53 protein-coding genes and 5 tRNA genes (2 of these 58 running past the window's edge) are annotated in these 56,361 nt (G+C 70.8%); 37 read left to right on the forward strand and 21 right to left on the reverse strand.

Annotated features, from left to right (window positions below; translation table 11 throughout):
• On the reverse strand, positions 1–97 hold the start of the coding sequence (locus ACIRD8_RS20185) for a glycoside hydrolase family 64 protein (protein WP_403993501.1). It extends 1,115 nt beyond the left edge of the window; 97 of the gene's 1,212 nt are visible here — the first part of the coding sequence; its start codon is at positions 95–97; its stop codon lies off the left edge, out of view.
• Between the two features lie 591 nt (positions 98–688).
• On the opposite strand from ACIRD8_RS20185, the gene ACIRD8_RS20190 reads away from it, so the two are divergent.
• On the forward strand, positions 689–2,272 hold the full coding sequence (locus tag ACIRD8_RS20190; RefSeq protein WP_104789386.1) for an acyl-CoA carboxylase subunit beta: 1,584 nt from the start codon (positions 689–691) through the stop codon (positions 2,270–2,272).
• Between the two features lie 69 nt (positions 2,273–2,341).
• The gene (locus ACIRD8_RS20195; protein WP_014153860.1) at positions 2,342–2,545 is read left to right on the forward strand and encodes an acyl-CoA carboxylase subunit epsilon; all 204 of its coding nucleotides are present in this window, start codon (positions 2,342–2,344) and stop codon (positions 2,543–2,545) included.
• Between the two features lie 114 nt (positions 2,546–2,659).
• On the opposite strand, the gene ACIRD8_RS20200 is transcribed toward ACIRD8_RS20195, so the two are convergent.
• The 8 genes from ACIRD8_RS20200 to ACIRD8_RS20235 all read right to left on the reverse strand — a co-directional run bounded on the left by ACIRD8_RS20200 (position 2,660) and on the right by ACIRD8_RS20235 (position 13,245).
• Positions 2,660–3,241, reverse strand: coding sequence for an ATP/GTP-binding protein (locus ACIRD8_RS20200; RefSeq protein ID WP_014048542.1), 582 nt, complete (start codon positions 3,239–3,241; stop codon positions 2,660–2,662).
• Positions 3,222–3,896, reverse strand: coding sequence for a DUF742 domain-containing protein (locus ACIRD8_RS20205; RefSeq protein WP_403993100.1), 675 nt, complete (start codon positions 3,894–3,896; stop codon positions 3,222–3,224). Before ACIRD8_RS20205 ends, ACIRD8_RS20200 begins: the two co-directional genes overlap by 20 nt.
• 89 nt (positions 3,897–3,985) lie before the next feature.
• A complete protein-coding gene (locus ACIRD8_RS20210; protein ID WP_006127847.1) occupies positions 3,986–4,399 on the reverse strand; it encodes a roadblock/LC7 domain-containing protein in 414 nt (137 codons plus the stop codon).
• A 10-nt stretch (positions 4,400–4,409) separates the two neighbouring features.
• Positions 4,410–7,637 carry a nitrate- and nitrite sensing domain-containing protein gene (locus tag ACIRD8_RS20215; protein WP_403993103.1) on the reverse strand — a complete coding sequence of 1,076 codons (3,228 nt, stop codon included), beginning with the start codon at positions 7,635–7,637 and terminating at the stop codon, positions 4,410–4,412.
• A 349-nt stretch (positions 7,638–7,986) separates the two neighbouring features.
• Positions 7,987–8,571 (reverse strand): GTP-binding protein, encoded by a 585-nt coding sequence (locus ACIRD8_RS20220; RefSeq protein ID WP_403993106.1) that lies wholly within the window; start codon positions 8,569–8,571, stop codon positions 7,987–7,989.
• A complete protein-coding gene (locus tag ACIRD8_RS20225; protein ID WP_003966010.1) occupies positions 8,552–8,959 on the reverse strand; it encodes a DUF742 domain-containing protein in 408 nt (135 codons plus the stop codon). Before ACIRD8_RS20225 ends, ACIRD8_RS20220 begins: the two co-directional genes overlap by 20 nt.
• 134 nt (positions 8,960–9,093) lie before the next feature.
• Positions 9,094–9,507, reverse strand: a complete 414-nt coding sequence (locus ACIRD8_RS20230; protein WP_006127850.1) for a roadblock/LC7 domain-containing protein — start codon at positions 9,505–9,507, stop codon at positions 9,094–9,096.
• A 9-nt stretch (positions 9,508–9,516) separates the two neighbouring features.
• Positions 9,517–13,245, reverse strand: coding sequence for a nitrate- and nitrite sensing domain-containing protein (locus ACIRD8_RS20235; protein WP_403993109.1), 3,729 nt, complete (start codon positions 13,243–13,245; stop codon positions 9,517–9,519).
• A 608-nt stretch (positions 13,246–13,853) separates the two neighbouring features.
• Between ACIRD8_RS20235 and ACIRD8_RS20240 the strand changes: the two genes are divergently transcribed.
• From ACIRD8_RS20240 to ACIRD8_RS20280, 9 genes are all read left to right on the forward strand, one after another.
• Positions 13,854–14,045, forward strand: a complete 192-nt coding sequence (locus ACIRD8_RS20240) for a hypothetical protein (protein ID WP_403993112.1) — start codon at positions 13,854–13,856, stop codon at positions 14,043–14,045.
• Between the two features lie 269 nt (positions 14,046–14,314).
• Positions 14,315–15,091: a fumarylacetoacetate hydrolase family protein gene (locus tag ACIRD8_RS20245; protein WP_403993115.1), complete on the forward strand. Its 777-nt coding sequence runs from the start codon at positions 14,315–14,317 to the stop codon at positions 15,089–15,091.
• Positions 15,084–16,556 carry a glutamate--tRNA ligase gene (gene gltX / locus ACIRD8_RS20250; protein ID WP_403993118.1) on the forward strand — a complete coding sequence of 491 codons (1,473 nt, stop codon included), beginning with the start codon at positions 15,084–15,086 and terminating at the stop codon, positions 16,554–16,556. Before ACIRD8_RS20245 ends, gltX begins: the two co-directional genes overlap by 8 nt.
• An 86-nt stretch (positions 16,557–16,642) precedes the next feature.
• Complete coding sequence (locus tag ACIRD8_RS20255; RefSeq protein WP_403993121.1) at positions 16,643–17,362, forward strand: HAD family hydrolase; 720 nt, start codon at positions 16,643–16,645, stop codon at positions 17,360–17,362.
• A gap of 85 nt (positions 17,363–17,447) precedes the next feature.
• A tRNA-Gln gene (locus ACIRD8_RS20260) sits at positions 17,448–17,519 on the forward strand.
• A 19-nt stretch (positions 17,520–17,538) separates the two neighbouring features.
• Positions 17,539–17,611 (forward strand) — tRNA-Glu (locus ACIRD8_RS20265).
• 60 nt (positions 17,612–17,671) lie between these two features.
• Positions 17,672–17,744: transfer RNA gene (locus ACIRD8_RS20270), tRNA-Glu, on the forward strand.
• 12 nt (positions 17,745–17,756) lie between these two features.
• A tRNA-Gln gene (locus ACIRD8_RS20275) sits at positions 17,757–17,828 on the forward strand.
• Positions 17,829–17,848: 20 nt separating this feature from the next.
• Positions 17,849–17,921 (forward strand) — tRNA-Glu (locus ACIRD8_RS20280).
• A 71-nt stretch (positions 17,922–17,992) separates the two neighbouring features.
• On the opposite strand, the gene ACIRD8_RS20285 is transcribed toward ACIRD8_RS20280, so the two are convergent.
• On the reverse strand, positions 17,993–18,634 hold the full coding sequence (locus ACIRD8_RS20285) for a MerR family transcriptional regulator (protein WP_403993124.1): 642 nt from the start codon (positions 18,632–18,634) through the stop codon (positions 17,993–17,995).
• Positions 18,635–18,730: 96 nt separating this feature from the next.
• On the opposite strand from ACIRD8_RS20285, the gene ACIRD8_RS20290 reads away from it, so the two are divergent.
• Entirely contained in the window at positions 18,731–19,252 is a 522-nt protein-coding gene (locus ACIRD8_RS20290) for a DUF4188 domain-containing protein (RefSeq protein ID WP_403993126.1), read from the forward strand.
• A 107-nt stretch (positions 19,253–19,359) separates the two neighbouring features.
• Here ACIRD8_RS20290 and ndgR read toward each other — a convergent pair whose 3' ends face one another.
• Entirely contained in the window at positions 19,360–20,076 is a 717-nt protein-coding gene (gene ndgR / locus ACIRD8_RS20295) for an IclR family transcriptional regulator NdgR (protein WP_033303994.1), read from the reverse strand.
• Between the two features lie 173 nt (positions 20,077–20,249).
• On the opposite strand from ndgR, the gene leuC reads away from it, so the two are divergent.
• The 4 genes from leuC (at position 20,250) to ACIRD8_RS20315 (ending at position 23,401) form a co-directional block, all read left to right on the forward strand.
• The gene (leuC, locus tag ACIRD8_RS20300) at positions 20,250–21,674 is read left to right on the forward strand and encodes a 3-isopropylmalate dehydratase large subunit (protein WP_099177626.1); all 1,425 of its coding nucleotides are present in this window, start codon (positions 20,250–20,252) and stop codon (positions 21,672–21,674) included.
• A 5-nt stretch (positions 21,675–21,679) separates the two neighbouring features.
• On the forward strand, positions 21,680–22,273 hold the full coding sequence (gene leuD, locus ACIRD8_RS20305; protein ID WP_403993130.1) for a 3-isopropylmalate dehydratase small subunit: 594 nt from the start codon (positions 21,680–21,682) through the stop codon (positions 22,271–22,273).
• Positions 22,274–22,377: 104 nt separating this feature from the next.
• On the forward strand, positions 22,378–22,605 hold the full coding sequence (locus ACIRD8_RS20310) for a hypothetical protein (protein ID WP_031100634.1): 228 nt from the start codon (positions 22,378–22,380) through the stop codon (positions 22,603–22,605).
• Positions 22,606–22,747: 142 nt separating this feature from the next.
• Complete coding sequence (locus tag ACIRD8_RS20315) at positions 22,748–23,401, forward strand: HU family DNA-binding protein (protein ID WP_403993133.1); 654 nt, start codon at positions 22,748–22,750, stop codon at positions 23,399–23,401.
• Between the two features lie 83 nt (positions 23,402–23,484).
• Here the strand turns inward: ACIRD8_RS20315 and ACIRD8_RS20320 are convergent, their stop codons facing one another.
• Together ACIRD8_RS20320 and cofC are read right to left on the reverse strand one after the other, a co-directional pair.
• Complete coding sequence (locus ACIRD8_RS20320) at positions 23,485–23,688, reverse strand: hypothetical protein (protein WP_403993136.1); 204 nt, start codon at positions 23,686–23,688, stop codon at positions 23,485–23,487.
• A 10-nt stretch (positions 23,689–23,698) separates the two neighbouring features.
• Entirely contained in the window at positions 23,699–24,382 is a 684-nt protein-coding gene (cofC, locus tag ACIRD8_RS20325; protein WP_403993139.1) for a 2-phospho-L-lactate guanylyltransferase, read from the reverse strand.
• A 149-nt stretch (positions 24,383–24,531) separates the two neighbouring features.
• Between cofC and ACIRD8_RS20330 the strand changes: the two genes are divergently transcribed.
• The 3 genes from ACIRD8_RS20330 to ACIRD8_RS20340 are packed head-to-tail and all read left to right on the forward strand — an operon-like array spanning position 24,532 to position 27,510.
• Positions 24,532–25,284: a lysophospholipid acyltransferase family protein gene (locus tag ACIRD8_RS20330; RefSeq protein WP_403993142.1), complete on the forward strand. Its 753-nt coding sequence runs from the start codon at positions 24,532–24,534 to the stop codon at positions 25,282–25,284.
• The gene (locus tag ACIRD8_RS20335) at positions 25,281–26,291 is read left to right on the forward strand and encodes an NAD(P)H-dependent glycerol-3-phosphate dehydrogenase (RefSeq protein ID WP_403993145.1); all 1,011 of its coding nucleotides are present in this window, start codon (positions 25,281–25,283) and stop codon (positions 26,289–26,291) included. Before ACIRD8_RS20330 ends, ACIRD8_RS20335 begins: the two co-directional genes overlap by 4 nt.
• 34 nt (positions 26,292–26,325) lie before the next feature.
• Positions 26,326–27,510 (forward strand): D-alanine--D-alanine ligase family protein, encoded by a 1,185-nt coding sequence (locus ACIRD8_RS20340; RefSeq protein ID WP_403993148.1) that lies wholly within the window; start codon positions 26,326–26,328, stop codon positions 27,508–27,510.
• Between the two features lie 39 nt (positions 27,511–27,549).
• Here the strand turns inward: ACIRD8_RS20340 and ACIRD8_RS20345 are convergent, their stop codons facing one another.
• Positions 27,550–28,062 (reverse strand): DUF3515 domain-containing protein, encoded by a 513-nt coding sequence (locus ACIRD8_RS20345; RefSeq protein WP_403993151.1) that lies wholly within the window; start codon positions 28,060–28,062, stop codon positions 27,550–27,552.
• A 20-nt stretch (positions 28,063–28,082) separates the two neighbouring features.
• Positions 28,083–28,316 carry an Lrp/AsnC family transcriptional regulator gene (locus tag ACIRD8_RS20350; RefSeq protein WP_056791028.1) on the reverse strand — a complete coding sequence of 78 codons (234 nt, stop codon included), beginning with the start codon at positions 28,314–28,316 and terminating at the stop codon, positions 28,083–28,085.
• A gap of 320 nt (positions 28,317–28,636) precedes the next feature.
• On the opposite strand from ACIRD8_RS20350, the gene ACIRD8_RS20355 reads away from it, so the two are divergent.
• Together ACIRD8_RS20355 and thiD are read left to right on the forward strand one after the other, a co-directional pair.
• A complete protein-coding gene (locus tag ACIRD8_RS20355; RefSeq protein ID WP_403993154.1) occupies positions 28,637–29,608 on the forward strand; it encodes a thiamine-phosphate kinase in 972 nt (323 codons plus the stop codon).
• Positions 29,609–29,618: 10 nt separating this feature from the next.
• Positions 29,619–30,428, forward strand: coding sequence for a bifunctional hydroxymethylpyrimidine kinase/phosphomethylpyrimidine kinase (gene thiD / locus ACIRD8_RS20360; protein ID WP_403993157.1), 810 nt, complete (start codon positions 29,619–29,621; stop codon positions 30,426–30,428).
• A gap of 4 nt (positions 30,429–30,432) precedes the next feature.
• Here the strand turns inward: thiD and ACIRD8_RS20365 are convergent, their stop codons facing one another.
• Both ACIRD8_RS20365 and ACIRD8_RS20370 read right to left on the reverse strand, forming a co-directional pair.
• Positions 30,433–32,781: an ABC transporter permease gene (locus ACIRD8_RS20365; protein ID WP_403993159.1), complete on the reverse strand. Its 2,349-nt coding sequence runs from the start codon at positions 32,779–32,781 to the stop codon at positions 30,433–30,435.
• Positions 32,778–33,485 carry an ABC transporter ATP-binding protein gene (locus ACIRD8_RS20370; protein ID WP_403993162.1) on the reverse strand — a complete coding sequence of 236 codons (708 nt, stop codon included), beginning with the start codon at positions 33,483–33,485 and terminating at the stop codon, positions 32,778–32,780. Before ACIRD8_RS20370 ends, ACIRD8_RS20365 begins: the two co-directional genes overlap by 4 nt.
• Before the next feature lie 160 nt (positions 33,486–33,645).
• Here ACIRD8_RS20370 and ACIRD8_RS20375 point away from each other — a divergent pair, with 160 nt between their 5' ends.
• On the forward strand, positions 33,646–35,022 hold the full coding sequence (locus ACIRD8_RS20375) for a sensor histidine kinase (RefSeq protein WP_403993165.1): 1,377 nt from the start codon (positions 33,646–33,648) through the stop codon (positions 35,020–35,022).
• The gene (locus ACIRD8_RS20380) at positions 35,019–35,717 is read left to right on the forward strand and encodes a response regulator (RefSeq protein WP_403993168.1); all 699 of its coding nucleotides are present in this window, start codon (positions 35,019–35,021) and stop codon (positions 35,715–35,717) included. Before ACIRD8_RS20375 ends, ACIRD8_RS20380 begins: the two co-directional genes overlap by 4 nt.
• Before the next feature lie 128 nt (positions 35,718–35,845).
• Here the strand turns inward: ACIRD8_RS20380 and rpmB are convergent, their stop codons facing one another.
• A complete protein-coding gene (gene rpmB, locus ACIRD8_RS20385) occupies positions 35,846–36,031 on the reverse strand; it encodes a 50S ribosomal protein L28 (protein ID WP_003965989.1) in 186 nt (61 codons plus the stop codon).
• Positions 36,032–36,287: 256 nt separating this feature from the next.
• Between rpmB and ACIRD8_RS20390 the strand changes: the two genes are divergently transcribed.
• The 9 genes from ACIRD8_RS20390 (at position 36,288) to mutM (ending at position 45,367) form a co-directional block, all read left to right on the forward strand.
• A complete protein-coding gene (locus ACIRD8_RS20390) occupies positions 36,288–37,910 on the forward strand; it encodes a DAK2 domain-containing protein (RefSeq protein WP_403993171.1) in 1,623 nt (540 codons plus the stop codon).
• Between the two features lie 52 nt (positions 37,911–37,962).
• Entirely contained in the window at positions 37,963–40,185 is a 2,223-nt protein-coding gene (gene recG / locus ACIRD8_RS20395) for an ATP-dependent DNA helicase RecG (protein ID WP_403993174.1), read from the forward strand.
• 89 nt (positions 40,186–40,274) lie between these two features.
• Positions 40,275–40,859 carry a 16S rRNA (guanine(966)-N(2))-methyltransferase RsmD gene (gene rsmD, locus ACIRD8_RS20400; RefSeq protein WP_403993177.1) on the forward strand — a complete coding sequence of 195 codons (585 nt, stop codon included), beginning with the start codon at positions 40,275–40,277 and terminating at the stop codon, positions 40,857–40,859.
• A 26-nt stretch (positions 40,860–40,885) separates the two neighbouring features.
• Positions 40,886–41,365, forward strand: coding sequence for a pantetheine-phosphate adenylyltransferase (gene coaD / locus ACIRD8_RS20405; protein WP_403993504.1), 480 nt, complete (start codon positions 40,886–40,888; stop codon positions 41,363–41,365).
• A 97-nt stretch (positions 41,366–41,462) separates the two neighbouring features.
• Positions 41,463–42,587, forward strand: coding sequence for a cell division initiation protein (locus ACIRD8_RS20410; RefSeq protein ID WP_403993180.1), 1,125 nt, complete (start codon positions 41,463–41,465; stop codon positions 42,585–42,587).
• 137 nt (positions 42,588–42,724) lie between these two features.
• Positions 42,725–43,396 carry a YceD family protein gene (locus tag ACIRD8_RS20415; RefSeq protein WP_403993183.1) on the forward strand — a complete coding sequence of 224 codons (672 nt, stop codon included), beginning with the start codon at positions 42,725–42,727 and terminating at the stop codon, positions 43,394–43,396.
• A gap of 2 nt (positions 43,397–43,398) precedes the next feature.
• The gene (gene rpmF / locus ACIRD8_RS20420) at positions 43,399–43,572 is read left to right on the forward strand and encodes a 50S ribosomal protein L32 (protein ID WP_003965982.1); all 174 of its coding nucleotides are present in this window, start codon (positions 43,399–43,401) and stop codon (positions 43,570–43,572) included.
• A gap of 19 nt (positions 43,573–43,591) precedes the next feature.
• Positions 43,592–44,416 carry a ribonuclease III gene (gene rnc, locus ACIRD8_RS20425; RefSeq protein ID WP_403993186.1) on the forward strand — a complete coding sequence of 275 codons (825 nt, stop codon included), beginning with the start codon at positions 43,592–43,594 and terminating at the stop codon, positions 44,414–44,416.
• A gap of 93 nt (positions 44,417–44,509) precedes the next feature.
• The gene (mutM, locus tag ACIRD8_RS20430) at positions 44,510–45,367 is read left to right on the forward strand and encodes a bifunctional DNA-formamidopyrimidine glycosylase/DNA-(apurinic or apyrimidinic site) lyase (protein WP_403993189.1); all 858 of its coding nucleotides are present in this window, start codon (positions 44,510–44,512) and stop codon (positions 45,365–45,367) included.
• A 24-nt stretch (positions 45,368–45,391) separates the two neighbouring features.
• Here the strand turns inward: mutM and ACIRD8_RS20435 are convergent, their stop codons facing one another.
• Both ACIRD8_RS20435 and ACIRD8_RS20440 read right to left on the reverse strand, forming a co-directional pair.
• Complete coding sequence (locus ACIRD8_RS20435) at positions 45,392–45,775, reverse strand: VOC family protein (RefSeq protein ID WP_403993192.1); 384 nt, start codon at positions 45,773–45,775, stop codon at positions 45,392–45,394.
• 65 nt (positions 45,776–45,840) lie between these two features.
• Positions 45,841–46,785 carry a CAP domain-containing protein gene (locus ACIRD8_RS20440; RefSeq protein WP_403993195.1) on the reverse strand — a complete coding sequence of 315 codons (945 nt, stop codon included), beginning with the start codon at positions 46,783–46,785 and terminating at the stop codon, positions 45,841–45,843.
• Positions 46,786–46,940: 155 nt separating this feature from the next.
• Here ACIRD8_RS20440 and ACIRD8_RS20445 point away from each other — a divergent pair, with 155 nt between their 5' ends.
• The 4 genes from ACIRD8_RS20445 (at position 46,941) to ACIRD8_RS20460 (ending at position 53,663) form a co-directional block, all read left to right on the forward strand.
• Positions 46,941–47,222: an acylphosphatase gene (locus tag ACIRD8_RS20445; RefSeq protein WP_124274892.1), complete on the forward strand. Its 282-nt coding sequence runs from the start codon at positions 46,941–46,943 to the stop codon at positions 47,220–47,222.
• A 436-nt stretch (positions 47,223–47,658) separates the two neighbouring features.
• Positions 47,659–47,871: a hypothetical protein gene (locus ACIRD8_RS20450; RefSeq protein ID WP_033304037.1), complete on the forward strand. Its 213-nt coding sequence runs from the start codon at positions 47,659–47,661 to the stop codon at positions 47,869–47,871.
• A gap of 320 nt (positions 47,872–48,191) precedes the next feature.
• Positions 48,192–51,989, forward strand: a complete 3,798-nt coding sequence (locus ACIRD8_RS20455; RefSeq protein ID WP_403993198.1) for an AAA family ATPase — start codon at positions 48,192–48,194, stop codon at positions 51,987–51,989.
• 255 nt (positions 51,990–52,244) lie between these two features.
• Complete coding sequence (locus ACIRD8_RS20460) at positions 52,245–53,663, forward strand: sugar porter family MFS transporter (RefSeq protein WP_403993201.1); 1,419 nt, start codon at positions 52,245–52,247, stop codon at positions 53,661–53,663.
• An 83-nt stretch (positions 53,664–53,746) separates the two neighbouring features.
• Here ACIRD8_RS20460 and ACIRD8_RS20465 read toward each other — a convergent pair whose 3' ends face one another.
• Positions 53,747–55,138: a purine-cytosine permease family protein gene (locus tag ACIRD8_RS20465; protein ID WP_403993204.1), complete on the reverse strand. Its 1,392-nt coding sequence runs from the start codon at positions 55,136–55,138 to the stop codon at positions 53,747–53,749.
• 110 nt (positions 55,139–55,248) lie between these two features.
• On the opposite strand from ACIRD8_RS20465, the gene ftsY reads away from it, so the two are divergent.
• Positions 55,249–56,361, forward strand: the 5' portion of a protein-coding gene (ftsY, locus tag ACIRD8_RS20470; RefSeq protein WP_403993207.1) for a signal recognition particle-docking protein FtsY. 93 nt of this gene lie beyond the right edge of the window; 1,113 of the gene's 1,206 nt are visible here — the first part of the coding sequence; its start codon is at positions 55,249–55,251; the stop codon falls past the right edge of the window.

Genomic DNA, 56,361 nt, shown 5'->3' on the forward strand with positions numbered 1-56,361 from the left:
ATGTCGCGGCGGCGGCCGACGTGCGGGGGCTCAGGGCGCTGCCCCAGAGGGGGTAGGTGAGCGCGGTCGCGGAGGCGGCGGCGCCCGTCAGGAACATTCTGCGCGAAATCACGGAGGAACTCCCGAGGTGTGGGGGTCGCAGACAGGGGTCAGGTGTGGTGCGGGGGAGGCGGAGCGGTGGGGCCGTCTGCGGTGCGCACCACTCTCGCGATGCCTCCGGTGAGCGTCAAGACTTATGACTGAGAGCGCTCTCAAGAAGTCTCCGTTCTTCACAACTCGACGCCCTGGAACGGGTTTTGGCCACGCCTGGTCGATCACCGCATGCGCGGAGTGAACAGGAACTGAACGCGCCGGCCGCCCGGGCCCCGGGGGCCCCTCCGGGCGGCCCGCGGGTACTGTCTCCTTCGGTCGCGGAGGCGTGGTCCGGTGCGCGCCCCCGGGCGCCGGCCCTCTGCCATTCGGTGTGCGCAGTCCCCCGCCCCGGTGGATCCGCGGCGTGGCGCGCAGGGTGGTGTGTGTCCGGCGCCACACGCCCCTCTTTGTCGGAGCTCTACAACGCGGAAGCCCCGTGAGCTGGCAGATGGGATGCATGGCGCCCTGCTTCTGTCAGGTGCCACCAGGAAACCGGGCAGGAGACTGTCCGGAGTCGACGGCAGGGTTTCCGCGGTCGGGTTCGTAGGGTCGACGTATGACCGTTGTGGACGAAATCCCGGGCGAGCCGAGCGACACGCGTGGCCGGGTGGCCGAACTGCTGGCGCTGCGTGAGCAGGCCCGGCGTGGACCGAGCGACCGGGCGACCGAGGCGCAGCACGCCAAGGGCAAGCTGACCGCGCGGGAGCGTATCGAGCTGCTGCTGGACGAGGGATCGTTCAAGGAGGTCGAGCAGCTGCGCCGGCACCGGGCGACCGGCTTCGGCCTGGAGGCCAAGAAGCCGTACACCGACGGTGTCATCACCGGCTGGGGCACGGTCGACGGCCGCACCGTCTTCGTCTACGCGCACGACTTCCGGATCTTCGGCGGGGCGCTGGGCGAGGCCCACGCCACGAAGATCCACAAGATCATGGACATGGCCATCTCGGCCGGTGCCCCGCTGGTCTCCCTCAACGACGGCGCCGGCGCCCGTATCCAGGAGGGCGTCTCGGCGCTCGCCGGGTACGGCGGGATCTTCCAGCGCAACACCCGCGCCTCCGGTGTCATCCCGCAGATCAGCGTGATGCTCGGCCCGTGCGCGGGCGGCGCGGCCTACAGCCCCGCCCTCACCGACTTCGTCTTCATGGTCCGTGAGACCTCGCAGATGTTCATCACCGGCCCGGACGTCGTCAAGGCGGTCACCGGCGAGGAGATCACCCAGAACGGCCTCGGCGGCGCCGATGTGCACGCCGAGACCTCGGGCGTCGCGCACTTCGCGTACGACGACGAGGAGACCTGCATCGCGGAGGTCCGCTACCTCATCGGGATGCTGCCCTCCAACAACCGCGAGAACCCGCCCGTCGTCCCGAGCGACGACCCGGCCGACCGGCGCGGCGACGTCCTCCTGGACCTGGTCCCGGCCGACGGCAACCGCCCGTACGACATGCACAAGGTCATCGAGGAGCTCGTCGACGACGGCGACTTCCTGGAGGTCCACGAGCGCTGGGCCCGCAACATCGTCTGCGCCCTGGCCCGGCTCGACGGCCAGGTCGTCGGCATCGTGGCCAACCAGCCGCAGGCGCTGGCGGGCGTTCTGGACATCGAGGCGTCCGAGAAGGCCGCGCGATTCGTGCAGATGTGTGATGCCTTCAACATCCCCATCGTCACTCTGCTGGACGTACCCGGCTTCCTGCCCGGCGTCGATCAGGAGCACGGTGGGATCATTCGGCACGGCGCGAAGCTGCTCTACGCGTACTGCAACGCCACCGTGCCGAGGATCTCGCTGATCCTGCGGAAGGCCTACGGAGGCGCGTACATCGTCATGGACAGCCAGTCCATCGGCGCCGACCTCACCTACGCGTGGCCGACCAACGAGATCGCCGTGATGGGCGCCGAGGGCGCCGCCAACGTCATCTTCCGCCGTCAGATCGCCGACGCCGAGGACCCCGAGGCCATGCGGGCCCGCATGGTCAAGGAGTACAAGGCCGAGCTGATGCACCCCTACTACGCGGCCGAGCGCGGCCTGGTCGACGACGTCATCGACCCCGCCGAGACGCGCGAGGTGCTGATCGCCTCGCTCGCGATGCTCCGCAACAAGCACGCCGACCTGCCGTCCCGCAAGCACGGCAACCCTCCGCAGTAGTCGCAGCCGCGGCGGTCCCGACCGCCGGTCCCACGTGTCGCGACCACTGCCCAGAAGACGGAGACATCCATGAGCGTCACCCCCGCCGATTCGGTCCTGCGCGTCGAGAAGGGCCAGGCCGGCCCCGAGGAGCTCGCCGCCATCACCGCGGTCCTGCTCGCCCGCGCGGCCGCCCAGCCCGACGCGCCCGCCCACCGGGGCCGCAGCACGGCCGGATGGCGCCGGCTGGAGCGCACCCCCGGCTTCCGCGCCCCGCACAGCTGGCAGGGCTGAGAACGGCCGCCCAGGGCCCTCCAGGGCCCACCGGGCGGCTTCAGGCCCCGTACGACGGCGAAGGCCCCGTACTCCTTCCGAGGAGTACGGGGCCTTCGGCGTACGGCGGTGAGGTCAGCGCAGGCGGGCCATGAGGGCGTGCTCGACCAGGGTGATCAGCGCGCTCTTGGCGTCCGCGCGGTGCCGGGCGTCCGTGGTGAGGATCGGGGTGTCCGGGCCGATCTGGAGTGCTTCGCGTACTTCGTCGGGTGTGTAGGGCTGGTGTCCGTCGAAGCCGTTGAGGGCGATGACGAAGGGGAGGCCGCTGTTCTCGAAGTAGTCGACTGCGGGGAAGCAGTCGGCGAGGCGGCGGGTGTCGACGAGGACGACGGCGCCGATGGCGCCGCGGACCAGGTCGTCCCACATGAACCAGAAGCGGTCCTGTCCGGGGGTGCCGAACAGGTAGAGGATCAGGTCCTGGTCCAGGGTGATGCGTCCGAAGTCCATGGCCACCGTCGTGGTGGTCTTGTCCCCGGTGTGGGTCAGGTCGTCGATGCCCGCGGACGCGGACGTCATCACGGCTTCGGTGCGCAGCGGATTGATCTCCGAAACGGCACCGACAAACGTGGTCTTACCCACGCCGAAGCCCCCTGCCACCACGATCTTCGCCGAGGTAGTGGAGCGGGCCGCTCCGCCGCTAGAGCTTGCGAAGTCCACTGAGCACCCTTTCGAGCAGTGTCACATCTGGTTGGCCGCCGGCGGCCTCGTCGCCGCCGGGCTGATGGATAGCGACGAGTCCGGCCTCGGCCAGGTCGGCGACGAGGATCCGGGCAACGCCGAGGGGGATCGAGAGGAGGGCCGACACCTCGGCCACCGACTTGATCTCGATGCAGAGCCGGCAGATCCGCTGGTGCTCGGGCAACTGCCCTTGCAGCCGGGCGGGATCGGCCGTGGTGCTGACCAGCGCCTCGATGGCGAGCTGGTACCGCGGCCGGGTCCGGCCGCCGGTCATGGCGTACGGACGGACCAGCGGGTTGTGCGCCGCGGGCTTCGACGGCTGGGGAGCCTGCCGCTGCACCGGCTGGATGCGTGACGGCGGCGCCTCGTACCGCTGCGGCTGCTGCTCGTGCTGCGGCTGCTGGTACGGAGGCTGCTGCTGCGGCCATCCGGACCCCGGCTGCTGGGGCTGCTGCTGCCAGCCGCCCTGTTGCTGCGAGCCCTGCTGGGGCTGCTGGTAGGGCTGATACGGCTGATAAGGCTCTTGCGGGCCCTGTCTGCCGGGCATGGAGGGGTTGTCGAAACGGTTGTCACCCTGCTCACCCGGAACCCGCTGACCGCCCTGGTACGGGTGTCCGCCTGTGGGTGCTGCCACGTTTCCTCCTCCGACTGCCGGTCGCCATCCCAGTGGTGCCGCGCCACCGCACCTTATGGCGCGGTGACGAGAAACGCACTGTCTGTCTATTAGTTAAGAAGACTTCCCTGGAGTTCGGCGCGGAGATCCGGGGTAAGGACACTTCCTGCACGGTCTACGAGAAGTGCCATTTCGTACCCAACCAGGCCGATATCGGCGTCCGGGTGGGCGAGAACAGCGAGTGAAGATCCGTCAGAGATGGACATGATGAAGAGGAATCCTCGCTCCATCTCCACAACGGTCTGATTCACGGCGCCGCCTTCGAAGATCCGAGAGGCACCCGCGGTGAGCGACGTCAGACCGGAGGCGACGGCCGCCAGCTGATCGGCGCGGTCGCGCGGGAAACCTTCGGACATCGCCAGCAGGAGTCCGTCGGCGGAGACCACCACCGTGTGCGACACCCCAGGGGTGTTGTCCACGAAGTTGGTGATCAACCAGTTCAGATTCTGCGCCGCCTGGCTCATCGGGCTCACACTAACGCTCCTGGTTGTAGGTATTACTTGTGTCCGACCCCGCACGTCCCCGCAGGACACCACGTCGCAGGTTGCTCAACCTGCCCCGTACGTCCTCAGGGGCGCGGGAGACCTGTGGGCCGCCCTGCTGGGTCTGCTCCGCCGTGCCCTCGACCAGATTGGCCTTGGGTACGCGGCGGGGAAGTCCGGAAGGGGTGATCCCGCCCGCCTTCGGATCCCGGAGCTTCTCGGCCCGCTCCCAGCGCTCGTCGTTCGCCGAGCGCCAGTCGTCGGGACCTTCACCGTCGGCGTGATCCGTCTGCTGTGCCGGTGCCGTCTGCTGCACCGGCTGAGGCCGCTGCAGCTGCTCGGGTGGGGCAGGCTGATCGTTTCCGCGGCCGGTGGGCTGCCAGTGCTGCTGGCCCCCTCCGCGGCGCGGGAGACCCGCCTCGGTCAGGTCGCCACCGGGGTTCGGGGTGGGCCCCGGGCGGTCGAAGCCTACGCGCTCCTGTGCCTCCGCGGGAGCCGTCGGAACAGCTTCCGCTTCAGGCTGCGCCATGGGCTCGAAGGCCCCCTGGTACGCGCCCTGGTCCTGCCAGTCACCCTGGTGGGGAAGGCCGTCCTGCGAAGCGAACTGGTCGGCGTACTGCTCCTGCCGGCCGTCCGGAGCGGCGTACGCGGCTTCCGCATAGGTGTTCTGCTGCGGATCCTGGTAGCCGTTCCCGCCGGCGAACGCGTCGTAGCCGCCCTCGTAACCGGGCTGCGCGTACTCCTGCTGCTGCGGTTCCTGGGCGTACTGCTGCTCGGGTGCGTACTGCGCCTGGCCGTACTGCTCCTGCGGGTACTGCTCCTGGGAGTAGTCCTGGTGCTGCCCGGCGCCGTCGTCCTGGAACGTCGGACGCTCACCGCCGGTCTGCGCCTCCAGTGCCGCCCGCCGCTCCTCACGCATGAGGGAACGGTTGACCGGGTCCAGCTGCGGGGAGTCCGCCGCCGGGGTCTCGTAGCGCGAGTCGTCGAAGCCGAGCTCCGCCGCCGTACGCATCGGAGCCTGCTGCGGCATCGGATCGAACGCGTGCTGCTGCTCCGGCATGATCGAGGAGACGGTGAAGTCGTCCTGCGGAAGCCCCTCGCCACCACCACCGTGAGTGATCGCGTCGGGCAGCATGACCAGCGACGTCGTCCCGGCCTGCTCGCCCGAGGGCCGCAGCTGGACACGGATGCCGTGCCGGTCGGCCAGCCGGCCGACCACGAACAGACCCATCCGCTGGGACACCGCGGCGTCCACGGTCGGCGGGTTGGCCAGCTTGTGGTTGATGTCCGCGAAGTCCTCGGCGGTGAGGCCGATGCCCTTGTCGTGGATCTCGACCATCACGCGGCCGTCCGGCAGCCGGGTCGCGGTGACCCGGACCTTGGTCTGCGGCGAGGAGAACGTGGTGGCGTTCTCCAGCAGCTCGGCCAGCAGGTGCACGAGGTCGGTCACGGCCTGGCCGTGGATCTCGCTCTCCGGCACACCGGTGAGCTCGATGCGCTCGTAGGACTCCACCTCGGAGGAGGCGGCCCGCAGCACGTCGACGAGCGGCACCGGCTGGTTCCAGCGGCGGCCCGGCTCCTCGCCCGCGAGGACGAGGAGGTTCTCGCCGTTACGGCGCATACGGGTGGCCAGGTGGTCCAGCTTGAAGAGGCTCTCCAGCTGGTCCGGGTCGGCCTCGTTGTTCTCCAGGTCGGTGATGAGGGTCAGCTGGCCCTCGATGAGCGACTGGTTGCGGCGCGACAGGTTGGTGAAGATCGCGTTGACGTTGCCCCGCAGCATGGCCTGCTCGGCGGCGAGCCGGACGGCCTCGCGGTGCACCTGGTCGAAGGCGCGGGCGACCTCGCCGATCTCGTCCTGGCTGTTGATCGGGATCGGCTGGACCCGGGTGTCGACCCGGCCCGGCTCGGTCCGCGACAGCTGGTCGACCAGCATCGGCAGCCGCTGCTCGGCGATGCCGAAGGCGGCCGTACGCAGCTGGCGCATCGAGCGGCTCATCTGGCGGGCCATGAGCCCGGCGATGATGAAGGCGGCCAGCAGCGCGATGATCACGATCGCGGCGTTGACGATGGCGTCGTTCCTGGCGTCGTCCGAGATCTCCGACGCCTCGGTCACGGCCTTGTCCACGAGCTCGTTCTCGACCGTCGTGTAGCCGTCGAACTTCGCGGTGGCCGCGGCCATCCAGGTCTCGGGGGTGATGCCCTTGGCCGCCAGCTCGTCCGGGTCTCGCTTGCCCATGCCGATTTCCTGGGCCATGCCATCGAAGACCGAGCCGTCGATGCTCGGCGGCGCCACGAACGGCTTCCCGGTGGCCTTGGCCTGCGCCGCGGCCTCCTTCAGCTGCGCGGCGCCCTCGGCGGCCTTGCCGGCCATGACCTCCTTGAGGCGGGCCGCGTCCGCCTCCGTACCACCGGAGACGAACTCACCGAGGGCGATCTGCTCCAGGTAGTTGTACGAGCTGAACGCCGTGACCTGGCCGTTGAAGTTGCGCTCCTCCTGGCTCGGGCGCACCAGCAGGTGCATGCCGATCGAGCGCTGGAGGGACTCGGCCGCCTTGGCTAGCTCGATCGCGTACACGGTGCGGCCGTAGCTGGTGATGTTGCCGGTACCCAGGCCGAGCTCGTTGGAGAACTCCATCAGCGAGTGCTGGACCTTGGTGTAGCCCTCTTCCGTCTTCACCGGGTCCATGGCCTCGGCGTAGGCGGCCTTGCGCAGCTCGGGGAGCAGCGGCTCCTCCGCCTTGAACAGCTTCAGGCGGCGGTGGAGGCCCTCCTTGTCCGGCATGTTCTGCACGGCGGCGTCGAACTTCTGCGCCGCGCTGTCCGTGGTGGCGCGCACCTTCTCCACCTCGGGAGCGGTGCGCTTGTTGGACAGCAGCGGCTGAGCGGTGAGGTCACGCTCGTTCAGCAGCGCCTGGCCGTACTCCGCGGCCGCGCGGACGACCAGAGCCGTCTTCTCCGCGTCCTGGGCCTCGTTCCAGGTGTCGACCGACCCCTTCACCTGGAAGCCGCCCATGACCAGACCGACGAGCGCCGGGATCAGGAGAATCGCGTTCAGCCGGGTGGGCACCCGCCAGTTCCGCGGTGACAGCCGGCTGGTGCTGCCGCCTGCCGGTTCCGCCTCGGACGACGTGTCCGCAGGCGGGGACAGCGCGGCGCGCGGCGGCGGCGTGAAGTTGCCCCGCTCCGGCTGCGCCGCGGAGCCCTCGTTGCTTCGCCTCACTCGACCAACAACCTCTCGGCGTCGGCACCTACGTTGTGCCGGATTATCGTTCAGGGGCCGTACTACTGGGTAGTTCGAGGCATTGCAGCACGCGGACCGGTCGCGTTCCAAACAGTCGGAATGTGTGATTCCGGCTGCGGGTCGTCGCTGATAAAACGGGCATAAAGAGCGAGCCCCGTCAAAAGGCGAGGCTCGTATGAGCAGAGTGGTACCGGCCGTGCGCATCGGGTATTGATGAGCCTCCAATTCTCTGTCGAAATGTTATGAACACGGGGGCGGATCGTGTCAAAGGACACAGGCCGCCCCCGCGTGACTACAGCAACTTCCGTAGATCGCTACCGACTTACGGCTACTTCAGTCTCGCCATGAGGGCGTGCTCGACCAGCGTGATCAGGCCGCTCTTGGCGTCCGCGCGGTGCCGGGCGTCCGTCGTGATGATCGGGGCGTCGGGGCCGATCTGGAGTGCTTCGCGTACTTCGTCGGGTGTGTAGGGCTGGTGTCCGTCGAAGCCGTTGAGGGCGATGACGAAGGGGAGGCCGCTGTTCTCGAAGTAGTCGACTGCGGGGAAGCAGTCGGCGAGGCGGCGGGTGTCGACGAGGACGACGGCGCCGATGGCGCCGCGGACCAGGTCGTCCCACATGAACCAGAAGCGGTCCTGTCCGGGGGTGCCGAACAGGTACAGGATCAGGTCCTGGTCCAGGGTGATGCGTCCGAAGTCCATGGCCACCGTCGTGGTGGTCTTGTCCCCGGTGTGGGTCAGGTCGTCGATGCCCGCGGACGCGGACGTCATCACGGCTTCGGTGCGCAGCGGATTGATCTCCGAAACGGCACCGACAAACGTGGTCTTACCCACGCCGAAGCCTCCCGCCACCACGATCTTCGCCGAGGTGGTGGCGCGGGCCGTACCGCCGCCGCTAGAGCTTGCGAAGTCCACTGAGCACCCTTTCGAGCAGTGTCACATCCGGCGCGCCGCCGGCCTCTCCGTTGCCCGGCTGGTGGATGGCCACCATGCCGGCTTCCGCCAGGTCCGCCACCAGGATCCGCGCCACGCCGAGCGGCATGGACAGCAGGGCGGAGACCTCGGCCACCGACTTGACCTCGCGGCACAGGTGGCAGATCCGCTGGTGCTCGGGGAGCAGCGTCCCGAGGTGGGCGGGGTCTGCGGTGGTGCTGACCAGCGCCTCTATCGCCAGCTGATAGCGCGGCCGGGTCCGGCCGCCGGTCATGGCGTAGGGACGGACCAGCGGCTGGTCGCCTTCACCGTCGTACGACGCGTGGTGCAAGGCGCCGTACGGATCAGGTGAGGCGGGTGGCGGGGTCATAAATCCTCCGGGCGTGACAGCAGGGTGTCGGCTTGCCGTCTGAAGGTGGCCGGTGGGGGGCTGTGTCGGCCGGACGGGTGAGGGTTTTGAGTAGTACCTGGGGGGATCGCGTCAAGTGTCTGCCGCATGGCCGTCTAGTGGAGCAGACTTCCTTGTAGTTCGGCGCGGAGGTCAGGGGTGAGGACAGTCCCCGCGCGGTCGACGAGGAGTGCCATCTCGTACCCCACCAGACCGATGTCCGCGTCCGGGTGGGCGAGTACGGCGAGTGAAGAACCGTCGGAGATGGACATGAGGAAGAGGAAACCTCTCTCCATCTCCACGACCGTCTGGCTCACGGCGCCGCCTTCGAAGATCCGCGAAGCCCCCGCCGTCAGCGACGTCAGCCCGGAGGCGACGGCCGCCAGCTGATCGGCGCGGTCGCGCGGGAAACCTTCGGACATCGCCAGCAGCAGGCCATCCGCGGAGACCACCACCGTGTGGGACACCCCTGGGGTGTTGTCCACGAAGTTGGTGATCAGCCAGTTCAGATTCTGCGCGGCCTGACTCATGGGGCTCAACTAACGCTCCTGCTGGTGAGTGGGGCCGAGTTGGAAACTGCCGGTAGACGAGCCTGTGTTGGCCTGTCGTCCCTGCTGGATGCCCCGGCGGAGATTGGTCAGACGGCCGCGTACGTCATCCGGCGCACGCGAAACCTGAGGTCCGGACTGATGATTCTGCTGCTGAGCGGTGCCCGGCACCAAATTGGCACGTGGAACACGGCGGGGCAGCCCGGACGTGGTGATCCCGCCCGCGGCGGGCTTCTTGACCCGCTCCGCCTGCCGCACGAGCTCGTCGTTGGGCGAAGCGCGCCATGAACTGGTGGCGCCGGTGTCGGCCGCGCCACGCCGCGGCATGGGCGGCGGCGGGGTGCCGGCGGGCTGGGGAGCGACCGGCGCCTGCGGCTCCGCGGCGGGCGGCTGCTGGCCACCCTGCTGCGGTCCGTGGAACCAGTTCGTCTCCAGCGTGTCGTACAGCGGCGTACGCCCGTCACCGGGACCGGCCGGCGGCAGCACCTCGGGCTGCTGCGGCAGGGCCGGACGCTGCGGCGGCTGACCCGCGGAGGGGGCCGGCGGACGCGGTGCGCCGAAGTCGGCGTTGTCGGGGCGGCGCGGCGCGGGCGCCTGCGGACGCTGCGGGGCCTGGGCGCCGTAGCCCTGGTCCTGCTGCGGCCGGCCGAAGCCCTGGTCCTGCGGCGCCGGGGCGTTGAAGTCCGGGCGGGCGAACTGCGCGGTGCTCGCCGGGTCCGGCGCCTGCGGGACGTGCGGGGCCTGCGGCATCTGCGGGGCCTGCGGCGCCGAGAAGTCCGGGCGGGCGAACTCCGCGGTGGCGCCCGGGCCCTGACGGTCGTTCATCGGCGGACGCTGGTTCGGCGGGCTGAACGGCTGGTTCGGGGCGGAGGTGCCGGGCCGTGCGAACCGGCCGGCGTCGTGCTCCTCGTGACCGCGCGGCGCGTCCTGCTGGTTACGCCGCGGAGCGCCCTGCTCCTCGACACCCCAGCTGGTGCTCTGCGGGCGCTGGGGCTGCGGGTTGCCGCCGGGCAGCTCGGCGCGCGGGCCGCCGGAGGGCGGCAGCTGACGTCCGGGACCGCCGGGCTGCTGCTGGCCGCCCTGGTTGCCCTGGCCGAGCTGGCCCTGCTGCGGCTGCGGGGCCTGCCGCGTGGGCGGGCCGCTCTGGCCGGAGTGGCCGAAGAGGTTGGGACGGCCCGAGTCCGCACCGGCGCCGGGGTCCTGCGGGGGACGCGCCCCCGGACGGGCACCGCCGGCGAAGGCACCGGCGAGGCCGCCGCCGCCCTGGCGCGGAGCCTCCGGGCGTCCCTGTCCGGGCAGGCCGGGGCCCTGCTGGCCGGGACCCTGCTGCGGCTGACGCGGTCCGCCGTCGCGCGAGGGCAGCGCGGCCCGCGGGGCCGAGCCCGCACCGACCTGGCCGCGCGGGGCGGCCGAGCCCAGTCCCTTGGCGGGAGCCGAGCCGGGGCCGCCGAGTCCGGGGCGCTGACCGCCCGCGGGGGGAGCGCCGCCGCCGGCGAGGAGGCCGCCGGGGGCGCCGCCCTGCTGGCCCTTGCCCTGCGGGGACTGCTTCGACGGCTGCTTGCCGCCGTGCGCGACCTCCATGGGCAGCATGACCAGTGCGGTCGTACCGCCGGAGTCGGAGGGGCGCAGCTGGATGCGGATGCCGTGACGGAGGGACAGCCGGCCGACCACGAACAGACCCATGCGGCGGGAGACCGAGACGTCCACGGTGGGCGGCGCGGCGAGCCGCTCGTTGATCGCGGCCAGGTCCTCGGGGGAAAGGCCGATACCGGTGTCGTGGATCTCGACGAGCACACGGCCGTCGGGCAGCGCGTGACCGGTCACCCGGACCTTCGTCTGCGGCGAGGAGAACGACGTGGCGTTCTCCAGCAGCTCGGCGAGGAGGTGCACGAGGTCGTTGACGACGCGGCCGGCGACCTCGGTCGCGGGCACCGCGGCCAGCTCGATGCGCTCGTACTGCTCCACCTCGGAGGCGGCGGCACGGAGCACGTCGACCAGCGGCACGGGCCGGGTCCAGCGGCGGCCCGGCTCCTCGCCCGCGAGGACGAGGAGGTTCTCGCCGTTACGGCGCATACGGGTCGCGAGGTGGTCGAGCTTGAACAGCGAGGACAGCTGGTCCGGGTCGGCCTCGCGGGACTCCAGTTCGGAGATGAGCGAGAGCTGACGCTGGATGAGGCCCTGGGAACGGCGCGAGAGGTTGGTGAACATCGCGTTGACGTTGCCTCGCAGCAGCGCCTGCTCGGCGGCCAGTCGGACCGCCTCGCGGTGCACGTCGTCGAAGGCCGCGGCCACCTGGCCGATCTCGTCCCGGGAGTGCACACCGACCGACTCGACGGAGGTGTCGACGTCCTGCGGGTCCGTCTCGGAGAGCTGCCGGACGAGCTCGGGCAGCCGGTCCTGGGCGACCCGGGTCGCGGTGTCCTGCAGCCGGCGCAGCGAGCGGATCATGGACCGGGCCACGACGAAGGCGCCGACGAGCGAGACACCGAGGACGATCAGGATGATCGCACCGTTGAGGATCGCGTCGCGCTGCGACTCCTCCTTCAGCTCGCGGGCCTTGCTCTCCATCTCACCGAGGAGCGTCTCCTCGATGGTCTTCATGGCCTGGATCTTGTTGGAGCTCTGGTCGTACCAGTCCATGTACGTACGCGTCTTGGTGCCGCTGCCCTCCATGCCCAGCGGGCTGTCGAGCACCTTCTTCGCGTACACGTCGGCGGCGGTGATCTCGGGATTCCCGTTGTCCAGCGGTGCCAGCAGCTCCGCGGAGCTCTTGCCGGTGGACTCGTAGGTCGTCTCGAACGTCTTCAGGGTCGTACTGGCCTTGCCGAGCGCGTTACGGCCGAACGCCTGGTCGTTGTCGTTCAGGTGCGCCTTGTTGCTGTCGCCGCCCGGCAGGGCCGCGGCGATGATGGCGCGCTCGACGGAGGCGTACTCCTTCGAGGACGAGAACGCGGCCAGCGCACGCGTCCGCTTGATCATCTCCGGGTTGCTGGTGGCCTGCGCCATGTCCTGCGACAGGCTCAGCAGCGACGTGATCAGCTGGCTGTACTGGTCGACCGTGTTGAGACTCGGGCTGTTGCCGGCGTACGCGTCCTTGCGGATGCTGGTGATGTTGCCCAGCTGCGTGCCGATCTGGCTGACGCTGGAGTGGATGCTGTCCAGCGCCGCGTCGCCCGGGGCGTTGCCGATCTCGTCGGTGGCCTCGAAGAAGGCGGCCTTGGCGCGGTCGGTGCGCTCCCGGGGCTGGGTGACCTTGTAGTCGGTCGCCTTCACGCCGTTCGACAGCGGGCCGGCCGACTTGTCGCGCTCCTCCTGGAGCGCGTTGGCGAGCGCGGTCGCCTTCTTGGTCATCTTGGTGAGCAGCTGCATGTGCTCCAGCTGGTCCATGTCGTTCATGGACTCGTTGATCCGCAGCCCGCCCAGGGTGGTCGCCGCGACCACGGGGAGAGCGAGCAGGGAGACCAGACGCGTGCTGATGCGCCAGTTGCGCAGGGCTATGCGTGAGCCGGCGGAGGTGGGACCGGCCGCCGGCTTGGGGGGCGCAGGGGTCTCCGCGCTGCCGGAGCTGGTCGTGCCGGAGCGTTGCGCGCGGTCGCCGCCGTCACCGGGCGAGCCGGGATTCTGGGCGTGCTGGGGCGAGGAACCGCGGTCGTTCCCGCCGCGCGGCTCCTGATCCGCCGGAGTTTCCCCTCGGCCCTGGCGGGGCTGGGGCGACCCCATGCCATCCCTCTTGAAACGTCCCTGCACTAGCGTCGCAACCTCTGGACCAGGCGTCCCTCCGCGCATGGCGCGACGGGACGGTGTCGGCGTCGTGGGGCGCTGGACGCGCCCCATGGTGGTCGTGAGTGACCGGCGTACTTCCCCCTCCCGCCGCCACTCGGCGCTGCGTTGCGCCCCTGCGCGCTGGGCCTGAAACCCGCGGCGGTGCGTGGAATTCCAGCACAGTGGAGGATCTCCAACAAGGCCCGCGTACCGGGCTGTGACCTTGATGACACGGTGTGATGGGTGAGTAACAAGGTGTGGAGCGTGTTCACGGTCAAACCGGTCGATTAGGGGTGGGCTCCCGGAGGGGGGCGGGTGTCCCAGACGCCATGATCGGGAGCGGAATGACGGATTCAGCACCGTATTGTCGGGTTTGCATCCCATGGTCAACTGCCTGGAATGGGTGCTTTGTCATCAACTTCGTGAGCAAACTCACATGATGATCGCCGTCTCATCCCGGCCACGGCGGGGAATCGGATGTTTAGCCTGGCGCTTTACAGGGATAGCGAATCCGACAACCGGCGCACCTCCGGGCGGCGCCCCAGCGGCAAGGACCCATACGGCAGATGAAGACGACGATGATTTTCCGCAACATCGCCAACCCCCGGCGCACCACGCTGGTGCACCTCGCGGACGCCGAGGCGCTGCAGACGCCGGAGCAGCGGGAGCACACCGTCGACCTGCCCACCCAGACGGCCAACCCGCGCCGCACCATCCTCATGACGGCCCCCGAGGCCGTCACCGCCGCGGCGGAGTAGCGGACGCCCGTCCCGCGGCGTATTGCGCACGGGGGTCCCCCTCACCCGCGCAAGCGCCTCGCCCGGCGAGGTTTGCCCCCTCGCGACGCCCGGCACGCACGCTCGCGGCGTTGGCCGAAAGCCCAAGTAGCTCCGCTACAAGAGCTTCCGTCCGCCTTGCGATCGCACGCACCGGACGACGCTCCTATTGGGGCAAACCTCGCCGGGCGAGGCGCTAGCCTGGAGCGTCAGTCTTCAGCCAGCCAGCAAGTGAGGGGCGACAGCATCCCGTGCGCATCGCCAGGTTCTCCATCGACGGCAATGTCGCCTTCGGCGCGGTCGAGGGCGACAGCCCCGACAGCCTCGTCCTCGACATCATCAAGGGCATCCCGTACGCCGACTTCGAGCTCTCCGGGACCAAGGTCCCGCTGAAGAAGGTCCGGCTGCTGCCGCCCGTGCTTCCCAACAAGGTCGTGGCCATCGGCCGCAACTACGCGGAACACGCCGCCGAAATGGGCAACGAGGTCCCGGATGTGCCCGTCGCCTTCTTCAAGCCCACCACCTCGGTGATCGGCTCCGGCGACTCCATCGAATACCCCTCCTTCTCCGAGGAGCTGCACCACGAGGCCGAGCTGGCCGTGGTGATCGGCCGCATGTGCCGCGAGGTCCCGCGTGAGCGCGTCAAGGACGTCATCTTCGGCTACACCTGCGCCAACGACGTCACCGCACGTGACGTCCAGCGGCGCGAGAGCCAGTGGGCCCGGGCGAAGGGCTTCGACACCTCCTGCCCGCTCGGCCCCTGGGTGGAGACCGACGTCGACCCCGCGAACCTGGCCATCCAGGCCACGGTCAACGGCGAGCAGCGCCAGCTCGGCCGGACGAGCGACATGATCCGCTCCGTCGAGGACCTGGTCGTCCACATCACGGAAGCCATGACGCTGCTCCCGGGCGACGTGATCCTCACCGGGACCCCCGCAGGGGTCGGCCCCCTGCACGTCGGCGACGAGGTCGCCGTCACCATCGAAGGCATCGGCACTCTCACCAACAAGGTGATCAAGCGTGGCTAACGCACCTGTCCGTGTACGTTTCTGTCCCTCCCCGACCGGCAACCCCCACGTGGGCCTGGTCCGGACGGCTCTCTTCAACTGGGCCTTCGCGCGGCACCACCAGGGCACCCTGGTCTTCCGCATCGAGGACACCGACGCGGCCCGTGACTCCGAGGAGTCCTACGAGCAGCTGCTCGACTCGATGCGCTGGCTCGGCATGGACTGGGACGAGGGCCCCGAGATCGGCGGCCCGCACGCCCCGTACCGCCAGTCGCAGCGGATGGACCTCTACAAGGACGTCGCGGCCAAGCTCCTGGACGCCGGACACGCGTACCACTGCTACTGCACCACCGAGGAGCTCGACGCCCGCCGTGACGCCGCCCGCGCGGCCGGCAAGCCGTCGGGCTACGACGGTCACTGCCGCGAGCTGAGCGACGCGCAGAAGGCGGCGTACGAGGCCGAGGGCCGCACCTCGATCGTCCGCTTCCGGATGCCCGACGAGGCGATCACCTTCACCGACCTGGTCCGCGGCGACATCACGGTCCAGCCGGAGAACGTCCCGGACTACGGCATCGTCCGGGCCAACGGCGCCCCCCTCTACACGCTCGTCAACCCGGTCGACGACGCCCTGATGGAGATCACCCACGTCCTGCGCGGCGAGGACCTGCTCTCCTCCACCCCGCGGCAGATCGCCCTCTACCGGGCGCTCACCGAGCTGGGCATCGCCAGGTACACCCCGGCCTTCGGCCACCTCCCGTACGTCATGGGGGAGGGCAACAAGAAGCTCTCCAAGCGTGACCCGCAGGCCTCGCTCAACCTCTACCGCGAGCGTGGCTTCCTGCCCGAGGGGCTGATCAACTACCTCTCGCTGCTCGGCTGGTCGATCGCCGAGGACCGCGACATCTTCGGCCGTGACGAGCTGGTGGCGGCGTTCGACATCGCCGACGTCAACGCCAACCCGGCCCGCTTCGACCTGAAGAAGGCCGAGCACATCAACGCCGAGCACCTGCGCATGCTCGACGTGAAGACCTTCACCGAGGCGTGCGGCCCCTGGCTGAAGGCCCCCTTCGCCCCCTGGGCGCCCGAGGCCTTCGACGCGGAGAAGTTCGCCGAGATCGCCCCGCACGCCCAGACCCGTGTGACGGTTCTCTCGGACATCACGGCCAACGTCGACTTCCTCTTCCTGGACGAGCCCGTCGAGGACGAGGCGTCCTGGACGAAGGCCATGAAGGAGGGCTCCGACGCCCTCCTGGTCACCGCCCGCGCCGAACTGCTCGCCGCCGAGTGGGACGCCGAGGCCCTCAAGACGGCCGTCCTCACCGCCGGTGAGAAGCACGGCCTGAAGCTCGGCAAGGCGCAGGCCCCGGTCCGCGTCGCCGTCACCGGCCGCACGGTCGGTCTGCCGCTCTTCGAGTCCCTGGAGATCCTGGGCCGGGAGAAGACGATCGCCCGCATCGACGCCGCGCTGGCGAAGCTCGCCGCGTAACGCCCTGCACGTACGACGGGGTGGCCGGCCCGGCAGGGGCGGTCACCCCGTCGTCATGCGGGGGCCGCGCCGGTAATCTGGCCGGCATGCCGATCCGAGCGGTTCTCTGGGACATCGACGACACGATCTTCGACTACTCGGCCGCCGACCGCACCGGGATGCGTAAGCATCTGGAGCACGAGGGCTGCCCGGAGGGGTACGACTCCCTGGAGCGTGCCCTGGACGCCTGGAAGGCCATCACGGACGTGCAGTGGGCACGCTTCGCCGCCGGGGAGCTCGACTTCCAGGGACAACGCCGGGAACGCGTACGCGCATTCCTCGGGCGGCGGCTGAGCGACGCCGAGGCCGACGAGTGGTTCGGCCGGCACGTCGTCCACTACGAGGCCGCCTGGGCGCTCTTCCCGGACACCGTGCCGGTCCTGGACCGGCTGGCGGGAAGCTTCCGCCACGCCGTCCTCTCCAACTCCAGCATCCACAACCAGGACCGCAAGCTGCGCACCCTCGGGGTGCGGGACCGCTTCGAGGCCGTGGTGTGCGCCGTCGAGCTGGGTGTCTCCAAGCCCGAGGCGGGAGCGTTCCACGCGGCCTGCGAGGTGCTGGAGCTCGCCCCGCACGAGGTGGCGTACGTCGGGAACGAGCCCGACATCGACGCGGGCGGCGCGGTGGCCGCGGGGCTCACGGGGATCTGGCTGGACCGCGAGGGGCGGGGCGGACGCCCCGAGCTCGTGCGGATCACGGGCCTGGACGAGCTTCCCGACCTGCTGGCGCGCAATACCCGTTTTGGAGCGCCGGACACCTTCAGGTAATGTTCTTCCTGCGCCGCCCGAGCGGGCCGAAAGATCCGGCCGGGAAGCGCAGACAGAGACAAAACCTCCAGGGGTTGCGTTTCAGTGGGCTATGGTGTAATTGGCAACACTACGGTTTCTGGTACCGTCATTCTAGGTTCGAGTCCTGGTAGCCCAGCGCAAGACCGAAGTAACAAGCCCCCGTTGTGTAGCGGCCTAGCACGCTGCCCTCTCACGGCAGTAGCGCCGGTTCGAATCCGGTCGGGGGTACAGATCCTTCCCGCGAGAACATCTGGGTCGCACCCACGTACTCGATGCAGGATCGCTAGGGCCCCCGTTGTGTAGCGGCCTAGCACGCTGCCCTCTCACGGCAGTAGCGCCGGTTCGAATCCGGTCGGGGGTACTTGTCACACCATGGGCTATGGTGTAATTGGCAACACTACGGTTTCTGGTACCGTCATTCTAGGTTCGAGTCCTGGTAGCCCAGCGCAAGTCAGCAGTAACCACGCCCCCGTTGTGTAGCGGCCTAGCACGCTGCCCTCTCACGGCAGTAGCGCCGGTTCGAATCCGGTCGGGGGTACAACACAGCAGTACGGAAAGGCCCTTCACCCCGGTGGAGGGCCTTTCCCGTGTTCTGTCCGGGCCCGGTCCTCAGAGCCCGTACCGCTGCGCCGACTCCTCCGCCTGGGCCAGCCGGCGCAGCGAGGCCAGCAGCGGCTCGTACAGCACGGCCGACGCCACGGCGGCCTCCACCTGCTCGGCCTCCGTGGGGAACTCCTCCAGCGCGTCCAGGTCCTGTACCGCCACCTCCCGCATGAGACGGGCCTGTTGGGCGAGGTACGTCACATCGCAGGGGTAGCCGAGGCGGATGAGCGTGGCCAGTGAGGCCACCAGCGACCGGTGCACGGGGGAGAGTTCGCCGAGCTCCAGGGCCGTCGTCCAGCCCAGTTCCGTGAGCAGCCGGGTGACTTCGGCCCGCGCGGTGGCGGTCTCCGGTGCGTCCTCGTCGGGCTCGGGGCCGTGGGGCAGCGCCCACAGGGCCGCGCCCAGCCGGATGGTCCGGCCCAGCGACTCGTCGTCGACGTGCGCCAGCACCTCGCGCGCCGTGGCCACCGGGAGGCGTCCGACCTGGAGCAGGGCCCGCACCAGGCGGAGCCGGCGCAGATGGCTCTCGTCGTAGTCGGCCTGCGTCGCGCTGATCCGGGTGCCGGCGGGGAGCAGCCGCTCGCGCAGGTAGTACTTGACCGTGGCGATGGGGACACCGCTGCGCTCACTCAGTTCCGACAGCCGCATCCTCCGCGCCTTCCCTTGCGCCGCCCCGTTGGGTGGTGCCACTATCCCACCCTTGGATAGTCAGGCTCTCCAATGATGCGACAAGGGTGGTACTCCATGTTCGCGAAGCCGAACCCCGGGCGGACGACCGCGGCGGCGGAGGGCGATGTAGTCGTCCTGCTGATCGGGATGCGGATCAACCACTTCTGGGGCGTGCACCACTGGCTGCCCGTCTTCGTGGCCATGCCGCGGATGCTGCGGGAGTTGGGCAGGGACCCGGACCGTGGGCTGCTCGGCTACACGCTGCTGACCGGCTCGCCCCGGACGTACTACGTCGTCCAGTACTGGGAGTCGAAGGAGAAGCTGTACGCGTACGCCGCGGCTCCCGACATGTTCCACCGCAAGGCGTGGGCGATGATCAACCGCAAGGAGAAGAAGTCCCGGCAGCATGTGGGGCTGTGGCACGAGAGCTACGTCGTGCCCGAGGGCTCGTACGAATCGATCTACGCCGATATGCCGGCCTACGGGCTGGCGGCGGCGACCGGTGTGCTGCCGGTGGAGAAGAGGGGCCGCCGGGCGGCGGACCGCTTCGCGCATCGCGCGTCCGGGGAACGGACACCGGAGGCTTCCGGGAGCTGACACCGGAAGGAAGGGGGCCGCCACGGCGCTGGGGCGGCCTCGGGGAAGAAATGGGAGGGGCGGGCCGACTCGCGCGGCCAAGGGATCGGTCCGTAATCGCACGGGGTTCAGCCCGTGCGGCGCAGGGCCTCGCTCAGCCGTGCCGCCGAGTCGATGATGGCCTGCGCGTGCATCCGGCCCGGGTGGCGGGTCAGCCGCTCGATCGGCCCGGAGACGGAGACCGCGGCGACCACCCGGTTCGACGGTCCGCGGACCGGGGCCGAGACCGAGGCCACGCCCGGCTCGCGTTCGCCGATCGACTGGGCCCAGCCCCGCCGCCGTACGCCCGAGAGGGCCGTCGCCGTGAAACGGGCCCCCTGCAGGCCCCGGTGCAGGCGCTCCGGCTCCTCCCAGGCCATCAGGATCTGCGCGGAGGAACCCGCCTTCATGGTCAGCGTGGAGCCGACCGGCACGGTGTCCCGCAGTCCGGACAGCCGCTCCGCCGCCGCCACGCAGATCCGCATGTCGCCCTGCCGGCGGTAGAGCTGCGCGCTCTCGCCGGTGATGTCGCGCAGATGTGTGAGTACGGGTCCGGCCGTCGCCAGGAGGCGGTCCTCGCCGGCCGCGGCCGCGAGCTCCGCGAGCCGGGGGCCGAGAATGAAACGGCCCTGCATGTCCCTTGCCACCATGCGGTGGTGTTCGAGTGCCACGGCCAGTCGGTGGGCCGTGGGCCGTGCGAGCCCTGTCGCTGCGACCAGCCCGGCGAGGGTGGCCGGACCGGACTCCAGGGCGCTCAATACCAGAGCTGCCTTGTCGAGAACGCCGACGCCGCTAGAGTTGTCCATACGACGATACTCGCGTCTCACTCTGTGAAACGCAAGTTCAATTTTCCCCGGAAGTTGCGAACCTGTACGTGCGGCCTTACAACGGCCCGCAGCCACCGCCCCGCTCGGGGGTCCGGACGGCGGCACCCGAATCTCTAGTTGGGCCGGCGAAGACGCCGGCCGGAGGGAAAGCGATGGGTAGGACACTCGCGGAGAAGGTCTGGGACGACCACGTCGTCCGGCGCGCCGATGGCGAGCCCGACCTCCTCTTCATCGATCTGCACCTGCTGCACGAGGTGACCAGCCCGCAGGCGTTCGACGGCCTGCGCCAGGCCGGCCGTCCGGTGCGGCGCCTCGACCTCACCATCGCCACCGAGGACCACAACACCCCGACCCTCGACATCGACAAGCCGATCGCCGACCCGGTCTCCCGCGCCCAGCTGGAGACCCTGCGCAAGAACTGCGCGGAGTTCGGCGTCCGGCTGCACCCGCTGGGAGATGTCGAGCAGGGCGTCGTGCACGTGGTCGGCCCGCAGCTCGGCCTGACCCAGCCCGGCACCACGGTCGTCTGCGGCGACTCGCACACCTCCACCCACGGCGCCTTCGGCGCACTGGCCTTCGGCATCGGCACCAGCCAGGTCGAGCACGTCCTGGCCACCCAGACGCTGCCGCTGGCCCGCCCCAGGACCATGGCGATCACGGTCGAGGGCGAACTGCCCGACAGCGTCACCGCCAAGGATCTCATCCTGGCTATCATCGCCCGGATCGGAACCGGCGGCGGCCAGGGCTACATCCTCGAATACCGCGGCTCCGCCATCGAGAAGCTCTCGATGGAAGCCCGGATGACCATCTGCAACATGTCGATCGAGGCCGGCGCCCGCGCGGGCATGATCGCCCCCGACGAGACCACCTTCGCCTACCTGCGGGGACGCGACCACGCCCCCCAGGGCGAGGAGTGGGACGCGGCGGTGGAGTACTGGAAGACGCTGCGCACCGACGACGACGCGGTCTTCGACGCCGAGGTGTTCATCGACGGCGCTGAGCTCGCGCCGTTCGTCACCTGGGGCACCAACCCCGGCCAGGGCGCGCCCCTGTCGGCCAACGTCCCCGACCCCGCCTCGTACGAGGACGCCTCGGAGCGCCACGCCGCCGAAAAGGCCCTGGAGTACATGGGGTTGACCGCCGGCCAGCCGCTGCGCGAGATCAACGTGGACACGGTGTTCGTAGGTTCGTGCACCAACGGACGCATCGAGGACCTGCGTAACGCCGCCTCGATCCTCGACGGCCGTAAAGTCGCCGACGGCGTACGGATGCTGGTCGTCCCGGGCTCCGTCCGGGTTGCCCTGCAGGCCGTCGAGGAGGGCCTGGACAAGGTCTTCACCGCCGCCGGCGCCGAATGGCGGCACGCGGGCTGCTCGATGTGCCTCGGCATGAACCCCGACCAGCTGGCCCCCGGCGAGCGCTCCGCCTCCACCTCGAACCGGAACTTCGAGGGCAGGCAGGGCAAGGGCGGCCGCACCCACCTGGTCTCCCCGCAGGTCGCCGCCGCCACCGCCGTGCTGGGCCATCTGGCCTCGCCCGCCGATCTGTCCGACGTCCGTACGCCCGCCGGAGTCTGAGAGCCATGGAAGCATTCACCGCACACACCGGCCGGGCCGTCCCGCTGCGCCGCAGCAACGTCGACACCGACCAGATCATCCCCGCGCACTGGCTGAAGAAGGTCACCCGCGACGGCTTCGAGGACGGGCTCTTCGAGGCCTGGCGCAAGGACGAGAACTTCGTCCTCAACCGCCCCGAGCGCAAGGGCGCCTCGGTCCTGGTGGCCGGACCCGACTTCGGCACGGGCTCCTCGCGTGAGCACGCGGTCTGGGCCCTGCAGAACTACGGTTTCAAGGCCGTCATCTCCTCGCGCTTCGCCGACATCTTCCGTGGCAACTCCCTGAAGAACGGTCTGTTGACCGTGGTCCTCGACCAGAAGGTCATCGACAGGATCTGGGAGGTCACCGAGGCCGACCCGACGGCCGAGGTGACCGTCGACCTGGAGAAGCGCCAGGTCCTCGCGGAGGGCATCACTGCCGACTTCGAGCTCGACGAGAACGCCCGCTGGCGACTGCTGAACGGGCTCGACGACATCAGCCTCACTCTTCAGAACGAAGCGGACATTGCGACTTACGAGGCGGCCAGGCCGTCTCACAAACCGCGCACAATTGACGCCTGAGCAGCGCTTTTCCCGAACTGCGCCCCCTGCCTGACGGCAGGGGGCGCAGTCGCTTGTTGAGACCCCCTCGGGCGACAACTCGCCCCAGATGGCACAATCGGTGCATGGAACGCGACAGCCAACTCGAGCTCTATGGCCAAGTCGCCGACCGATTGAAAGAAGCGCACGCAAAGGTGCGCGCACTGCAAGTCCCGGAGGGCGTAAGGATGGCGCTGTCCCGGAAGCTGCTGGTCGTCACGGCCGCGGCTAAGCACGATCTCCCAGGCGCGGCAAGGCGTCTGGACCGGTTGATGAAGGACCTCGATGAGGGCCGATTCCCCGAAGGTGACTGACTCTGCGGACAGCGCAGCGGTCGACTTCGTTGCGGCACTAGGGTGATTAGCCCGTTTCGTGTTTGATTTGCGGTATATATCTGCCTAACGTGCGAAAAAGCCTGAACAGTTTCGTTCCGGCAATGTCTCCGAAGGGGAAGACGTGAACAAGGCGCAGCTCGTAGAAGCGATTGCCGACAAGGTCGGCGGCCGTCAGCAGGCCGCAGACGCTGTCGACGTGGTACTCGACGCGATCGTCCGTGCGGTCGTCGCGGGGGACCGGGTCTCGGTCACCGGCTTCGGCTCGTTCGAGAAGGTCGACCGCCCCGCCCGCTACGCCCGCAACCCGCAGACGGGCGAGCGCGTACGGGTCAAGAAGACCTCCGTGCCCCGTTTCCGCGCGGGACAGGGCTTCAAGGACCTGGTCAGCGGCTCCAAGAAGCTCCCCAAGAACGACGTGGCCGTGAAGAAGGCCCCCAAGGGCAGCCTCTCGGGCGGTTCTTCCACCCGTACGACGGCGAAGGCGGCCGCGAAGAAGGCCACCGCCAAGAAGGCCACGGCCCGCAAGACCACGGCGGCGGCCGCGAAGAAGACGGCGCCGGCCAAGAAGACCACCGGCAAGAAGACCACCACCGCGGCGAAGAAGACCACGGCGGCGGCGAAGAAGGCGACCCCGGCGAAGAAGACGACGGCCACGAAGAAGACCGTCGCCGCCAAGACGGCGCCCGCCAAGAAGACCACGGCGAAGAAGGCGCCCGCGAAGAAGACCACGGCACGCAAGACGACAGCCAAGAAGGTCACCGCACGCAAGAAGTGAGACCGGGCACCGCTCGTTCCTCATACACGCGCCGGGCCGGGCTCCCCTCGGGGAGCCCGGCCCGCGGGCTGTTCAGGGGCTCTTCAGAGCGTCTGCAGCGTCACCAGGGTGATCCGCAGCGAAGGGCCCTCGCCCTCGGTCTCGATCCGCACCCGCTGCCCCGGCCGCAGCAGGAGCAGCCCGCCCGCGTCGAACGCGGGAGCGTCGAAGTCCACCGGGGTGCCGTCGTCGAGGAGCACGCTGCCGGTGCGGGTCTCGGAGTCGTACGTGAACGAGGTCGCCTGCATGAGCGGCAGCCTATCGGTCCGCGACAGGTACCACCGGGGCCGCCAGCGCGGCCGTGAAACGCCCCACCCCCAGCGTCAGCGCGGCCCTCAGGTCGTCGCCCGTGTCCACGTCCCTGCGGACCGATTCGATGCCCGGCAGCGGGATCTCCACCGCACCCGACGCCAGATGCCGCGCCCGTGACGCCCCGCCGAAGGCCGGCCGCAATTCCACCCCCGGCAGCGCGGAAAGAAATGTGGTGCCGATTCCCTGCGTATCACCGACAAATGTGCGGGGAAATTCCGCCGAGAATTCGAGCACCCGCGCCAATTCGTCCGGACGCAGCGCGGGCAGATCCGCGTTGAGCACGGCCACCGGTGCGTCCCCGCGTCGCGCGCGCACATACCGGGCACCGTGCTCCATCGCCGCGTCGAGCCCGGCCGCCGGGGTGTCGGCCACCGCCCGCGCGCCGAGGGTGGCCAGCGCCGCACCGGCCACCGGGTCGTCCGTGACGACCACCACATCCCGCACCGCCGGGCAGGACAGCGCGGCCTCCACGGTGTCCTGGGCGAACGCCAGGGCCAGGCGCGGCCGCAGATCCCCGCCCACCGCCCGGCCGAGCCTGCTCTTGGCCCGTGCCAGAGGTTTCAGCGGGACGACCAGGGACCAGGGGCCGGTCGGGTCGGTGTTCGTGGCGATCTCCCCCTCCGTACGCATCAGCCCCTATTCTCGCCTGCCGGTACGACAACCCGGAGGTCCGCCCCCACGGGTGAGGCGTACGGTGTTCTCCACACAGCAGGGGCCCCGGGGCGGGGCAGCACCGCCCGGAGCCCCGCACAGCTGAGTTCCTAGAGGAAGGCGTCCGAGTGTCCCGCCGCAGAATCGGCTTCTGGTACCGCCTGGCAGCGGTCATCGCAAAACCGCCCCTGGTGGTTCTGTTCAAGCGCGACTGGCGGGGAATGGAACACATTCCGGCCGATGGCGGATTCATCACCGCGGTCAATCACAACTCGTATCTGGACCCGCTGTCGTACGGGCACTTCCAGTACAACACCGGACGCGTGCCGCGACTTCTCGCGAAGGCCGGGCTCTTCAGGACGCCTTTCGTCGGAATGATCCTGCGCGGCACCGGACAGATCCCCGTCTACCGCGAGACGACCAACGCGCTCGACGCCTTCCGCGCCGCCGTCTCCGCCATCGAGCGGGGCGAGTGCGTCGCCTTCTACCCGGAGGGCACCCTCACCCGCGACCCCGACATGTGGCCGATGGCCGGCAAGACCGGTGCCGCCCGCGTCGCGCTGATGACCAAGGCCCCGGTCATCCCCGTCGCCCAGTGGGGCGCCAACCTCGCGATGCCGCCCTACGCCAAGGAGAACAAGCTCCAGCTGTTCCCCCGCAAGACCCTGCGGGTGCAGGCCGGGCCGCCGGTCGACCTCTCCCGCTACTACGGCCTCGAACCGACGCCCGAGGTGCTGCGCCAGGCGACCGAGACCATCATGGCCGCGATCACCGCCCAGCTCGAGGACGTACGCGGCGAGAAGGCCCCCACCGAGCTCTACGATCACCGCAAGGCCCGCGCCGAACAACGGCGCAGGGCAGAGGGAAAGGGAACGACGTGACGCACCCCGCCAAGGCGGCCGTCTTCGGAACCGGCTCATGGGGTACGGCGTTCGCCATGATCCTCGCCGACGCGGGCTGCGAGGTCACCCTCTGGGGCCGTCGCGCCGAGGTCGCCGAGGCCGTCAACACCACCCGCACCAACCCGGACTATCTGCCGGGCGTCGAACTCCCCGCCTCGGTCCGGGCCACGACCGACCCCGCAGAGGCGCTGCGCGGCGCCGACTTCGCCTTCCTCGTCGTGCCCTCGCAGACCCTGCGCGCCAACCTCGCCGACTGGGCACCGCACCTGGAGCCCGGCACGGTGCTCGTCTCCCTGATGAAGGGCGTCGAACTCGGCACCGCCGAGCGGATGAGCGAGGTCATCGAGGACGTCACGAAGGTCGGCCGGGACCGGATCGCCGTCATCACCGGCCCCAACCTCGCCAAGGAGATCGCCGAACGCCGCCCGGCCGCGGCCGTCGTCGCCTGCTCGGACGAGGACGTCGCCCGGCGGCTCCAGACCGCCTGCCACACCCCGTACTTCCGGCCGTACACCAACACCGACGTGGTCGGCTGCGAGCTCGGCGGCGCCGTGAAGAACGTCATCGGCCTCGCCGTGGGCATCGCCGACGGCATGGGACTCGGCGACAACGCCAAGGGCTCCCTCATCACCCGCGGCCTCGCCGAGACGACCCGGCTGGGACTCGCCATGGGCGCCGACCCGCTCACCTTCTCCGGACTGGCCGGACTCGGCGACCTGGTGGCCACGTGCTCCTCGCCGCTCTCGCGCAACCACACCTTCGGCACCAACCTCGGACGGGGGATGACCCTCCAGGAGACCGTCGCCGCCACGAGCCAGACCGCCGAGGGCGTCAAGTCCTGCGAATCCGTGCTCGATCTGGCGCGCAGGCACGGGGTCGACATGCCGATCACCGAGACGGTCGTCGGCATCGTCCACGAGGGCAAGCCGCCGGTGGTCGCGCTCAAGGAGCTGATGTCGCGCAGCGCCAAGCCCGAGCGACGCTGACTCGAGCCCTACCAGCAGGTACGCTCGTCGCGATATGAGCAGCCAGAACCTCCCCCAGAGCACCGAGAGCCCGCTGAGCTCCGAGCAGAGCTCCGAGCCGGGCCGCAAGCCGCGCGTGGCCGTCGTGTTCGGCGGCCGTAGCTCCGAACACGGCATCTCGGTCGTCACGGCCGGTGCCATCATGAGTGCCATCGACCGGACGAAGTACGACGTCCTGCCGATCGGGATCACCAGGGACGGACGTTGGGCCCTCACGTCCGACGATCCGGCCCGCATGGCCATCACGGACCGGCAGGTGCCCGACGTGGACCAGCTGGCCGACTCCGAGCGGGGCGCCGTGACGCTCTCCGTCGACCCGGGCAACCGTGACGTCGTCGTCAGCGAACCCGGTTCGGTGCCCACGGTCCTGGGCGAGGTCGACGTCGTCTTCCCCATGCTGCACGGCCCCTACGGCGAGGACGGCACGCTCCAGGGGCTCCTGGAGCTCTCCGGAGTCCCCTACGTCGGCGCCGGTGTCCTGTCCTCGGCCGTCGGCCAGGACAAGGAGTACATGAAGCGGGTGTTCACCTCCTTCGGGCTGCCCGTCGGCCCGTACGAGGTCATCCGCCCCCGGGAGTGGGAGTCGGACCGGCCCGCCGCCCGCAAGCGCATCATGGAGTTCGCCGCCGAGCACGGCTGGCCGCTCTTCGTGAAGCCCGCCCGCGGCGGTTCCTCCATGGGCATCACCAAGGTCGACGACCCCTCCGGCCTCGACGAGGCGATCGACGAGGCGCGCCGCCACGACCCGAAGTTCCTCGTGGAGTCCCTGCTGCGCGGCCGGGAGATCGAGTGCGGCGTGCTGGAGTTCGAGGACGGACCGCGCGCCAGCGTGCCCGCCGAGATCCCGCCCGTCACGGCGCACGACTTCTACGACTTCGAGGCCAAGTACATCGACTCGGCGGCCGGTCTTGTGCCCGCGCCGCTCACCGAGGAGCAGACCGCCGAGGTGCGCAGGCTCGCCGTCGAGGCGTTCGAGGCGGCCTCCTGCGAGGGGCTCGTGCGCGCCGACTTCTTCCTCACCGAGGACGGCTCGTTCGTCATCAACGAGATCAACACGATGCCGGGCTTCACCCCGATCTCCATGTTCCCCCGCATGTGGCAGGCGAGCGGTGTGGAGTACCCGGAGCTCGTGGACCGGCTGATCACCGCCGCGCTGAACCGCTCCACCGGCCTGCGCTGACCCCCGGCGCCCTGAGGTCCGTCCCGTGCGGGGCGGACCTCAGAGACTGTCGGGGACCGTCTTCTTCACCGGCGCGGCGAACGCGGACAACGGGGTGATGTCGTGGGCGTACTCCGGGCCGAGCGTCACCTCGACGTACGCCTTGCGGTAGGTGGTCGTGAACCGCGGGCCGGTGTGGGCGTCATCGTCAGCGCCGGCGTCACCGGGTTGCTCCAGCAGCCAGTTGACGCCGTCCGCGTCGACGGCCTTCGCCTGGGAATCATCCATCCGTGCGGGCCGGGGGACACCGCAGCGCAGTACGATCGCCCCGTCCCCCCAGCCGGCGGTCAGTTCCGATTCCGGTGAGGGGTCACTCCGTTCAAGATCGTCGACGGTCTCCGGCAGTTCCTCGTGCAGTTCCGCGCAGTACCCGGCGGCCTCCGACGACGGCGTGGGAACCGCCACCGAGGGCCGGTCACCGCCGACGGAACAGCCCGCCACGGCCAGGACACACAGCGCGGCGGACGGAGCGAGGACACGGGATCGGGGGGACCGGCGGCGGGTGTGAGTCACCGGACCAGCGTAGACAGGGGTCAGAGGTGGACGACCGGGCAGGTCAGGGTTCGCGTGATGCCGTCCACCTGCTGGACCTTGGCGACCACCATGCGGCCGAGCGCGTCGACCGTGTCGGCCTGTGCGCGCACGATCACGTCGTAGGGGCCTGTGACGTCCTCTGCCTGGATCACTCCCGGAAGCTTTGCGATGGTCTCGGCGACGATCGACGCCTTGCCCACCTCGGTCTGGATAAGGATGTACGCCTGTACCACGGAACCTCCAGGGCGGCCACGAGGATCATGTGGGGGAAAGGGACGCCACGTTATCGCGTTGCCCGGGGCCGCGGGGAGACCTACGGGCCGGTTGACGTCCACAGCGTGGCGTACGCACCACAGAAGTTGACGTATCTCTTGACGGTACCGACAGCAGTTGGGGCTCGCGACCGCAAGCCCACCCGTGCGGAAGGGCGACAGTGACGCCCGTACGTCCCGGGGCCACCGGCTCCCGTGGGCCGTCCGCCCACGGTCCGGACCTCCGGCCGCTGAAGCAGCCCGGACAGGTGTCCGGTGCGATAGATGAGAGGTGAGACTCGGTGAAGGGAACCGTGGGCGAGTTGGGGGAGTTCGGGCTCATCAGAGAGCTCACTTCCCGGCTCACCACCACTCCGGCGGTACGGCTGGGACCCGGCGACGACGCCGCGGTCGTTGCCGCTCCCGACCGCAGGGTCGTGGCCAGTACGGACATCCTGCTGGAAGGGCGGCACTTCCGCCGCGACTGGTCGACGGCGTACGACGTCGGCCGCAAGGCCGCCGCCCAGAACCTCGCCGACATCGCGGCCATGGGCGCCGTGCCCACGGCGCTGCTGCTCGGCCTCGTCGTACCGGCCGACCTGCCGGTCACCTGGGCCGGGGAGCTGATGGACGGACTGCGCGACGAGTGCCAGGTCGCCGGCGCGGCCGTGGTCGGCGGTGACGTCGTCGGCGGCGACACCATCACCGTCGCGATCACCGCGCTCGGCGACCTGCGCAACCACGAACCCGTCACCCGGGCCGGCGCCCGGCCCGGCGACGTCGTGGCCGTCACCGGATGGCTCGGCTGGTCCGCGGCCGGATTCGCCGTGCTCTCCCGGGGGTTCCGCTCGCCGCGCGCCTTCGTGGAGGCGCACCGGCGCCCCGAGCCGCCGTACCACGCTGGCCCCGCGGCGGCCGGGCTCGGCGCCACGGCCATGACCGACGTCAGCGACGGGCTCGTCGCCGACCTCGGACACATCGCCGACGCCAGCAAGGTCAGGATCGACCTGCGGTCCGGGCTCATCGACATTCCCTCGCAGATGTCGGACATCGGGCAGGCCGTCGGCGTCGACCCGCTGCAGTGGGTGCTCACCGGGGGAGAGGACCACGCGATCGTGGCGACGTTCCCCGCCGATGTGAAGCTCCCCGCGCGCTGGAAGGTCATCGGAGAGGTCCTCAACCCGTCGGCGCTGCCCCAGGTCACCGTCGACGGCGCACCCTGGACCAGCAAGGGCGGCTGGGACCATTTCGGATCCATAGAGGACGCCCAGTAGATTCCGGGGCATGACCGCACCCGCCCCCATACCGCCCCGTGTCCTCACCGTCGCCGGATCCGACTCCGGCGGCGGTGCGGGCATCCAGGCCGACCTGAAGACGATGCTGGCCCTCGGCACCCACGGGATGAGCGTGCTGACCGCGGTGACCGCCCAGAACTCGCTGGGCGTACAGGGTGCCTGGGAGCTGCCGGTGGAAGCCGTGCGCGCCCAGTACCGCAGCGTCGTCGACGACATCGGCGTCCAGGCGGTGAAGACCGGCATGCTGTCGTCGGCCGCGCTCGTCGACACCGTCGCGGAACTCCTCGCGGAGACCGGGGCGCCCGTCGTCGTCGATCCCGTCGGGGTCTCCAAGCACGGCGATTCGCTGCTGGCCGCCGAAGCCCTCGACTCCGTACGCACGAAGCTCCTGCCCGTCGCCACGGTCGCCACCCCGAACCTCGACGAGGTGGCCCAGCTCACCGGCGTCACCGTCACCGACGAGGCGGGGATGCGCCGGGCCGCCGCCGAGATCCTCGCCCACGGCCCCCGCTGGGTGGTGATCAAGGGCGGTCATCTGCCCGGCGAGGCCGTGGACCTGCTGACGGACGGCCGCGAGGAGCACTGGCTGCGTGCCCCCCGGCTGGACAACCGGCACACCCACGGCACGGGCTGCACCCTCGCCTCCGCCATCGCGTGCGGACTCGCCCGCGGCCAGGACGTCCCCACCGCCGTGCGGGGCGCGAAGGAGTACGTCACCGGCGCGATCCGGGCCGGCTTCGCGCTGGGCGGCGGGATCGGCCCGGTCGACCACGGCTGGCGGACACGGACCGCCCGCTGACCTCCTACTCGGTGCGCAGGGCCGTGGCGGTCCGTGCTCCGGCGGCCCAGCCGGCGGGCAGCAGCGCGCCCAGGGCGGCGATGACCAGGCCGCCGAACCCGAGCGGGAGGAGTCCGGCCCCGCCGTAGACGTCGAGTACGGAGCCGGGGAGGCGGAGCCCCACGCTGTCACCCATCGCGGGGAGGACCCAGCCGTGCAGGGCGACGCCGAGCGGTACGCCCAGGGCACCGGCGACCAGCCCGGTCAGGACGACCGAGGTGAGGACCATGGCGATGGTCTGCCGGGGGGTCATGCCCAGAGCCTTGTGGACACCGAGCTCCCGGACCCGCTCGCGGGTGTCGAGCAGCACGCCGTTGAGCACGCCGAGCGCGGCCACGACGACGAGCATCAGCGTGAGGGTGGCGGCGAGCGCGTCGAGCGTGACGACCATGTCGCCGCCGGCGTCGAGCCCTCCGGCCCGGGCGGTGGCCCCCAGCGGGGTCAGGTCCTCGTTCAGCGCGTCCACGTAGCCGGTCACGTCGGTGCCCGGCTCGACCGCGATGTGATGGCTCGCCTCCGTGAGGTCGGGGTGCGCGGCCGTGAGGGTCGAGGCGTCGGTGAAGACCTGCATGCCGTCGTTGCGGGGGTCGAGGACCTCGCCGGTGATCCGGACGGCGACCGGCTCGGCCAGGCCGGTCAGCGTGACGGTGTCGCCGACACGGGCGCCGGTGGCGGCCAGGAAGGGCGTCGGGACCACGGCCTCGCCCGGCCCGTCGAGCCAGCGGCCCGAGATCATCGTGTAGCCGCCCCAGGACGCGTCGCCGGTGAAGGCGACCACGTCGACGGTGCCGGTCAGGCCGGACACGGTCGCCCGTACCGTCGCGGCGCCGTAGTGCTTCCCGGTTCCGGCGGCGGCTTTGACGGCCGCGGCGACCGCGACGGGGTCGGCGCGGCTGTCGGGGCCGCCGGGGCCGGGGTCCTGGGGGCCGAAGTCCGGCGGGGGCGCGGGCACGACGACATCGGCGACATCGTGGGCCTTGGCCTTCATCACCAGGCCGAGCGAGGCGCCCATCCCCACGGTGAACGTGACGGCGACGGTGCCGAACAGGATCGCCGTGCCCATGGCCAGCGCGCGGGCGGGCCGCGCGAACGGCCGCGTCAGGCCCAGGGCGAGCGGCTGCGGCAACGGCAGCCGGCCGGCCAGGCGGGCCGCCCACCGGCCACGCCCCGCCGAGGCGGTGCGCCCGACGGCGAGCGCGTCCACCGTACGCAGCCGGCCGGCCCGCCAGGAGCTCGCCCACGCGGTTGCCGACACCAGGCCGAGCACCCCGGCGATCACCACCAGGTCGACCCAGGGGGCGACGGTCAGGGACGACGTGCCGTAGACCTCTGCGGCCTCGGCCAGCACGGGGACGGCGAGGAGATGGCCGGCCAGGACACCGAGGGCCGTGCCGACGGCGGCCGGGACCAGGGCCTGGCCCACGTAGGCGCGTACGACCTGGGCCGGGGTGAAGCCGACGGCCTTGAGGATGCCGATGCGGCGCGTCCCCGTGCCGACGGCCGACGCGACGACGTTACCGACGATGAGCACCGACATGACCAGGCCCAGGGCGCCGAACGCGATGAGGAACGGGACGTAGACGGCGGTCTCCTGCTCGGCGGTCTTCCTGACGGTGAGCCATGACTGTCCGCCGACGCGCGCCCCCGGCGGCAGCGACTCCGTCACCGCCCCGGCACCCGCGGCGATCTGCGCGGCGGTGTCCGCCCCGGTGAAGCGGTAGAGCATCTGGTAGCCGCCGCTGCCGGGCGCGGTGAGCGCCGTCATCTGGGACGGGACCACCCAGGCGTCGGCGGTCCGGGTGACCGAGCGGGCCACTCCGACCACCGTGAGCGCGGGGCCGTGGGGCAGACCGGGGAAGGTGACCGTCATGCCCAGGGCCGGGACGAGCGAGGAGTCGGCGGAGAGCACGATCTCGCCGGAACGCGTGGCCCACCGCCCGTCGAGCAGGGCGACCTCGTCCACCTCCGCGTCGGGGCCGCCCCGGCCGGCCACGGTCATCGGCCACCCGGGGCTGTTGTCCGCCCGCGGGGTGACCGTCGCCGTACGGAACGGTCCGGCCGCTCCGCTCACCCCTGCGGCGTCCCCGGACCCCGACAGCTGTCCGGCGCTCACCTTCTCCGCGTCGAACTCCATGGACAGATGCGCGCCGCGCTGTTCGGCGAAGGCCCTGTCGAAGGGCGCACCGGACACCACGAGCAGCGATCCGCCGAGGACGGAAGCGGCCACCGCCATCATCGTGGCGAGCCCGATCACCAGCGTCTGCACCCGCCGCCGTGCCACCCCGGAGCGCAGCACCCCGCCGAGCGCGCTCATCGGACGGTCTCCGGGGCGGCGGCCTGCGACCGTACGTCCTGTGTGATCCTGCCGTCCGCGATCCGGACCGTACGGTTCGTGCAGGAGCGGGCCAGTGCCAGGTCGTGGGTGACCACCACGACGGTCTGGCCCTCGGCGTTGAGGTCGGTGAGCAGCCTGCTGACGTCCTGTCCGGCGGCCGTGTCCAGGGCCCCGGTCGGCTCGTCCGCCAGGAGCAGCGCCGGCCGGTTCATCAGCGCCCTCGCCACCGCCACGCGCTGCCGCTCGCCGCCGGACAGCCGCCCGGGGTACGCACGGGTGTGCCGGTCGATGCCCAGCAGTTCCAGGAGCTCCGCCGCCCGGCGGCCCGCCGCGCCACGGGCCGTACCCGCGAGGCGCGCGGGCAGGAGGACGTTGTCGATGACGGTCAGATCGTCGAGCAGGTTGAAGAACTGGAAGACCATGCCGATCTTCGACCGCCGGTAGAGCGCCGATCCGGCCTCGCCCAGCCGGTCCACCCGCACCCCGTCCACGGTGACGGTCCCGGCGTCGGGCCGGTCCAGGCCCGCGAGCAGGTTGAGCAGTGTGGACTTGCCGCTGCCGGACGGGCCGAGGACCGCGACGGCCTCGCCGGCCCGCACGGTCAGCGACGTCTCGTGCAGGGCGGGCGGGCCGTCGTCGTACCGGCGGCTCACCTCGCACAGTTCGATCACCGGCAGGGTCATGAAGTGCTCCTCGGTCTCGGGAAGTCGGCTGCGTGAACGCTAGGAGCGGGCCCGGTCCGCACGCGTCGGCCGCCCGGACCCCTTGCGGTACCGCGCCGGGACGATCCCCGGAAACGTCATCCCTGCGATGTAGGCGAGCGATGTATCCGGCCCGGCGGGAATGGCCACCGGGACGGACGCCACGGCGCCGCGCGGCGGCGACAATGAACCGGTGACGGACGTACGTACGACGCCGGCGCGGCTGCGGGAAGCCGCCCGCAGGACGGTTCGCGACGCCAGGCTTCCGAGCGGCCCACCGCTGCGGCTCCACCGGCGCGCCCGCCGGTTCGACCTGCTGGTGGCACTGACGCTCGGAATCGCCACGGTCTACTACGGCATCGACAACGCGGACAACGTCGTGGTGCGGGAGATCGAACCCGGCGTGGAGTACGTCCTGGCGCGCCCCGCCGGGCCCGGTGGGCTCGCCCTCATGGTGACCCTCGCAGCCGTCGCCTCGGGTGCCCTGGCGCTGCGCCGCCGCTACCCGCTCGCCGTGCTGTGCGTCGTGACGGCCGCGGCACTGGCGACACCGCAGGGCGTGTCGCGGCTGACCTTCTACGCGTTCGTCATCGCCGTCTACAGCGCCGCCGTGTACAGCCCGTACCGGGTGGCGACCCTGGCGGCGCTGCCGCTCTCCGTCGTCCTGGTCGGCACCTCGGGGAACTCGGTGACCCCGATCGTCCCCAACGAGTACATCGCCCTGCTGATCCTGGGCCCGATGGCCGTGGCCGCCGTCGGCCTGCGTACCTGGAAACAGCGGACCGGCGAGGGCCGCAGCCGGCTCTCCGCCCTGGAACGCGAACAGGCCGAGGCACTGCGCCGGGCCATCGAACACGAGCGGGCCAGGATCGCCCGCGAACTGCACGACGTCGTCACCCACAACGTCAGCGTGATGATCATCCAGGCGGGCGCCGCCCGCAAGATCATGGCGACCTCCCCCGAGCAGGCCGGCGAGGCGCTGCTCGCCGTCGAGGCGGGTGGGCGGGCGGCCATGACGGAGCTGCGCCATGTCATGGGACTGCTCACCATGGGCGGCGAGGGTGAGGGCGGGGGCCAAGGGGCGGAAGGGGACGCGGACATGGCCGGTCCGGCGGTGGAGCTGGCCCCCCAACCCGGCCTGGACCAGCTGGAAACGCTGGTCGGGCGGGTACGGGACACCGGAGTGCCGGTCGAACTGACGGTGACCGGCCCGCCCGGCGCCCTCCCGCCCGGCGTCGAACTCGCCGCCTACCGCGTGGTCCAGGAAGCCCTGACCAACACCGTGAAGCACGCCTCCGGAGCCACCGCCGCCGTGACCGTCGAACACGGCCCGGACCGGCTGCGGGTGGAGGTCACCGACACCGGGGGGCGCCCGGGCGCGGGTGCGGCCGAAGGGAACGGCCGGGGCCTGATCGGGCTGCGCGAGCGCCTCGCCGTCTACGACGGGACCCTGCACACCGGCCGGCGACTCACCGGCGGCTACCGTGTGGAAGCGCTGATCCCCCTGGAGACACTGTGACCGAGCCGCCGCGTGTGCTCCTCGCCGACGACCAGACACTGGTCCGTACCGGATTCCGCATGATCCTCGGAGCCGACGGCATCGACGTGGTCGCCGAGGCGACGAATGGGGCCGAAGCCGTCGAAGCGGTCCGCCGCACCCGGCCCGACGTGGTGCTGATGGACATCCGGATGCCCGGGACGGACGGCCTGGAGGCCACCCGCCGCATCCTCACAGGCGCCCCCGGTGAACCCCGTGTGATCATCCTGACCACCTTCGACCTGGACCGGTACGTCTACGCGGCGCTGTCCGCCGGGGCCAGCGGATTCCTCCTCAAGGACGTCACCCCCGAGTACCTGGCCGCCGCCGTCCGCACGGTCCGTACCGGCGACGCCCTCCTGGCGCCGGCCATCACCCGCCGACTCGTACGCCGGTTCGCCCAGCGCGGCGGCGACACCGCCGCCCTCCACCGCGACCTCGCCTCGCTCACCCCGCGCGAACTGGAGGTCCTCGGCCTGCTGGCCCGGGGGCTGAGCAACGCCGAACTCGCCGCCCGGCTCCACCTGGCCGAGGCGACCGTCAAGACCCACGTCGCCCGCATCCTCGCCAAGCTCGGGCTCCGTGACCGGGTCCAGGCCGTCATCGTCGCGTACGAGACGGGGCTGGTCAGCGCCGGCGACCGCGAATCCGCCCCGCAGGCCACCGAGCAGACGTAGGGCTGTGGCTCAGGGAGTCTTTCGGGGATGGACCTGTACCTGACAGGAAGCAGAGCACAGCAAAAAGCCGGTCCACCGAGGTGGACCGGCTTTTTGGGCAACCGGAAGGCTGCGCTACGACGGGGACGTCAGCGCGCGACCTTGCCGGCCTTGATGCACGAGGTGCAGACGTTGAGCCGCTTCGGCGTCCGCCCGACCACGGCACGCACGCGCTGGATGTTGGGATTCCAGCGACGGGACGTACGGCGGTGCGAGTGCGAAATGCTGTTGCCGAAGCTCGGCCCCTTGCCGCAAACGTCGCAGTTGGCAGCCACGGGTCACTCCAAAGACTTCAGATGCACTTACAGTGAATTCCGGCGCGCCGGAATCATTTTACTGAAGTGGCGGTACCGGAGGAATGGCCCGACTCTCGTCGGGCAACCGAAGCAGCATACAACGCCTGCTTCGGAGATACGAAACTACCACGGCTCCCGGACCGCTCCGTCCCGCACCTGCGCCCGACGGGTCCGCGCCCGAGGGCTACCCTGCCGTTCAGCCAGCCCCCCACGGCAGCCCCAAGGAGGACCAACGGTGCCGCAAGCCCCCGACGATCTCGACGCCGTCGCGGTGCGCACCTGGTGCTCACTGGCCCTGGAGGCCCTCGGCCGGGAGCGTGCGGCCATCGACGCCATCAACGTCTACCCCGTCGCCGACGGGGACACCGGCACCAACCTGTACCTCACCGTCGAGTCGGCCGCCGCCGCCGTCGAAGCGGTCTTCGCCGCCCATGAGACCGGCTCCACCGTGCCCGCCCACGCCGACGCCGTGCGGGCCATGGCCCACGGCGCGCTGATCGGCGCCCGGGGCAACTCCGGGACCATCCTGGCCCAGCTGCTGCGGGGTATGGCCTCGGTGCTCTCCGGCTCGGGTGACGCCCGTCACCTGCGGACCGCGCTGACCGAGGCCGCCGCGGTGGCGCGGCTGGCCGTCGCCCATCCCGTCGAGGGCACCGTGCTCACCGTCGCCACCGCCGCCGCCGAGGCGGCCGGGGCCACGGACGGGGACGCCGGCCTCAGGGACGTGGCCCAGGCCGCGTACGACGGCGCGCGCGCCGCCCTGGCCGCCACCCCCGGCCAGCTCGCCGTCCTCGGGCGCGCGGGCGTCGTCGACGCGGGCGGGCAGGGACTGGTGGCCGTCCTCGGCGCGCTGCTGGAAGCCGTCGGCGGACGCCCGGAGGAGCGCGCCGTACGGCCCGCCCCCGAGGTCCTGCCCCTGACCGGCGACTGCGCGGACGCGGGCCAGGACAGCGGCCCCGCCTTCGAGGTCATCTATCTGCTGGAGGCCCGGGACGACGCGGTCGACCGGCTGCGGAGCCGGCTGGACGCCCTGGGGGACTCCCTCGTGGTGGTCGGCGGCGACGGCCTCTGGAACGTCCACGTCCATGTCGACGACGCCGGGGCGGCCGTCGAGGCCGGGGTCGAGGCCGGCCGGCCCTACCGGATCCGGATCACCCACTTCGCCGCCGACCGGGGCGCGGCCCACCGGGAACCCGCCCAGCGCGCGATCGTCGTGGTCGTACCCGGGGACGGGCTCGCCGGACTGTGCGCCGAGGCCGGGGCCACCACCGTGCTGGCCCGCCCCGGCGAGCCGCCCGCCAGCGGCGAACTGGTCGACGCCATCCGCCGGGCCCACGCCCGCGAGGTGGTCCTGCTGCCGAACGACGCACAGCTGCGCCACACCGCCGCCGCGGCCGCCGAACAGGCCAGGGGCGAAGGCATCCGCGTCGCCCTGGTCCCCACCCGCGCCGCGGTCCAGGGCATCGCCGCGCTCGCCGTCCACGAACCCGACCGCAGCTTCGACGAGGACGTCGTCGCGATGACCTCGGCGGCCGGCGCCACCCGGTACGCCGAACTGGCCGTCGCCGAGAGGCAGTCGTGGACCATGGCGGGCATCTGCCAGGCCGGCGACATCCTGGGCCTGATCGACGGGGACGTCGCCGTCATCGGCGAGGACGTCCCCGGCACGGCCCGCACGGTCCTGGACCGGATGCTGTCGGCGGGCGGGGAACTGGTCACGCTGGTCCTGGGGGAGGACGTGCCCGACTCCCTGGCCGACGGGCTGAGCGAACACATCCGGGAGGGCTACCTCGCCGTCGACACGGTCGTCTACCGCGGCGGCCACCAGGCGGCGCCGCTGCTCATCGGCGTCGAGTGACACGTCGGGGCGGGGCGGCGCACGGAGACATCTGTCAGTGGCGTGGTGTGCAATGGACCGCGTGTCCGCTTTCGAAGAACCCCTCAAGAAGCTGCTCGGCGGAGCCACCGCGAAGGTGATGGCCGAACACCTCGACCTGCACACGGTCGGTGATCTGCTGCACCACTACCCGCGGCGCTACGAGGAGCGGGGCCGCCTCACGGCGCTCACCGAGCTTCCGCTCGACGAGCACGTGACGGTCGTCGCCCAGGTCGCCGACGCGCGGATCATGATGTTCAACAACGGCCGGGGCAAGCGGCTGGAGGTCACCCTCACCGACGGGAGCGGCAGGCTCCAGCTGGTCTTCTTCGGACACGGAGTCCACAAGCCCCACAAGGAACTCCTGCCGGGCCGGCGGGCGATGTTCGCGGGCAAGGTCTCCGTCTTCAACCGCAAGATGCAGCTGGCGCACCCCACGTACCAGCTCCTCGACGCTCATGACGAGGAGGAGGCGACCGACGCCGTCGACGCCTTCGCCGGGCAGCTGCTGCCGATCTACCCGGCCTGCAAGCAGCTCGACTCCTGGCGGATCGCCAAGGCCGTCGACACGGTCCTGCCCAGCGCACAGGACGCGGTGGACCCGCTGCCCGAGGCACTGCGCGAAGGGCGCGGATTCGTGCCCCTGCCCGAGGCACTGCTCAGGATCCACCGCCCGCACACCAAGGCGGACATCGCGGCCGCGCGGGACCGGCTGCGCTGGGACGAGGCATTCGTCCTCCAGGTCGCGCTCGCCCGCCGGCGTTACGCCGACACCCAACTCCCCGCGGTGGCCCGCAGGTCCGTCCCCGGCGGACTGCTCGACGCCTTCGACGCCAAGCTGCCCTTCACCCTCACCGAAGGCCAGCAGAGGGTCACCGGCGAGATCTTCGGCGACCTGGCGACCGAACACCCGATGCACCGGCTGCTGCAGGGCGAGGTGGGGTCGGGAAAGACGATGGTGGCCCTGCGCGCGATGCTCACCGTCGTCGACGCGGGCGGCCAGGCCGCGATGCTCGCGCCCACCGAGGTCCTCGCCCAGCAGCACCACCGCTCCATCACCGAGATGATGGGCGAGCTCGCGGAGGGCGGCATGCTGGGCGGCTCCGACCTCGGCACCAAGGTCGTCCTGCTCACCGGCTCCATGGGCACCGCGGCCCGCCGGCAGGCTCTGCTCGACCTGGTCACGGGCGAGGCCGGGATCGTCATCGGGACGCATGCGCTGATCGAGGACAAGGTCCAGTTCCACGACCTGGGCCTGGTCGTCGTCGACGAACAGCACCGCTTCGGCGTGGAACAGCGCGACGCGCTTCGGTCCAAGGCGGACTCCCAGGGGGAAAAGAGGCCGCCGCACCTGCTGGTCATGACGGCCACCCCCATTCCCCGTACGGTCGCGATGACCGTCTTCGGCGACCTGGAGACCTCCGTCCTCGACCAGCTCCCCGCCGGCCGCTCACCGATCGCCAGCCATGTCGTCCCCGCCAAGGACAAGCCCCACTTCCTCAGCCGCGCCTGGGAGCGCGTCCGCGAGGAGGTGGAGAACGGCCACCAGGCCTACGTCGTCTGCCCCCGCATCGGCGACGACGCCGAGGAGGCCGGGAAGAAGGGGAAGAAGAAGGCCGCCCCCGAGGACGACGCCGAGAAGCGGCCGCCGCTCGCCGTGCTCGACATCGCCGATCAGCTGACCAAGGGCCCGCTCTCAGGTCTCCGCGTCGAGGTCCTCCACGGCAGGATGGCGCCCGACGACAAGGACGACGTCATGCGCCGCTTCGCCGCCGGAGAGGCCGACGTCCTGGTCGCCACCACCGTCATCGAGGTCGGGGTCAACGTCCCCAACGCCACCGCCATGGTGATCATGGATGCGGACCGCTTCGGGGTGTCCCAGCTGCACCAGCTCAGGGGCCGCGTCGGGCGTGGCAGCGCCCCCGGTCTGTGCCTGCTGGTCAGCGAGGCCCACGAGGCGAGCCCCGCCCGGGCCAGGCTCTCCGCGGTCGCCGCCACCCTCGACGGCTTCGAGCTCTCCCGCATCGACCTCGAACAGCGGCGCGAGGGCGACGTCCTCGGCCAGGCCCAGTCCGGGGTCCGCTCCTCCCTGCGGGTGCTCAGCGTGATCGACGACGAGGAGGTCATCGCCGCGGCCCGCGAGGAGGCCGTCCGCGTCGTCGCCGAGGACCCCGAGCTGGAGCGCCTGCCTGAGCTGCGCACCGCGCTCGACGCCCTGCTCGACAAGGACCGGGAGGAGTACCTCGACAAGGGGTGACCAGGCGGATTCCCGGCGACGCCATATCGTGGGGAGCACGGCACGCGTTCCGTCCTGTGTGCCGCCCGCGACCCGAGGAACAGACACCCATGACCCGCGTGATCGCCGGCTCGGCCGGCGGACGCCGCCTGGCCGTCCCGCCCGGCACCGGCACCCGCCCCACCTCCGACCGTGCGCGCGAGGCGCTGTTCTCCACCTGGGAAGCGCTCCTGGGCACCCTCGACGGCATCCGCGTCGCCGATCTCTACGCGGGTTCCGGAGCCGTGGGCCTGGAGGCGCTCTCGCGCGGAGCGGCCCACGCGCTGCTCGTGGAGGCCGACCCCAAGGCCGCGCGCACCGTCCGCGACAACATCCGCACCCTCGGTCTGCCCGGCGCCGAATTCCGTGCCGGCAAAGCAGAACAGATCGTGACGGGACCGGCACCCTCGGACCCGTACGACGTGGTTTTCCTCGACCCGCCGTACGCCGTCACCGACGACGATCTTCGGGAGATCCTGCTCACACTCCGTGCTCAGGGGTGGCTCACGGGCGACGCCCTCGTCACGGTGGAACGGAGCACCAGGGGCGGGGAATTCAACTGGCCCGACGGATTCGAGCCACAGCGGGCCCGCCGTTACGGCGAAGCCACGTTTTGGTACGGTCGCGCCGCCTCTACGTGCGAAGACGCACGATGACCGCACCGGAGAGCGAGGGAACCACGTTGCGCCGCGCCGTCTGTCCGGGGTCGTTCGACCCCATCACCAACGGACATCTCGACATCATCGGTCGAGCCTCGAAGCTGTACGACGTCGTGCACGTCGCCGTGATGATCAACCAGTCCAAGCAGGGGCTGTTCACAGTGGACGAGCGGATCGACCTGATCCGCGAGGTCACCGCCGACTTCGGCAACGTCCAGGTCGAGTCCTTCCACGGCCTGCTGGTCGACTTCTGCAAGCAGCGCGACATCCCGGCCATCGTGAAGGGGCTGCGAGCCGTCAGCGACTTCGACTACGAGCTGCAGATGGCCCAGATGAACAACGGCCTCTCGGGGGTCGAGACGCTCTTCGTGCCGACGAACCCCACCTACAGCTTCCTCTCGTCCTCCCTGGTCAAGGAGGTCGCCACCTGGGGCGGCGACGTGGCGCACCTGCTGCCGCCCAGGGTCCACGAGGCCCTCGTGGACCGTCTCGGGCAGAAGTGATCTGCTGACCGCCCGTCACCAGGTGTCGGACGGGAGGCGACTGGCCTTACAGTCGTCCCGTCCGTCTCCAACAGCAGCAGAGAGTGGCGAGCACACGGTGGACGTGCAGAAGAAGCTCGACGAGATCGTCGAAACGGTCGGGAACGCCCGCTCCATGCCCATGTCGGCGTCCTGCGTGGTCAACCGGGCCGAACTGCTCGCGATGCTGGAGGAGGTCCGCGAGGCCCTGCCCGGCTCGCTGGCCCACGCCGAGGAGCTCATCGGCGGCCGCGAGCAGCTCGTCGAGCAGGCCCGGCAGGAGGCCGAGCGGATCATCGAGTCCGCCCGCGCGGAGCGCGGCTCGCTGATCTCCGGCACCGAGATCGCGCAGCGGTCCCAGGCCGAGGCGGACCGGATCCTGTCCGAGGCCCGCAGGGAGGCCGACGAGGTCCGCGGCGAGGCCGACGAGTACGTCGACAGCAAGCTCGCCAACTTCGAGGTCGTCCTCACCAAGACCATCGGCTCCGTCGACCGGGGCCGCGAGAAGCTCCTGGGCCGCAGCGAGGGCCTCGACGACCAGGGTTACGAGGACCCCGACTTCGCCGAGGCGCCGGAGCGCAGCGCCGACCCCGAGATACTCCGCCGGCGCGCCGACGACTACGTGGACACCAAGTTCGGCGCGTTCGAGGCCGTCCTCGTCAAGACCCTGGAGGCCGTCGGCCGCGGCCGCCAGAAGCTGCACGGCCGGGTCGCCACCGACGAGCTCGGCGCCCACATGGCCGCCCAGGACGCCGCGGGCGGCGGGCAGCACACCAGCGACGAGGACCACTGGGCCGGCCTGGCCGAGCTCGCCGGCCCCGATCCGCACCGGAGCCCCCAGCAGCCCTCGTACGCGGAACCCGCGCAGCCGGACTACGCGCCGGTCGCCGACTACCAGGACCCCGCGCAGACGGGCTTCCCCGCGCAGGGGCAGCCCGAGCCGCAGTACGCGCAGACGTACGGCTACCAGGACCCGCAGCAGCAGCTCCAGGCCGACCCGTACGCCGCCTACCAGCAGCAGCCCGACGCGTACGGCGCCTACCAGCAGCAGGCATACGACCCGAACCAGCAGCAGCAGGAGTACTGGCCGCAGCAGGGCCAGATCCCCGCGCAGCAGGGCGAGGGCGCGCTCGACGAGACCAGCCTCTTCGACACCAGCATGATCGACCTGGAACAGCTGCGCCGCTACGAACAGGGCCGCTGACCGGAGCGGGACGTACCGGATTGGGAGCTGGGCGGTACGTCCAGTATCCTGGCTCTTCGGTCGCGTGTATGTCCGCGATCCCGGCTGCCCTCTTTCCGTCAGGACAGGGGTGGCCCTCCCGAAGCCGCACCACGCACATGATTTCGAAAGCAGGAAAAGCCCTGAACGGCCACCTCGATCACCGCAGCCCTCTCGTGTTCGATACGCGCGAGCTGGGCCGGCGTCCTGGTGCCATGAAGCGGCTGACCCGCACGGTGGAAGCACCCGGTTCCCCGGGCCTCGGTATCGACGGGGTCATCGGTGTGCCGGAGAAGGCGCCCGTGGCGCTGGACCTCCGCCTCGAATCCGTCATGGAAGGGGTGCTCGTCACAGGCACCGCCCGTGCGACGGCCGAGGGGGAGTGCGTAAGGTGTCTGGAGCCGCTGGCCATCGAGGTCGAAGCGGACTTCCAGGAGATGTTCTCGTACCCTGACGCCGATGACCGGAACCGCAGCAGGACCGCGGACCCGGTCGACGACGCCGAGGACGACGAGGACAGGTTCTTTCTCGAGGACGACTCGTTCGACCTCGAGCCTGTGCTGCGTGACGCGGTGGTGCTCGCACTGCCGCTGCAGCCGGTGTGCAAGGAGACCTGTGCCGGTCTGTGTTCCGAATGCGGAATCAGGCTGGACGAGAATCCTGACCACCACCACGATGCCGTCGACATCCGTTGGGCGGCACTGCAAGGACTCGCCGAGACCGTTCAGGACGGCGAGAAGGACAACATGGGCGGCGCCGAACCGGGCGTCGACGAGAAGCAGGAGAAGTAGCCGTGGCTGTTCCGAAGCGGAAGATGTCGCGCAGCAACACGCGCCACCGCCGGTCGCAGTGGAAGGCTGCGGTCCCCACCCTGGTTTCGTGCGAGCGTTGCCAGGAGCCGAAGCTCCAGCACATTGCGTGCCCGAGCTGCGGCACCTACAACAAGCGCCAGGTCCTCGAGGTCTGAGCGGCTGGTGAGAGGCCCGATGTCTGAGTTGTCCAGCTCCAAGAAGCACACAGACAACATCAACACAGCCTCGTCCCACACGCTTCTGGAAGGGCGGCTCGGGTATCACCTCGAGTCCGCCCTTCTGGTGCGTGCGCTGACCCACCGTTCGTACGCGTACGAGAACGGCGGTCTGCCCACCAACGAGCGGCTGGAGTTCCTCGGGGACTCCGTGCTCGGCCTGGTGGTCACGGACACGCTGTACCGCACCCACCCCGACCTGCCCGAAGGCCAGCTGGCCAAGTTGCGGGCCGCGGTGGTCAACTCGCGGGCGCTTGCGGAAGTGGGCCGCGGCCTCGAACTCGGCTCCTTCATCCGGCTCGGCCGTGGTGAAGAGGGCACGGGTGGCCGGGACAAGGCTTCCATCCTCGCCGACACCCTTGAAGCGGTGATCGGCGCCGTCTATCTCGACCAGGGCCTCGGCGCGGCCTCGGAGCTGGTCCACCGGCTCTTCGACCCGCTGATCGACAGGTCCTCCAACCTCGGAGCCGGCCTGGACTGGAAGACCAGTCTCCAGGAGCTCACCGCGAGCGAGAGCCTCGGAGTCCCCGAGTACCTCGTCACGGAGACCGGCCCCGATCACGAGAAGACCTTTACTGCTGCTGCTCGCGTCGGTGGTGTCTCGTACGGCACCGGCACCGGCCGTAGCAAGAAGGAAGCGGAGCAGCAGGCGGCGGAGTCCGCCTGGCGCGAGATCAGCGCCGCCGCGGAAGCACGGGAGACGGCGGCCGAGGCCGCCGTCGACGGAGGGGTCGCCGACACCCCTGCCGACCCGTCGCCGCACTCGGACGCCGCTCCGGCCTGAACGAAGGGGAAACCCCTCGGCGCCCTCGGGCACCGGGGGGTTTTCGCTGTCCCGTCACACCCCGCCCGTCGCTTCCCTGAAGGAGTGCCCGCCGTGCCCGAACTGCCCGAGGTCGAAGTCGTGCGGCGGGGACTGGAGCGCTGGACCGCCGGGCGCACCGTCGAGGACGTCGAGGTCCTGCATCCGCGTGCGGTCCGCCGGCACCTCTCGGGCGGCGGCGACTTCGCGGCCCGGCTCCGCGGACTGCGCTTCGGCACGGCGATGCGCCGCGGCAAGTACCTCTGGGTCCCCCTCGACGAGGCGGACTCCTCGCTCCTGGGCCACCTCGGCATGAGCGGCCAGCTCCTGGTGCAGCCCGAGGACGCCCCCGACGAGAAGCACCTGCGGATCCGGATCCGTTTCGACGACGCGCTCGGCACCGAGCTGCGCTTCGTCGACCAGCGGACCTTCGGCGGGCTGTCGCTGCACGGGAACACCCCCGACGGTCTGCCCGACGTCATCGCGCACATCGCGCGCGACCCCCTCGACCCGGCCTTCGACGACACGGCCTTCCGCGTGGCGCTGCGCCTGCGCCGTACGACGGTGAAGCGCGCCCTGCTCGACCAGTCCCTGATCAGCGGCGTGGGCAACATCTACGCCGACGAGGCGCTGTGGCGCAGCCGGCTGCACTACGAGCGGCCGACCGCGACCCTGACCCGCCCGAAGACGGCCGAGCTGCTCGGAAACGTCCGGGACGTGATGCGGGAGGCCCTCGACCAGGGCGGCACCAGCTTCGACAGCCTGTACGTCAATGTGAACGGGGAGTCCGGCTACTTCGACCGGTCACTCGACGCCTACGGACGCGAGGACGAACCCTGCCGCCGCTGCGGTACGCCGATGCGCCGCCGGCCGTGGATGAACCGCTCCAGCTACTTCTGCCCGCGCTGCCAGCGTCCGCCGCGGATCTCCTGACGCGCGCCTTTGCCCCCGGTGCGGTCAGAGGGGCTGGAGCCGGCGGCGCAGGAGGCAGAACTCGTTGCCCTCCGGGTCGGCCAGCACATGCCAGCTCTCGTCGCCGGTCTGACCGACGTCGGCGTGTCTGGCGCCGAGGGCGAGCAGCCGCTCCAGCTCGGCGTCCTGGTCGCGGTCGGTGGCGTTGACGTCGATGTGCAGCGGGAGCTTCCCGGCCCGCGGGTCGCTGCTGGGGCTGAGGACGAGCGTGGGCTGCGGGCCGCCGAAGCCGGCGCCGGGCGGCCCGATCTCGATGCTCCCGTCGTCCTCCCGGCCGAGTTCGACGTAGCCGAGGACCTCGCTCCAGAACGCCGCGAGCCGCTCGGGGTCGGCGACGTCGAGGACCAGTTCACTGATGCGGCAAGCCATGCCCGTCAGTGTACGGAGGGGTACGCGGCCGGCCCGGGACTTCCGCCCGGACCGGCCGGGGCTCGTCAGAAGCCGAAGTCCTGCGTCCACCAGGGGCCGCCGGAGCCGAGGTGCACGCCCACGCCGAGTGTCTTGTAATCGCAGTTGAGAATGTTCGCGCGGTGGCCGTCGCTGTTCATCCAGGCGTCCATCACGGCCTGCGCGTCGGCCTGGCCCCGGGCTATGTTCTCGCCGCCCAGGCCCTGCACGCCGGCCGCGGCGGCGCGGTCCCAGGGGGTCGCCCCGTCCGGGTCGGTGTGGCCGAAGAAGTCGCGGGCCGCCATGTCCTCGCTGAAGTCCTGGGCGAGCGCGGTCAGCGAGGCGCTGGTGGTGACCGGGCTGCAGCCGACCTTCGCGCGCTCCTGGTTGACCAGGGCGAGCACGGTGGCCTGCGCGGTGGTGGCGGACGGGCTCGCCGGAGCGCTGGCCGTGCGGCTCGGGGCGGCGGACGAGGTCTTCGGAGCGGCCGGAGTCTTGGCCGCCGGGCTGGAAGACGTGGTCTTCCTCGGCTTCGCCGCGGGGGCCTTCGTCCGTTCCGGCGTCTTCGTCGCGGGCTTCGAGGCGGTGGCCGACGGCTTCGTGCTCGGCTTCGCGCTCGGGGTGGCCGAGGGGGACTTCGACGGTGCGGCGGAACGGCCGGAACCCCGGTCTGCCTGGGCCGACGGGGAAGCCGACGTACGGCTGGTCGGCTCGGCGGAGGACTCGCCCTGGGTCAGCAGGTCGGGCGCGCCGCCCGCGTGGACCTGGTCGGCGGCCCCGCCCCCGCTGACGCTGTAGCTGTCGCCGCCGGGCAGCAGGCCCGAGGCCACGGCGACCGCTCCGACGGCCACGGCCGCGGAGACGCCGAGGAGCCCGGCGCGCACGGGTATGCCGGCTCGCTTCTTCCGGCGTGCACCCCGGTGCCCGTCCTCCGCGTTCGCCGCGTGCTGCTCAGCGGCGGGGGCCGCGCCTGCGCGTCGATGCCGTCCCATGCGCTGTGCCTTCCTCGTGCTCCGGGCGTCGTGCCGACGTCACCGTATTGAAGATCAAACTCACCCGTTCGGGTGAGGCTATTGCGAGGGGACCTTACGCCATGGCGGATTGGGGCGGCGTGCTCCTTGTGCAATTGGCCGGTTAGCGTTCGGGCATGAACGAAGACGCACGACTCGTCGTATGGGTACGCGGCCGAGTACAGCAAGTAGGGTTCCGCTGGTTCACCAGGGCAAATGCTTTGGAGATCGGAAACCTCACCGGCTTCGCCCTCAATCTCGACGACGGCCGGGTGCAGGTGGTGGCCGAAGGGCCGCGTGACAATTGCCACCGTCTCCTCGACTGGCTCGGATCCGACGACACACCCGGCCGCGTGGACGGCGTCACTGAGATCTGGGACACCCCCCGCGGTGGATATGAGGGATTCGCGATCCGCTGACCCCGGCCGGCGAAAGAGGTCCGGATCCGCTGCGCGCACGAGGGATCGCGGGCGGTGAACGGAGGGCGCGCGAAGGCGTCACACCCGAAATGACCTGCGAAAGGAGTCGGCGCAGGAACATGGTTGCCAAGAGGCGCACGCCGTGTCAGGCTGCGGCATTGACGAAGATCTCCACACCCCTCGGGACCCGCAGGAGAGCCGCGCCGCATGATCGTCAGGCCGCGCGCCCCCGGGACACCCGGCCAGCAGGCGTGTGATCGTGTTGACCGTCAAACTTTTTGGTGAGACGCTGAAAACCCCGCGCACCTTAGCTGTTCGGCAGAGCTGGTGACAGCAGAACAGCAGTGAATTCACAGCACTGCCGAGCACCGCGGGTGCGATTCCCTCACGACCCACACCGCATCGGTCGGTCACTCAGTGTGGAGGACCTCTCATCATGGCAAAGGCGCTTCTCGGTTACGTCGGCGGTTCCGACCCGCGACTCCTCGCCGAGATGCGACGGCTTCAGAAGCGCGTCCAGGACCTGGAATCCGAGCTCGTACGGATCCAGGACGAGAACGACGCGCTGAACGCCGCCGCCCAGCACCAGGAGTCGCTGCTCGACAGCATCGACATCGACGTACCCCAGGCGGAGCCCGCGCTGACCTGACCCCCAGGCCCTGCCGGGGCCGGTCGGGCCGCACGCCAGCCGCTCGGGATCAACCATCGAATGTCTTTCGTCACGGATCGTCGTCCCGGAACGGTCCGGAACACCGAGGATTGCTCGTGATCCGGTCCGCACGCGATCCGTTACGCAGGACTGTGCTCGGATGACTGCAGAGCAGCACCGTGCAAGATTTACAAGGGACGCTCCGGCGTCCCTTCTTTCTTTCCCCCGGACCGTCGCCGGCCTATCGCTCTTCGCTTACCGTCTGATGTGCCCTGCACCTTCATCAGCGAAACCGAGAGTGAAAGGTAGAGTCCGGCGGCGTGCACCTCAAGGCCCTGACCCTCCGTGGTTTCAAATCGTTCGCCTCCGCCACGACCCTGCGGTTCGAACCGGGGATCACCTGTGTCGTCGGACCCAACGGGTCGGGTAAATCGAATGTGGTGGACGCCCTCTCCTGGGTCATGGGCGAGCAGGGGGCCAAATCCCTGCGCGGCGGCAAGATGGAGGACGTGATCTTCGCCGGCACCACGGGAAGGCCGCCCCTGGGCCGTGCGGAAGTGTCGCTGACCATCGACAATTCCGACGGCGCGCTGCCCATCGAGTACGCCGAAGTGACGATCACCCGGATCATGTTCCGCAACGGCGGCAGCGAATACCAGATCAATGGCGACACCTGCCGGCTGCTCGACATCCAGGAACTCCTCTCGGACTCCGGTATCGGCCGGGAGATGCACGTCATCGTCGGCCAGGGCCGGCTGGACTCCGTACTGCACGCCGATCCGACGGGACGCCGCGCCTTCATCGAAGAGGCGGCGGGCGTGCTCAAGCACCGTAAGCGCAAGGAGAAGGCGCTGCGGAAGCTGGAGGCGATGGGCGCCAACCTGGCCCGCGTCCAGGACCTCACCGACGAACTGCGGCGCCAGCTCAAACCGCTGGGGCGGCAGGCTGCCGTCGCGCGCCGGGCCGCCGTCATCCAGGCCGACCTGCGGGACGCCCGGCTGCGACTGCTCGCCGACGACCTGGTGCGGCTGAGGGAGGCGCTGCGCGGTGAGATCGCCGACGAGGCGGCCCTCAAGCGGCGACGGGAGGCCGCGGAGACCGACCTCAAGGCGGCGCTCGCCCGCGAGGCGGACCTGGAGGACGAGGTGCGCCGGCTGGCGCCGCGGCTGCAACGTGCCCAGCAGACCTGGTACGAACTCTCGCAGCTGGCCGAGCGCGTGCGGGGCACCATCTCGCTCGCCGACGCCCGGGTGAAGAGCGCCACCACCGCGCCGGAGGAGGAGCGCAGGGGGCGGGACCCGGAGGACATGGAGCGTGAGGCCGCCCGGATCCGCGAGCAGGAGGCGGAGCTTGAGGCGGCGCTCGAAGCGGCCGAGCACGCCCTGGAGGACACCACCGCACACCGGGCCGAGCTGGAGCGGGAGTTGGCGTCCGAGGAGCGCAGGCTCCGGGACGCGGCCCGGGCCATCGCCGACCGGCGCGAAGGGCTGGCCCGGCTGAACGGCCAGGTCAACGCCGCCCGCAGCCGTGCCGGTTCGGCGCAGGCCGAGATCGACCGGCTGGCCGCGTCGCGGGACGAGGCGCAGGAGCGGGCGGTCGCGGCCCAGGAGGAGTACGAGCAGCTCAAGGCCGAGGTCGAAGGGCTGGACGCGGGCGACGCCGAGCTGGCGGAGCAGCACGAGACCGCCAGGGAGGAGCTCGCCGGGGCGGAGGCCGCCCTGAGCGCCGCGCGCGAGGCGGTCACCGTGGCGGAACGCAGCCGCGCGGCGGTCTCCGCACGGCACGAGGCGCTGTCGCTGGGCCTCCGGCGCAAGGACGGCACCGGGGCGCTGCTCGGCGCGGGCGACCGGCTCTCCGGACTGCTCGGACCGGTCGCGGAGCTGCTCACGGTGGCCCCGGGGCACGAGGTCGCGGTGGCCGCGGCGCTGGGCGCGGCTGCCGACGCCGTCGCGGTGACGGGTCCGGCCACGGCGGCCGACGCGATCCGCCTGCTGCGCAAGCAGGACGCCGGGCGCGCGGCGCTGGTGACGGGCGGAGCGGGCAGCGGACAGGTGCCCGCGCAGGGGACGGAGCAGCTGCGGGAGCCCGCCGGCGGCCCGGCCGGCCAGGTGCCCGGTCAGGCGTCCGGCGCGGAGCACGGCCCTGCGGGCATCACGGTGTCCGGGGCGGAGCACGGCCCTGCGGGCGTCACGGTGACCGGCGCGGAGCACGGCACTGCGGCCGTCGGGGCCTCCGGTGTTGGGCGCGGCACCACGGCTTCCGGGCCGGAGCACGGCGCGGCGCCGGCCGGACCCGCCGTCGCCACCGGGGAGTGCGCCGCGCCCGCCGTCGCCGGCCTGGTGCAGGGCCCCGCCGAACTGATGACGGCCGTACGGCGGCTGGTGCGCGACATGGTGGTCGTGGGCACCCTGGAGGACGCCGAGGAACTGGTCGCCGCCCACCCCGGGCTGACCGCCGTCACCGCCGAGGGCGACGTACTGGGCGCCCACTTCGCACACGGCGGATCCGCCGGCGCGCCCAGCCTCCTGGAGGTCCAGGCCTCCGTCGACGAGGCCGCCGCCGAACTCGCCGACCTGGCCGTGCGCTGCGAGGAACTCGCCTCGGCCCAGCGCGCCGCAGCCGCACGGCGCGCCGAGGACGCGGCCCGGGTGGAGGAGCTGGGGGAGCGGCGCCGGGCCGGGGAGCGGGAGAGGTCCGGAGTGGCGCAGCAGCTCGGGCGGCTGGCCGGCCAGGCCCGTGGCGCCGCCGGGGAGGCCGAGCGGATGACCGCCTCCGCCGCCCGGGCGCAGGAGGCGCTGGAGCGGGCCACCGAGGAGGCCGAGGAACTGGCGGAGCGGTTGCTGGTCGCCGAGGAGACCCCGGTCGAGGAGGAGCCCGACACCTCGGTACGCGACCGGCTCGCCGCCGACGGCGCCAACGCACGCCAGACGGAGATGGAGGCCCGCCTCCAGGCCCGTACCCACGAGGAACGCGTCAAGGCGCTCGCCGGACGGGCCGACGCCCTGGACCGCGGGGCCCGGACCGAGCGCGAGGCGCGCACCCGCGCCGAGCAGCGCCGTGCCCGGCTGCGCCACGAGGCCGCCGTGGCCACCGCCGTGGCGTCGGGAGCCCGCCAGCTGCTCGCCCACGTCGAGGTCTCGGTCGTACGGGCGGAGGAGGAGCGGGGCAGGGCCGAGGCGGCGAAGGCCGAACGCGAGCGGGAGCTGGCGGCCGAACGCGGACGCGGCCGTGACCTCAAGAGCGAGCTCGACCGGCTCACCGACTCGGTGCACCGTGGCGAGGTGCTCGGGGCCGAGAAGCGGCTGCGCATAGAGCAGGTGGAGGCCAAGGCGCTGGAGGAGTTCGGCGTCGAGCCGGCCGGCCTGGCCGACGAGTACGGCCCCGAGCAGCCGGTGCCGCCGTCCCCCGCGGCCGAGGGCGAGGAGCTCCCCGAGGACCCGGAACATCCGCGTAACCAGCCGAAGCCGTTCGTGAGGGCCGAGCAGGAGAAGCGGCTGAAGGCGGCTGAACGGGCGTATCAGCAACTCGGGAAGGTGAATCCTCTCGCCCTGGAGGAGTTCTCGGCGCTGGAGGAACGGCACAAGTTCCTCTCCGAGCAGCTCGAAGACCTGAAGAAGACCAGGGCCGATCTGATGCAGGTGATCAAGGAGGTCGACGAGCGGGTGGAGCAGGTGTTCACGGAGGCGTTCCGGGACACCGCACGCGAGTTCGAGGGCGTCTTCTCCCGGCTCTTCCCGGGCGGCGAGGGCCGTCTCATCCTCACCGACCCGGACAACATGCTGACGACCGGTCTCGACGTCGAGGCCAGGCCGCCGGGCAAGAAGGTCAAGCGGCTCTCCCTGCTGTCCGGCGGTGAGCGATCCCTTACGGCCGTTGCCCTGCTGGTCTCGATCTTCAAGGCCAGGCCGAGCCCGTTCTACGTCATGGACGAGGTGGAGGCGGCGCTCGACGACACCAATCTGCAGCGTCTGATCCGGATCATGGAGGAGCTCCAGGAGAGCTCCCAGCTCATCGTCATCACGCACCAGAAGCGGACGATGGAGGTCGCCGACGCGCTGTACGGCGTCTCGATGCAAGGTGACGGAGTCTCCAAGGTGATCAGCCAGCGGCTCCGCTGAGCCCTGCGTACAGCGGCTGACGCATGGTCACACCCTCTTTACCGAATCTTCAACACTTCAACGCACCTTTTGGGTGTTCCTGGGTACTTGTGAGGGACCTCTTCGCCCGAACCGGAGTCTTGACTTCGAAACTTGAACGCATAACCTCAGCAATGTTGTTTTTACCTTCAAGTGGTGTTCGGCCAGAAGTTGTGCGCCACTAGGAGGGCTCACCCCCCCCACACCTGACGTTGCGGCCAGGTACCAGGAGTTCATGTGACCAGCACAGCGCGCGGACCGGAGTCCGGAGCCCGGGAGGCCCACCCGGACCATCTCGGCCATGTCATCTTCATCACCGCGGCCGCAGCGATGGGCGGCTTCCTCTTCGGCTACGACAGCTCCGTGATCAACGGCGCCGTCGAGGCCATCCGCCACCGTTATGACATCGGGTCGGGAACGCTCGCGCAGGTGATCGCCATCGCGCTGATCGGCTGTGCGATCGGCGCGGCGACGGCGGGACGCATCGCCGACCGGATCGGCCGCATCCGCTGCATGCAGATCGCCTCGGTGCTGTTCACCATCAGCGCCGTCGGGTCCGCGCTGCCGTTCGCCCTCTGGGACCTCGCCATGTGGCGGATCATCGGCGGCTTCGCGATCGGCATGGCCTCGGTCATCGGCCCGGCCTACATCGCCGAGGTCTCGCCACCCGCCTACCGGGGCCGCCTCGGCTCCTTCCAGCAGGCCGCGATCGTCATCGGTATCGCCATCTCGCAGCTGGTCAACTACGGCATCCTGCAGATTGCCGACGGCGACCAGCGCGGCAAGATCGCCGGCCTGGAGGCTTGGCAGTGGATGCTCGGCGTGATGGTCCTGCCCGCGATCCTGTACGGACTGCTGTCGTTCGCGATCCCCGAGTCGCCGCGCTTCCTGATCTCCGTCGGCAAGAAGGACCGCGCCCGGAAGATCCTCGAAGAGGTCGAGGGCAAGAACGTCGACCTCGACGCGCGCGTCAACGAGATCGAGACGGCGATGCACCGTGAGCACAAGTCCAAGTTCAGCGACCTGCTCGGGAGCCGCTTCGGCTTCCTGCCGATCGTCTGGGTCGGTATCGGTCTGTCGGTCTTCCAGCAGCTCGTCGGCATCAACGTCGCCTTCTACTACTCGGCCACGCTGTGGCAGTCCGTCGGCATCGACCCGACCGACTCGTTCTTCTACTCGTTCACCACGTCGATCATCAACATCATCGGTACCGTGATCGCCATGATCATGGTGGACCGGATCGGCCGCAGGCCGCTCGCGCTCATCGGATCCACGGGTATGGCCGTCGCGCTGGCCTTCGAGGCCTGGGCGTTCTCCGCGGACCTGGTCAACGGCAAGCTGCCCACCACCCAGGGAACCGTCGCCCTGATCGCGGCCCACGTCTTCGTGCTCTTCTTCGCCCTGTCGTGGGGTGTCGTCGTCTGGGTCTTCCTCGGCGAGATGTTCCCGAACCGGATCCGCGCCGCCGCCCTCGGTGTCGCCGCCTCCGCGCAGTGGATCGCCAACTGGGCCATCACCGCGAGCTTCCCGAGCCTGGCCGACTGGAACCTGTCGGGCACCTACATCATCTACACCTGCTTCGCCGTGCTCTCGATCCCCTTCGTGCTCAAGTTCGTGAAGGAGACCAAGGGCAAGGCGCTGGAGGAGATGGGCTGATCCCCGCTGCCCCTCTTCTCACCCGCTGCCCCGGTCCGGCCCATGCCGGCCCGGGGCAGCGTTCTGTCCGTACCGCCGGGCCGTCAGAAGCGGGCCGGCTCCCCGCCCGTCCCGTCCGCCGCTCGCGGCAGCGCGGCGTACACCCCGGCCGCGACGAGGATCGTGGCCGCCCAGCCCAGCCCGTGACGCCCGATCCAGGAGGCGGTGAGGGGGCCGGAGAACCACTCCACGTCGGTGAACAGCAGCCCCGTCACGAGCGCCGCGGCCCAGGCGCCCATGGCCTGCCTGCTGAACCCCCCGGCGTACCAGTAGCCGCTGCCGGGCGAGGTGTCCATGAGGGCCGCGGAGTCGTACGTACGGCCGCGCAGGAGATCGACACCGAAGACCCCGATCCAGGCGGAGAACGTCACGCCGAGCAGGGTCAGGAAGGAGAGGAAGGTGCCGATGAAGTTCGTCGCCACCAGCATCAGCGTTCCGCCGATCAGCAGACTGATCGCCGCGTTGACCCCCACGGCCCAGGCGCGGGGGACCGCGAACCCGAGCGTCTGCGCGGTGAAGCCGGCGGAGTACATCGACATCGCGTTGATCAGCGCCATGCCCGCGACCGCGGTCAGGAGGTAGGGCACCGAGATCCACCTCGGCAGCAGGTCGCCGATGAACGCCACGGGGTCCTTCGTCACGGCCAGGTGCGGAGAGCTCACCGCCATCACCGCCCCCATCATCACCATCGGCAGCACGGTGACCAGCGCCCCGCCCACGGCCGCGCCGACCATCGCCCGGCCGGACGCGGAGTGCGGCAGGTAGCGGGCGAAGTCCGGGGCGGAGGGGACCCAGCTGATGCCCCCGGCCGCCAGGGTCCCGATCCCCGCGATCATCATCGCCGACGGGCCGGGCGGCCGGTCCAGGACGGTCCGCCACGGGGTCGAGCCGATCAGATGGGCCAGGACGAGCAGGCTCGCCGCCCCGAAGAGCAGGACGGAGACCCGGGAGGACACCCGCAGCGCCCTGATCCCCAGCCCCGACACCAGGAAGCTCGCCGCGACGAACGCCGTCAGCGTCACCAGGGTCAGCGTGTGGGTACGCCGGATGTCGAACATCAGGTCGAGAACCGCCAGCAGGGCGTACGAGCCGGTGACCGCGTTCACCGTCTCCCAGCCCCAGCGGGCCACCCACAGCAGGGCTCCGGGGCAGAGATTGCCGCGCTGTCCGAAAACCGCCCGCGACAGGGCCATGCCCGGCGCCCCGCCCTGCTTGCCCGCGATCGACACGAGGCCGACCATTCCGAACGAGACCACGGGGGCCGTGACCGCCACGACCAGGACCTGCCAGAAGTTCAGCCCGTCGAAGACGGTGAGCCCGGCCCCCACGGTCAGCAGCAGCACGGTCATGTTGGCCGTCACCCAGGTGGGGAAGAGGGTGCGGACCCGGCCGGTGCGCTGGTCATCGGGGACGGGATCCAGGCCGCGGTTCTCCACGGGCAGCAGCGTACCTTTACCCCCAAACGTGGCATACCGACCATGCGGTGTACGTCTGCCGCTCTCCGCAGCCGCGCCGGACCACGGCTGTGGCCGATACTGGACGCGTTATGGAAATCGTCATCCTTGCTGTAGTCATCGCCCTGGTCGCGGTCGGCCTGATCAGCGGGCTCGTGGTCAGCAGCCGCAAGAAGAAGCAGCTGCCGCCCTCGGCTCCGTCGAGCACGCCGACCCTCACTCCTCCCGCCGAGCCCGGTGTCGGCGAGGAGGCCGAGACGCCGCGCGACGAAGCGCGGCGCACCATCGAGGAGGTCGGTCTCCCCGGCGCCGGGACTCCCGTCGAGGAAACCCCCGTCGTCATCGAGCCGGAGATCCCCGAGCTCGAAGTCCCCGAGCCCACCGCCGGCCGCCTGGTGCGGCTGCGCGCCCGGCTCGCCCGTTCGCAGAACTCCCTGGGCAAGGGGCTGCTCACGCTCCTGTCCCGGGACAACCTCGACGAGGACACCTGGGAGGAGATCGAGGACACCCTCCTCACCGCCGACGTCGGCGTCGCCCCCACCCAGGAGCTCGTGGAGCGGCTCCGTGAGCGGGTCCGTGTCCTCGGCACCCGTACGCCCGACGAGCTGCGCACCCTGCTGCGCGAAGAGCTCGTCACCCTGCTCGGCCCCGACTTCGACCGCGCCGTGAAGACCGAGGGCGGCGAAGCGACCCCCGGCGTCGTGATGGTCGTCGGGGTCAACGGCACCGGAAAGACGACCACGACGGGCAAGCTCGCCCGGGTGCTCGTCGCCGACGGCCGCAGCGTCGTGCTCGGCGCCGCGGACACCTTCCGTGCCGCCGCCGCCGACCAGCTCCAGACCTGGGGCGAGCGCGTCGGCGCACGTACGGTGCGCGGCCCCGAGGGCGGCGACCCCGCGTCGATCGCCTTCGACGCGGTCAAGGAGGGCATCGCCGAGGGCGCCGACGTGGTGCTCATCGACACTGCGGGCCGGCTGCACACCAAGACCGGCCTGATGGACGAGCTCGGAAAGGTCAAGCGGGTCGTCGAGAAGCACGGCCCGCTCGACGAGATCCTGCTCGTCCTCGACGCCACGACCGGACAGAACGGCCTCGTCCAGGCGCGGGTCTTCGCCGAGGTGGTCGACATCACCGGCATCGTCCTCACCAAGCTCGACGGCACCGCCAAGGGCGGCATCGTGATCGCCGTCCAGCGCGAGCTGGGC

Source organism: Streptomyces sp. NPDC102451, from assembly GCF_044765485.1.
Classification (GTDB): domain Bacteria; phylum Actinomycetota; class Actinomycetes; order Streptomycetales; family Streptomycetaceae; genus Streptomyces.

Bases quoted from the DNA above. Each gene is read 5' to 3' on its own strand.
- ACIRD8_RS20310 (WP_031100634.1), top strand. From the start codon at position 22,378: ATGGAACGCGACAGCCAACTCGAGCTCTATGGCCAAGTCGCCGACCGA.
- ACIRD8_RS20230 (WP_006127850.1), bottom strand. From the start codon at position 9,507: ATGAGTCAGGCCGCGCAGAATCTGAACTGGCTGATCACCAACTTCGTG.
- ACIRD8_RS20365 (WP_403993159.1), bottom strand. From the start codon at position 32,781: ATGAGCGCGCTCGGCGGGGTGCTGCGCTCCGGGGTGGCACGGCGGCGG.
- recG (WP_403993174.1), top strand. From the start codon at position 37,963: ATGGACCGCGTGTCCGCTTTCGAAGAACCCCTCAAGAAGCTGCTCGGC.
- thiD (WP_403993157.1), top strand. From the start codon at position 29,619: ATGACCGCACCCGCCCCCATACCGCCCCGTGTCCTCACCGTCGCCGGA.
- ndgR (WP_033303994.1), bottom strand. From the start codon at position 20,076: ATGGACAACTCTAGCGGCGTCGGCGTTCTCGACAAGGCAGCTCTGGTA.
- ACIRD8_RS20190 (WP_104789386.1), top strand. From the start codon at position 689: ATGACCGTTGTGGACGAAATCCCGGGCGAGCCGAGCGACACGCGTGGC.
- ACIRD8_RS20225 (WP_003966010.1), bottom strand. From the start codon at position 8,959: ATGACCCCGCCACCCGCCTCACCTGATCCGTACGGCGCCTTGCACCAC.
- ACIRD8_RS20450 (WP_033304037.1), top strand. From the start codon at position 47,659: ATGGCAAAGGCGCTTCTCGGTTACGTCGGCGGTTCCGACCCGCGACTC.
- ACIRD8_RS20340 (WP_403993148.1), top strand. From the start codon at position 26,326: ATGAGCAGCCAGAACCTCCCCCAGAGCACCGAGAGCCCGCTGAGCTCC.
- ACIRD8_RS20435 (WP_403993192.1), bottom strand. From the start codon at position 45,775: ATGGCTTGCCGCATCAGTGAACTGGTCCTCGACGTCGCCGACCCCGAG.
- ACIRD8_RS20415 (WP_403993183.1), top strand. From the start codon at position 42,725: ATGATTTCGAAAGCAGGAAAAGCCCTGAACGGCCACCTCGATCACCGC.
- cofC (WP_403993139.1), bottom strand. From the start codon at position 24,382: ATGCGTACGGAGGGGGAGATCGCCACGAACACCGACCCGACCGGCCCC.
- rsmD (WP_403993177.1), top strand. From the start codon at position 40,275: ATGACCCGCGTGATCGCCGGCTCGGCCGGCGGACGCCGCCTGGCCGTC.
- ACIRD8_RS20370 (WP_403993162.1), bottom strand. From the start codon at position 33,485: ATGACCCTGCCGGTGATCGAACTGTGCGAGGTGAGCCGCCGGTACGAC.
- leuD (WP_403993130.1), top strand. From the start codon at position 21,680: ATGGAAGCATTCACCGCACACACCGGCCGGGCCGTCCCGCTGCGCCGC.
- ACIRD8_RS20375 (WP_403993165.1), top strand. From the start codon at position 33,646: ATGGCCACCGGGACGGACGCCACGGCGCCGCGCGGCGGCGACAATGAA.
- ACIRD8_RS20255 (WP_403993121.1), top strand. From the start codon at position 16,643: ATGCCGATCCGAGCGGTTCTCTGGGACATCGACGACACGATCTTCGAC.
- ACIRD8_RS20235 (WP_403993109.1), bottom strand. From the start codon at position 13,245: ATGGGGTCGCCCCAGCCCCGCCAGGGCCGAGGGGAAACTCCGGCGGAT.
- rnc (WP_403993186.1), top strand. From the start codon at position 43,592: ATGTCTGAGTTGTCCAGCTCCAAGAAGCACACAGACAACATCAACACA.
- ACIRD8_RS20290 (WP_403993126.1), top strand. From the start codon at position 18,731: ATGTTCGCGAAGCCGAACCCCGGGCGGACGACCGCGGCGGCGGAGGGC.
- ACIRD8_RS20445 (WP_124274892.1), top strand. From the start codon at position 46,941: ATGAACGAAGACGCACGACTCGTCGTATGGGTACGCGGCCGAGTACAG.
- ACIRD8_RS20240 (WP_403993112.1), top strand. From the start codon at position 13,854: ATGAAGACGACGATGATTTTCCGCAACATCGCCAACCCCCGGCGCACC.
- ACIRD8_RS20210 (WP_006127847.1), bottom strand. From the start codon at position 4,399: ATGAGCCAGGCGGCGCAGAATCTGAACTGGTTGATCACCAACTTCGTG.
- ACIRD8_RS20440 (WP_403993195.1), bottom strand. From the start codon at position 46,785: ATGGGACGGCATCGACGCGCAGGCGCGGCCCCCGCCGCTGAGCAGCAC.
- ACIRD8_RS20320 (WP_403993136.1), bottom strand. From the start codon at position 23,688: ATGCAGGCGACCTCGTTCACGTACGACTCCGAGACCCGCACCGGCAGC.
- leuC (WP_099177626.1), top strand. From the start codon at position 20,250: ATGGGTAGGACACTCGCGGAGAAGGTCTGGGACGACCACGTCGTCCGG.
- ACIRD8_RS20195 (WP_014153860.1), top strand. From the start codon at position 2,342: ATGAGCGTCACCCCCGCCGATTCGGTCCTGCGCGTCGAGAAGGGCCAG.
- ACIRD8_RS20285 (WP_403993124.1), bottom strand. From the start codon at position 18,634: ATGCGGCTGTCGGAACTGAGTGAGCGCAGCGGTGTCCCCATCGCCACG.